The 55,390-nt window shown below is 59.3% G+C and carries 54 protein-coding genes and 1 tRNA gene (2 of these 55 cut by a window edge); 30 read left to right on the top strand and 25 right to left on the bottom strand.

What is annotated here, in order from left to right:
* Both GVK95_RS07710 and GVK95_RS07705 read right to left on the bottom strand, forming a co-directional pair.
* On the bottom strand, positions 1-153 hold the 5' portion of the coding sequence (locus tag GVK95_RS07710; RefSeq protein ID WP_159948202.1) for a hypothetical protein. 99 nt of this gene lie to the left of the window's left edge; 153 of the gene's 252 nt are visible here — the first part of the coding sequence; the start codon lies at positions 151-153; its stop codon lies beyond the left edge, outside the window.
* A 94-nt stretch (positions 154-247) separates the two neighbouring features.
* Positions 248-490, bottom strand: coding sequence for a hypothetical protein (locus GVK95_RS07705; RefSeq protein ID WP_159948200.1), 243 nt, complete (start codon positions 488-490; stop codon positions 248-250).
* A gap of 432 nt (positions 491-922) precedes the next feature.
* Between GVK95_RS07705 and GVK95_RS07700 the strand changes: the two genes are divergently transcribed.
* The 4 genes from GVK95_RS07700 to GVK95_RS07685 all read left to right on the top strand — a co-directional run bounded on the left by GVK95_RS07700 (position 923) and on the right by GVK95_RS07685 (position 6,168).
* Positions 923-1,612, top strand: a complete 690-nt coding sequence (locus GVK95_RS07700; RefSeq protein WP_159948198.1) for a TetR/AcrR family transcriptional regulator — start codon at positions 923-925, stop codon at positions 1,610-1,612.
* Positions 1,613-1,635: 23 nt separating this feature from the next.
* Positions 1,636-2,655, top strand: coding sequence for a ketol-acid reductoisomerase (gene ilvC / locus GVK95_RS07695; RefSeq protein ID WP_159948196.1), 1,020 nt, complete (start codon positions 1,636-1,638; stop codon positions 2,653-2,655).
* A gap of 364 nt (positions 2,656-3,019) precedes the next feature.
* The gene (locus GVK95_RS07690) at positions 3,020-4,696 is read left to right on the top strand and encodes a PAS domain-containing methyl-accepting chemotaxis protein (protein WP_159948194.1); all 1,677 of its coding nucleotides are present in this window, start codon (positions 3,020-3,022) and stop codon (positions 4,694-4,696) included.
* Positions 4,697-4,944: 248 nt separating this feature from the next.
* Positions 4,945-6,168: a PLP-dependent aminotransferase family protein gene (locus tag GVK95_RS07685; protein WP_159948193.1), complete on the top strand. Its 1,224-nt coding sequence runs from the start codon at positions 4,945-4,947 to the stop codon at positions 6,166-6,168.
* A 76-nt stretch (positions 6,169-6,244) separates the two neighbouring features.
* Here the strand turns inward: GVK95_RS07685 and GVK95_RS07680 are convergent, their stop codons facing one another.
* Entirely contained in the window at positions 6,245-8,146 is a 1,902-nt protein-coding gene (locus tag GVK95_RS07680) for a hypothetical protein (protein WP_159948191.1), read from the bottom strand.
* Positions 8,147-8,362: 216 nt separating this feature from the next.
* On the opposite strand from GVK95_RS07680, the gene GVK95_RS07675 reads away from it, so the two are divergent.
* From GVK95_RS07675 to GVK95_RS07645, 7 genes are all read left to right on the top strand, one after another.
* A complete protein-coding gene (locus tag GVK95_RS07675) occupies positions 8,363-9,343 on the top strand; it encodes an ABC transporter substrate-binding protein (protein ID WP_159948189.1) in 981 nt (326 codons plus the stop codon).
* Positions 9,344-9,351: 8 nt separating this feature from the next.
* Complete coding sequence (locus tag GVK95_RS07670; protein WP_159948187.1) at positions 9,352-11,046, top strand: iron ABC transporter permease; 1,695 nt, start codon at positions 9,352-9,354, stop codon at positions 11,044-11,046.
* Entirely contained in the window at positions 11,034-12,059 is a 1,026-nt protein-coding gene (locus GVK95_RS07665) for an ABC transporter ATP-binding protein (protein ID WP_159948185.1), read from the top strand. The genes GVK95_RS07670 and GVK95_RS07665 overlap by 13 nt, the downstream gene beginning before the upstream one ends.
* Before the next feature lie 183 nt (positions 12,060-12,242).
* Positions 12,243-13,352, top strand: coding sequence for an endonuclease/exonuclease/phosphatase family protein (locus GVK95_RS07660; RefSeq protein WP_159948183.1), 1,110 nt, complete (start codon positions 12,243-12,245; stop codon positions 13,350-13,352).
* Positions 13,353-13,362: 10 nt separating this feature from the next.
* Complete coding sequence (locus GVK95_RS07655) at positions 13,363-14,088, top strand: NUDIX hydrolase (RefSeq protein WP_159948181.1); 726 nt, start codon at positions 13,363-13,365, stop codon at positions 14,086-14,088.
* A 72-nt stretch (positions 14,089-14,160) separates the two neighbouring features.
* Positions 14,161-15,078: a PhzF family phenazine biosynthesis protein gene (locus GVK95_RS07650; RefSeq protein ID WP_159948179.1), complete on the top strand. Its 918-nt coding sequence runs from the start codon at positions 14,161-14,163 to the stop codon at positions 15,076-15,078.
* A 127-nt stretch (positions 15,079-15,205) separates the two neighbouring features.
* A tRNA-Lys gene (locus GVK95_RS07645) sits at positions 15,206-15,281 on the top strand.
* A 341-nt stretch (positions 15,282-15,622) separates the two neighbouring features.
* Here the strand turns inward: GVK95_RS07645 and GVK95_RS07640 are convergent.
* The 3 genes from GVK95_RS07640 to GVK95_RS07630 are packed head-to-tail and all read right to left on the bottom strand — an operon-like array spanning position 15,623 to position 18,376.
* A complete protein-coding gene (locus GVK95_RS07640) occupies positions 15,623-16,414 on the bottom strand; it encodes a heme ABC transporter ATP-binding protein (protein WP_159948177.1) in 792 nt (263 codons plus the stop codon).
* Position 16,415: 1 nt separating this feature from the next.
* Entirely contained in the window at positions 16,416-17,504 is a 1,089-nt protein-coding gene (locus GVK95_RS07635) for an iron ABC transporter permease (protein WP_159948175.1), read from the bottom strand.
* Entirely contained in the window at positions 17,501-18,376 is an 876-nt protein-coding gene (locus tag GVK95_RS07630) for an ABC transporter substrate-binding protein (protein WP_159948173.1), read from the bottom strand. Before GVK95_RS07630 ends, GVK95_RS07635 begins: the two co-directional genes overlap by 4 nt.
* Before the next feature lie 244 nt (positions 18,377-18,620).
* Between GVK95_RS07630 and GVK95_RS07625 the strand changes: the two genes are divergently transcribed.
* From GVK95_RS07625 to GVK95_RS07590, 8 genes are all read left to right on the top strand, one after another.
* Positions 18,621-18,962 carry an antibiotic biosynthesis monooxygenase gene (locus tag GVK95_RS07625; protein WP_159948171.1) on the top strand — a complete coding sequence of 114 codons (342 nt, stop codon included), beginning with the start codon at positions 18,621-18,623 and terminating at the stop codon, positions 18,960-18,962.
* Between the two features lie 7 nt (positions 18,963-18,969).
* A complete protein-coding gene (gene hutX, locus GVK95_RS07620; protein ID WP_159948169.1) occupies positions 18,970-19,491 on the top strand; it encodes a heme utilization cystosolic carrier protein HutX in 522 nt (173 codons plus the stop codon).
* A 285-nt stretch (positions 19,492-19,776) separates the two neighbouring features.
* Positions 19,777-22,242, top strand: coding sequence for a mechanosensitive ion channel family protein (locus GVK95_RS07615; protein WP_244618685.1), 2,466 nt, complete (start codon positions 19,777-19,779; stop codon positions 22,240-22,242).
* A 121-nt stretch (positions 22,243-22,363) separates the two neighbouring features.
* A complete protein-coding gene (locus tag GVK95_RS07610; RefSeq protein WP_159948610.1) occupies positions 22,364-22,639 on the top strand; it encodes a hypothetical protein in 276 nt (91 codons plus the stop codon).
* 222 nt (positions 22,640-22,861) lie between these two features.
* Positions 22,862-23,686, top strand: a complete 825-nt coding sequence (locus GVK95_RS07605) for a response regulator (RefSeq protein WP_159948165.1) — start codon at positions 22,862-22,864, stop codon at positions 23,684-23,686.
* Between the two features lie 102 nt (positions 23,687-23,788).
* Entirely contained in the window at positions 23,789-25,090 is a 1,302-nt protein-coding gene (locus tag GVK95_RS07600) for a diguanylate cyclase (protein ID WP_159948163.1), read from the top strand.
* 90 nt (positions 25,091-25,180) lie between these two features.
* Positions 25,181-26,107: an ABC transporter ATP-binding protein gene (locus GVK95_RS07595; RefSeq protein WP_159948161.1), complete on the top strand. Its 927-nt coding sequence runs from the start codon at positions 25,181-25,183 to the stop codon at positions 26,105-26,107.
* Complete coding sequence (locus GVK95_RS07590) at positions 26,104-26,865, top strand: ABC transporter permease (RefSeq protein ID WP_159948159.1); 762 nt, start codon at positions 26,104-26,106, stop codon at positions 26,863-26,865. The genes GVK95_RS07595 and GVK95_RS07590 overlap by 4 nt, the downstream gene beginning before the upstream one ends.
* 5 nt (positions 26,866-26,870) lie before the next feature.
* Here the strand turns inward: GVK95_RS07590 and GVK95_RS07585 are convergent, their stop codons facing one another.
* Genes GVK95_RS07585 through GVK95_RS07575 form a run of 3 tightly spaced genes read right to left on the bottom strand, consistent with a single transcriptional unit; the run spans position 26,871 to position 28,623 of the window.
* Positions 26,871-27,572: a TIGR02281 family clan AA aspartic protease gene (locus GVK95_RS07585; RefSeq protein WP_200844246.1), complete on the bottom strand. Its 702-nt coding sequence runs from the start codon at positions 27,570-27,572 to the stop codon at positions 26,871-26,873.
* The gene (locus tag GVK95_RS07580) at positions 27,569-27,790 is read right to left on the bottom strand and encodes a DUF1289 domain-containing protein (protein ID WP_159948155.1); all 222 of its coding nucleotides are present in this window, start codon (positions 27,788-27,790) and stop codon (positions 27,569-27,571) included. The genes GVK95_RS07585 and GVK95_RS07580 overlap by 4 nt, the downstream gene beginning before the upstream one ends.
* A gap of 35 nt (positions 27,791-27,825) precedes the next feature.
* Positions 27,826-28,623 (bottom strand): adenosylcobinamide-GDP ribazoletransferase, encoded by a 798-nt coding sequence (locus tag GVK95_RS07575; protein WP_159948153.1) that lies wholly within the window; start codon positions 28,621-28,623, stop codon positions 27,826-27,828.
* A gap of 124 nt (positions 28,624-28,747) precedes the next feature.
* Here GVK95_RS07575 and cobT point away from each other — a divergent pair, with 124 nt between their 5' ends.
* Together cobT and GVK95_RS07565 are read left to right on the top strand one after the other, a co-directional pair.
* Positions 28,748-29,770, top strand: coding sequence for a nicotinate-nucleotide--dimethylbenzimidazole phosphoribosyltransferase (gene cobT, locus GVK95_RS07570; RefSeq protein WP_159948151.1), 1,023 nt, complete (start codon positions 28,748-28,750; stop codon positions 29,768-29,770).
* The gene (locus tag GVK95_RS07565; RefSeq protein ID WP_159948149.1) at positions 29,763-30,188 is read left to right on the top strand and encodes a diacylglycerol kinase; all 426 of its coding nucleotides are present in this window, start codon (positions 29,763-29,765) and stop codon (positions 30,186-30,188) included. Before cobT ends, GVK95_RS07565 begins: the two co-directional genes overlap by 8 nt.
* On the opposite strand, the gene GVK95_RS07560 is transcribed toward GVK95_RS07565, so the two are convergent.
* Positions 30,189-31,724 carry a HAMP domain-containing sensor histidine kinase gene (locus GVK95_RS07560; protein WP_159948147.1) on the bottom strand — a complete coding sequence of 512 codons (1,536 nt, stop codon included), beginning with the start codon at positions 31,722-31,724 and terminating at the stop codon, positions 30,189-30,191.
* Positions 31,725-31,790: 66 nt separating this feature from the next.
* On the opposite strand from GVK95_RS07560, the gene GVK95_RS07555 reads away from it, so the two are divergent.
* The 3 genes from GVK95_RS07555 (at position 31,791) to GVK95_RS07545 (ending at position 33,664) form a co-directional block, all read left to right on the top strand.
* Positions 31,791-32,417 carry a thermonuclease family protein gene (locus GVK95_RS07555; RefSeq protein WP_244618684.1) on the top strand — a complete coding sequence of 209 codons (627 nt, stop codon included), beginning with the start codon at positions 31,791-31,793 and terminating at the stop codon, positions 32,415-32,417.
* A 63-nt stretch (positions 32,418-32,480) separates the two neighbouring features.
* Positions 32,481-33,125 carry a uracil-DNA glycosylase family protein gene (locus tag GVK95_RS07550; protein ID WP_159948145.1) on the top strand — a complete coding sequence of 215 codons (645 nt, stop codon included), beginning with the start codon at positions 32,481-32,483 and terminating at the stop codon, positions 33,123-33,125.
* Between the two features lie 50 nt (positions 33,126-33,175).
* Positions 33,176-33,664, top strand: a complete 489-nt coding sequence (locus GVK95_RS07545; protein ID WP_159948143.1) for an Lrp/AsnC family transcriptional regulator — start codon at positions 33,176-33,178, stop codon at positions 33,662-33,664.
* On the opposite strand, the gene GVK95_RS07540 is transcribed toward GVK95_RS07545, so the two are convergent.
* The 4 genes from GVK95_RS07540 to GVK95_RS07525 all read right to left on the bottom strand — a co-directional run bounded on the left by GVK95_RS07540 (position 33,661) and on the right by GVK95_RS07525 (position 37,793).
* Positions 33,661-34,365, bottom strand: a complete 705-nt coding sequence (locus GVK95_RS07540) for a DNA alkylation repair protein (protein WP_159948141.1) — start codon at positions 34,363-34,365, stop codon at positions 33,661-33,663. The two genes, GVK95_RS07545 and GVK95_RS07540, sit on opposite strands and share 4 nt — an antisense overlap.
* Positions 34,362-35,231, bottom strand: a complete 870-nt coding sequence (locus tag GVK95_RS07535) for an NAD(P)-dependent oxidoreductase (protein WP_159948139.1) — start codon at positions 35,229-35,231, stop codon at positions 34,362-34,364. Before GVK95_RS07535 ends, GVK95_RS07540 begins: the two co-directional genes overlap by 4 nt.
* A gap of 49 nt (positions 35,232-35,280) precedes the next feature.
* Positions 35,281-36,882 (bottom strand): hypothetical protein, encoded by a 1,602-nt coding sequence (locus tag GVK95_RS07530; RefSeq protein ID WP_159948137.1) that lies wholly within the window; start codon positions 36,880-36,882, stop codon positions 35,281-35,283.
* Positions 36,883-36,980: 98 nt separating this feature from the next.
* Positions 36,981-37,793 carry a methyltransferase domain-containing protein gene (locus tag GVK95_RS07525; RefSeq protein WP_159948135.1) on the bottom strand — a complete coding sequence of 271 codons (813 nt, stop codon included), beginning with the start codon at positions 37,791-37,793 and terminating at the stop codon, positions 36,981-36,983.
* A gap of 254 nt (positions 37,794-38,047) precedes the next feature.
* Between GVK95_RS07525 and GVK95_RS07520 the strand changes: the two genes are divergently transcribed.
* The gene (locus tag GVK95_RS07520) at positions 38,048-38,680 is read left to right on the top strand and encodes a DUF2270 domain-containing protein (RefSeq protein WP_244618706.1); all 633 of its coding nucleotides are present in this window, start codon (positions 38,048-38,050) and stop codon (positions 38,678-38,680) included.
* Between the two features lie 10 nt (positions 38,681-38,690).
* Here the strand turns inward: GVK95_RS07520 and GVK95_RS07515 are convergent, their stop codons facing one another.
* The 4 genes from GVK95_RS07515 to GVK95_RS07500 form a co-directional block, all read right to left on the bottom strand.
* Positions 38,691-38,957: an aspartate-semialdehyde dehydrogenase gene (locus GVK95_RS07515; protein ID WP_159948131.1), complete on the bottom strand. Its 267-nt coding sequence runs from the start codon at positions 38,955-38,957 to the stop codon at positions 38,691-38,693.
* Between the two features lie 211 nt (positions 38,958-39,168).
* Positions 39,169-39,999, bottom strand: a complete 831-nt coding sequence (locus tag GVK95_RS07510) for an ABC transporter permease (protein WP_159948129.1) — start codon at positions 39,997-39,999, stop codon at positions 39,169-39,171.
* A complete protein-coding gene (locus tag GVK95_RS07505) occupies positions 39,996-40,799 on the bottom strand; it encodes an ABC transporter permease (protein WP_159948127.1) in 804 nt (267 codons plus the stop codon). Before GVK95_RS07505 ends, GVK95_RS07510 begins: the two co-directional genes overlap by 4 nt.
* A gap of 112 nt (positions 40,800-40,911) precedes the next feature.
* Entirely contained in the window at positions 40,912-41,685 is a 774-nt protein-coding gene (locus GVK95_RS07500) for a transporter substrate-binding domain-containing protein (protein ID WP_159948125.1), read from the bottom strand.
* A gap of 367 nt (positions 41,686-42,052) precedes the next feature.
* On the opposite strand from GVK95_RS07500, the gene GVK95_RS07495 reads away from it, so the two are divergent.
* On the top strand, positions 42,053-44,371 hold the full coding sequence (locus GVK95_RS07495) for an OmpA family protein (RefSeq protein ID WP_159948123.1): 2,319 nt from the start codon (positions 42,053-42,055) through the stop codon (positions 44,369-44,371).
* 77 nt (positions 44,372-44,448) lie between these two features.
* Here GVK95_RS07495 and mobB read toward each other — a convergent pair whose 3' ends face one another.
* The 3 genes from mobB to GVK95_RS07480 form a co-directional block, all read right to left on the bottom strand.
* A complete protein-coding gene (gene mobB, locus GVK95_RS07490) occupies positions 44,449-44,967 on the bottom strand; it encodes a molybdopterin-guanine dinucleotide biosynthesis protein B (protein ID WP_159948121.1) in 519 nt (172 codons plus the stop codon).
* Entirely contained in the window at positions 44,964-45,590 is a 627-nt protein-coding gene (gene mobA / locus GVK95_RS07485) for a molybdenum cofactor guanylyltransferase MobA (protein WP_159948119.1), read from the bottom strand. The genes mobB and mobA overlap by 4 nt, the downstream gene beginning before the upstream one ends.
* A gap of 81 nt (positions 45,591-45,671) precedes the next feature.
* A complete protein-coding gene (locus GVK95_RS07480; protein WP_200844235.1) occupies positions 45,672-46,577 on the bottom strand; it encodes a DMT family transporter in 906 nt (301 codons plus the stop codon).
* A 255-nt stretch (positions 46,578-46,832) separates the two neighbouring features.
* On the opposite strand from GVK95_RS07480, the gene GVK95_RS07475 reads away from it, so the two are divergent.
* Positions 46,833-49,367, top strand: a complete 2,535-nt coding sequence (locus GVK95_RS07475; RefSeq protein WP_159948117.1) for a methyl-accepting chemotaxis protein — start codon at positions 46,833-46,835, stop codon at positions 49,365-49,367.
* 35 nt (positions 49,368-49,402) lie between these two features.
* Here the strand turns inward: GVK95_RS07475 and moaA are convergent, their stop codons facing one another.
* On the bottom strand, positions 49,403-50,389 hold the full coding sequence (gene moaA / locus GVK95_RS07470) for a GTP 3',8-cyclase MoaA (protein ID WP_244618705.1): 987 nt from the start codon (positions 50,387-50,389) through the stop codon (positions 49,403-49,405).
* Between the two features lie 214 nt (positions 50,390-50,603).
* On the opposite strand from moaA, the gene GVK95_RS07465 reads away from it, so the two are divergent.
* Positions 50,604-50,966, top strand: a complete 363-nt coding sequence (locus tag GVK95_RS07465; protein ID WP_159948113.1) for a DUF971 domain-containing protein — start codon at positions 50,604-50,606, stop codon at positions 50,964-50,966.
* On the opposite strand, the gene GVK95_RS07460 is transcribed toward GVK95_RS07465, so the two are convergent.
* Positions 50,947-51,450 carry a MarR family transcriptional regulator gene (locus GVK95_RS07460; protein WP_159948111.1) on the bottom strand — a complete coding sequence of 168 codons (504 nt, stop codon included), beginning with the start codon at positions 51,448-51,450 and terminating at the stop codon, positions 50,947-50,949. The two genes, GVK95_RS07465 and GVK95_RS07460, sit on opposite strands and share 20 nt — an antisense overlap.
* A gap of 48 nt (positions 51,451-51,498) precedes the next feature.
* Between GVK95_RS07460 and GVK95_RS07455 the strand changes: the two genes are divergently transcribed.
* Positions 51,499-52,425: an alpha/beta hydrolase gene (locus tag GVK95_RS07455; RefSeq protein WP_159948109.1), complete on the top strand. Its 927-nt coding sequence runs from the start codon at positions 51,499-51,501 to the stop codon at positions 52,423-52,425.
* Positions 52,426-52,525: 100 nt separating this feature from the next.
* Entirely contained in the window at positions 52,526-53,134 is a 609-nt protein-coding gene (locus tag GVK95_RS07450) for a pyridoxamine 5'-phosphate oxidase family protein (RefSeq protein WP_159948107.1), read from the top strand.
* A gap of 35 nt (positions 53,135-53,169) precedes the next feature.
* Here the strand turns inward: GVK95_RS07450 and GVK95_RS07445 are convergent, their stop codons facing one another.
* Together GVK95_RS07445 and GVK95_RS07440 are read right to left on the bottom strand one after the other, a co-directional pair.
* Positions 53,170-54,234 carry a GGDEF domain-containing protein gene (locus GVK95_RS07445; RefSeq protein WP_159948105.1) on the bottom strand — a complete coding sequence of 355 codons (1,065 nt, stop codon included), beginning with the start codon at positions 54,232-54,234 and terminating at the stop codon, positions 53,170-53,172.
* 206 nt (positions 54,235-54,440) lie between these two features.
* A protein-coding gene (locus GVK95_RS07440; protein WP_159948094.1) for a fumarate hydratase crosses the window boundary here: on the bottom strand, positions 54,441-55,390 show its 3' portion. The gene runs 658 nt beyond the window's last position; 950 of the gene's 1,608 nt are visible here — the last part of the coding sequence; its start codon lies off the right edge, out of view — the gene reads right to left on this strand; it ends in the stop codon at positions 54,441-54,443.

Raw genomic sequence — 55,390 nt, 5'->3', positions numbered from 1 at the left:
CGTGTGGAAGAAGGTGCTGCCTATCGGCGCCTTCTCCAAATGAGCAGTCTTACCATTGTAGGTGATCGAGCCTTCGATCGGCTGGATATCGGCCAACGCCGCAGTACCGGTCAAGGAAGCGAGCAGGATGGCGGTCAAAATTGTGGTCTTCATTGTTCTGTCCTTTCGCTGGTATAGGCGCCTTGAATGCAATCCTAAGTTGTGCATATTGGCGCACTAGACCCGCGGATGCAGGTGAGGCGGTGGATCAGTCGTTGATGATGCCGCGCTGAACCAATGTCACAGTGTGATCGGCGTTGACCCTGTAGGTTTCGCGAATCTTGTCGCCATTGAAATTGAAATTGTGGAACAGGGTCGATCCTGCGGGGGCCTTCACGATATTGGCCTGCTTGCCTGCATAGGTAATCGAGCCTGGGATCGGTTCAAGCGCGAGGGCGGCAGACGCGCTAGCGAGTGCGGCGATCAGTGCGGTCGCGGCGATGATTCTCATGGTCTTGCTCCTGATTTTATCGGGTAACGAACTGTCTTGTTCGACAGAGCGGATGTGGCGCCTAGATCTGAAAATTCAATAGCAGATTGCGCGCAATCGAACTCTTCGGTTCTGCGCATTCCTTCAAATTTCTCTCTGAAGTGAAAATTTAAAGTAATGAAAACAATTGCATACGCGCACCATTCATGGCAATTTACATATGAAATATAATTATTGTTTTTGCTCCATTCACCTGTTTGTGACTGGAGCTGGGAGCAGCCAGGCCTTGGCGTGACGGGGCGTTTTGGGCCCGATCTGAATGTGCAGATGCTCAAAGCTTATGCAGCGAGCGCTGAAAAAATGCTTACAAAAATAACAACGTGGCTCTTGACCCGACGCGTTTCCGGGATCATAACAGACGCGAACCGTACCGTACGGTACTCGGAGAGCGTCATGTCGAGCGAAAGCAGTCAGAACACCGAATTCACCCCGCGCCAGAACGCTGTGCTGGCCGAGGCGTTGCGTTTGCTGGTCGAAGGCGGTGACAAGGCTGTGACGACGGCCGGGCTGGCCCGTGCGGCCAATTGTTCGAAGGAAAGCCTCTATAAGTGGTTCGGCGACCGCGACGGCTTGCTGTCGGCGATGATTTCCTACCAGGCCAGCAAGGTCCGCACTTTTGAGCGGCCGGGCGAACGGCTGACTGCGGCGAGCCTTACCGATCACCTCGAGGTGTTCGCCAAGGATCTGCTCGAAGTCCTGGCGGGTGATGTGTCGCTGGCGCTCAATCGTCTCGCCATCGGTCAGTCGAGCCGGGACGGATCCAAGTTTGGCACGCTGCTGCTGGAGCGCGGCCGCCGGCAGATCGATCGCCGGGCGCGGGCGCTGCTTGAGGCAGGGCAGCGCGATGGTCTGCTGCGTTTTAACGATGGCGAGGAAGCCTATCGCACACTGTACGGCCTGATCGTCAGCGATCTGCATGTTCGCATGCTGCTCGGCGATATGCCGCAGACGACAAGTTTCGGGTCTAGGGCCTCGAAGGCGGTTCACGCCTTCCTGATGCTTTACGGCACGGAGAGGATTTTAGCGGGTCTGGACGGGACTTCCCGTGCAAGCGCGCCGGTCAACAACATTCACCACAACTGACAAGCATAGGGAAGGATACAACAATGCGCGTTTATTACGATCGTGATGCGGACTTGAACCTCATCAAGGCCAAGAAGGTAGCAATCATCGGTTACGGTTCGCAGGGTCGCGCGCATGCGCTGAACCTGAAGGATTCGGGCGCCCAGAACATGGTCGTTGCTCTGAAAGCCGGTTCGCCGACCGTGAAGAAGGCCGAAGCCGACGGCTTCAAGGTCATGACGGTTGCTGAAGCCGCGGCCTGGGCCGACCTGATGATGATGGCGACCCCGGACGAACTGCAGGCCGACATCTACCGGGACGATATCGCCGGCAACATTCGCGACGGCGCAGCCATCGCATTTGCCCACGGCCTCAACGTTCATTTCGGCCTGATCGAGCCGAAGGCATCGGTGGACATCGTGATGATCGCACCGAAGGGCCCGGGCCACACCGTTCGCGGCGAATACCAGAAGGGCGGCGGCGTTCCCTGCCTCGTTGCCATTCACCAGAACGCTTCCGGCAACGCGCTTGAACTGGCTCTGTCCTACGCCTGCGGCGTTGGCGGCGGTCGTTCGGGCATCATCGAAACCTCGTTCAAGGAAGAATGCGAAACCGATTTGTTCGGCGAGCAGGTTGTCCTGTGCGGCGGTCTCGTCGAACTGATCCGTGCCGGCTTCGAAACGCTGGTCGAAGGTGGCTACGCACCCGAAATGGCGTATTTCGAGTGCCTGCATGAAGTGAAGCTGATCGTCGACCTGATCTATGAAGGTGGCATCGCCAACATGAACTACTCGATCTCCAACACGGCGGAATGGGGCGAATATGTCACCGGCCCGCGCATCATCACGGCTGAAACAAAGGCTGAAATGAAGCGCGTCCTGACCGACATCCAGACCGGCAAGTTCACCTCGGACTGGATGCAGGAATATCGTGCCGGTGCTGCCCGCTTCAAGGGGATCCGCCGCATGAACGACAGCCACCAGATCGAAGAAGTCGGCACCAAGCTTCGCGCCATGATGCCCTGGATCGGCAAGAACAAGCTGGTCGACAAGGCCCGCAACTAATCCGAGCGTTTCGACCGACGCTGTCCGTCGATTTCGTTCACTGAATTTCCAGCCGGGGGCCGCAAGGCTCCCGGTTTTTTTGTTGCCTGATGGGAGGTGATCTTTTGCTCGAAAATTTGACTTTTGTTCAAATGGATAGGAGTGAAGCCCGGAACTGCTGGGTTTTGTGTGGTGGATCTTGCGGATATGGTGCCAGGTCGGCATTTGCCTCTGCGTGAACAACGCATGTCTAAAATATTTGATTCAATTGGACCTACCTCCAAGAACATTAGCAATTTATATACCAGTGCTTCCTACACTTTATCGTTGTGCGAACCATGGGTGTTTCGCCATTTGCATCGGTTGGATGCATGGGGGAAGTTGGATGCCTATATTGAAAATCATGAGGGACTCCCGGGCTGAATCCGAGGCCTTGAGGCGCTCGCAGGCCGTGATCGAGTTCGATCTGGATGGCATCATTCTGACGGCCAACGAGAACTTCTGCATGGCGGTGGGCTATGCGCTGTCCGAGATCCGGGGCAAGCATCACAGGATGTTTGTTGATCCCGTTGAAGCGGCCTCGTCCGAATATTCTTCCTTCTGGCAGCAGCTGCGCAATGGGAAATTCGATCGCCGGCAGTATCGTCGTATCGCAAAGGGTGGGCGCGAAATCTGGATCGAGGCGTCCTACAATCCGCTGATGAAGGGCGGAAAACCCTACAAGGTGGTGAAATATGCCACCGACATCACCGCAGCCAAGATCCGCGCGATGGAAGACGACGCCAAGCTCAAGGCCTTGTCCGCATCGCAGGCGGTGATCGAATTTCAGCCGGATGGCACCATCCTGACGGCCAACGAGAATTTCTGCAAAGGTCTCGGCTACGGGCTTGCGGAAATTGTCGGCAAACATCATCGGATGTTCTGTGATCCGGCCTATGTCAAATCGGATGAGTACCAGGCGTTCTGGGCTAGACTGGCCAGCGGCGAGATCTTCTCCGACGAGTTTCGCCGTGTCGCCAAGGATGGGCGGGATGTGTGGATCCAGGCCAGCTACAATCCGGTGTTTGATTCGTCCGGCAAGGTCTACAAGGTCATCAAGTTCGCCACCGATGTCTCGTCACGGATGGACGCGATTGCGCAGTTGGCAGGTTCTCTGAGTGGTCTGGCAGACGGCGATCTGACCTGCAGTCTGGATCGACCTTTCGTACCGACCATGGAAAAGGTGCGCAATGACTTCAATGAAGCGCTGACGCGATTGAAGCAGACGATTTGCACAGTGACAACCAATGCGCGTTCGATCGCATCGAGCACTGGTGAAATCTCCGATGCAGCCAATCAGCTAGCGCGTCGAACCGAGGTGCAGGCGGCTTCGGTCGAGGAATCTGCCGCGGCTCTCGAGGAAATCACCACGACTGTGATGGAGTCGGCCAAGCGTGCGACGAATGTCGGAAAGCTTGTCGAACAGACCCGTGCCAATGCGGAAAAGTCAGGTGCTGTAGTTCGCGATGCGGTCGGCGCCATGAGCGAGATCGAGCAATCCTCGAAACAAATTTCCAGCATTCTCGGCGTGATCGATGAAATCGCTTTCCAGACCAATCTGCTGGCGCTGAATGCCGGGGTCGAGGCTGCAAGGGCAGGCGAGGCCGGCAAGGGCTTTGCTGTGGTGGCGCAGGAGGTGCGTGAACTCGCGCAGCGCTCGGGTAGTGCCGCCAAGGAGATTCGCCAGCTGATCAGCACCTCGGCGGCGCAGGTCAGTCGTGGCGTTGACCTTGTCGGGCAGACGGGTTTGTCGCTTGAGCAGATCTCCAGCCAGGTCGAGGATATCACGGTGAACATCCGGGCGATTATAGAGGCGACTGAAGAACAGTCCGGATCGCTGAAGGACATCAATAGTTCGGTGAACCAGATCGATCAATCGACCCAGCAGAATGCCGCCATGGTCGAAGAGACGTCGGCTGCCGCACACTCGCTATCGCGTGATGTCAACGGGCTGTTCCAGCTGGTTCAGCAGTTCAAGACAGCAACGTCCGTGCCGCAGCAAAGAGGACTGTATGCGGCCTGAAGCCAGCGTTGCCGGCACCCAACCGGTGTGTGAATTTCTAGAGATCCCGGGTGCCGATGCGGCTCCCGGGATCTGTCTTCTTGCGTTTTGACTATCAAAAAACATGATCAATTTCGCTTTTGCGTTTCTGGTAGTTTTACTCTTTTCAATGGCTTATTGCGGATTTTGCAAGATAGGTCAGTATTGTTGACATATCGTTGTTTTCATGTTCTCGTTGGATGTCGAAAAGAACATCCGAGGAAATACCCGTGCTCAATTGGGACCATATTTTTGCGACGCGCTCGTCGCGTATGCGTGCATCTGAAATCCGTGAACTGCTGAAGCTTCTCGATCGGCCGGAGATCATTTCGTTTGCCGGCGGGATTCCGGACCCGGCGCTGTTTCCGGCTGAGGCGTTCAGGGATGCCTATGCCGAGGTTTTTACCGGCGGACAGGCAAATGCCGCCCTACAGTATTCGGTTTCGGAAGGCTACAAGCCACTGCGCGAATGGCTGCAGGCGGACATGGCGCGGCTTGGCATCGGGTGCGGCATCGACAATATCTTCATCACCTCCGGCTCGCAGCAGGCGCTGGACTACCTCGGCAAGCTGTTCCTGTCGCCAGGCGACACGGCGCTCGTCAACTGGCCAACTTACCTGGGTGCCCTGCAGGCGTTCAACGCCTATGAACCGACTTACGACCAGCTCAGTCTTGGCAACCGCACGCCGGCGAGCTACGCGGCCGCTGCAGGCGGCCATGGTGGTGCAGTCAAATTTGCTTATCTCTCTGCCGATTTCTCCAATCCGACCGGCGAGACGGTATCGCTTGAAAACCGCAAGCGCCTGCTGGCTCTAGCCGATGAACTCGATATTGCCGTCATCGAGGATGCTGCCTATCAGCATCTGCGTTATGACGGCGAGCCGGTGACACCGGTCCTGGCGCTGGATATCGAACGCAGCGGCTCTATCGAAAACACTCGGACGATCTATTGCGGCAGCTTCTCCAAGACGCTGGCGCCGGGATTGCGCGTCGGCTATGTGGTGGCCTCGACGACGGTCATCCGCAAGCTGGTGCTGATGAAGCAGGCGGCCGATCTGCACTCGTCCTCGATCAACCAGATCGCCATCACCCATGTCGCCGAACGCCATTTCGATGCGCAGGTCGCCAAGATCAGAAACGCCTATAGCGCAAGGCGCGACGCCATGCTGGCGGCACTCGACAAATATATGCCGGCCGGCAGCAGCTGGACCCGGCCCGAAGGCGGCATGTTCGTCTGGGTGACCTTGCCGGAGGGAATGGATGGTGCCGAATTGCTGGCGCTTTCGGTGGAAACCGAAAAGGTTGCCTTCGTCCCGGGCCAGGCTTTCTTTGCCGACCGTTCGGGCGCCAATACGCTGCGGCTGTCTTTCTCCTGCGCCAACGAGCAGATGATCGACGAGGGCATCATGCGGCTGGGCCGACTTGTCGGCGGAGTGCTGGCCAAGGCCGCCTAATCATCCGGTTATGCAGTGAGAAGGCCCGGAGCCGCTGTCTCTCCATCCGGGCCTTCGCATCGTTGTTCGAATTCGGTCAGTCGGCCGCCAGGACGATGACCATGTCGTCCGGATTGAAATGCATCATCAGCGCCTTGGGCGGATTGACCACCACGCCGCCGAGGCGACGCGGGTCGGGGTCGGCATCGTTCTGCTTGCGGTAGCCGATGGCCACCTCGCCGCGGCGAAGGGCCGACAGCGTGACGGTGTAGAAGTTTACAGGCTTGTCGATCGTGACATAGTCCGAGATGGGACGCATGTAGATCTCCGAGCCGGCCTCATCGAGCAATTCGCCGAAAATGGCCGCCATATAGGCGTTCTCCGAGGCCTGGGCGAGCATCAAGCTGACCAATTTGTTGCTGACGACGAAGTCGTCGGCACGGGTCACTTCCGCCAGCTGGCGGTTGCGGATGTCGATCATCTCGCTGACGACGCTGATGTGTTTTCCGGCGCGCTCTGCGATCTGGCGCAGTTGCAGCAGGGTGATCAGCGTGTGTGTGTCCGCGGTCTGGGCGGCCATCGTGTCGCTGTAACCGAGCACAAGGACATGGTCGTAAGACGGGATATCCAGTTCGTTCAAGGTGCCGCGATGGCTGGTGTCGATCGATCTGGCGTCGACCGTCATGACATCGCGATCGATTTCCAGCACCGACACCTCATGGACGAAACCGGGCGTTTCAGCCGCGATCGTCAGGTGAGAACCGGGCGCCACATAGCGGGAGAGCTCGGTGGCGATGATCGGACCCCGGCGGTTCCAGCCAAGGATCAGTGTGCGTTCCGCCTGTTTTTCGCGGGCGAAAGGCGGCAGGATCAGGCTCTGCGCCACGGTCGTCTTGCCCGCGTCCAGTTTGATCGAGGCGTCATCCTCAGAGATGATGATCGCCTTTTCGCCGGCTTCGAATACGCGGTTCGGCGGCGGATTGAGGTGTACCGCACCACTTTTGTCGCAGATGCCGATCAGCGTGCTCGCCTGGTAGCTCATGACAGCCGTGCCGAAAGGTTTGCCGGTCAGTTCCGGCTGTTCGAGCGTATAGATTTCGCAGCCATCGAAATCGAGCAGTTCGGAATAGACCGCCGAGAGACCCGACTGGCGGCTCGTATGGACCACGATCCTGGAAATCAGGTCGTCGGCGAGGATGAGCTGCATTTCGCTGCCCCCGACGATACGGGCCACTTCGGCATTGGCCGCATCGCGGATTTCTGCTGCAATCATATAGGGTTCGGTCCGGCGCTTCGGATCGTTGACGAGGGCCAGCACAGACTTGATGACGCGGGAATCTGCATCGTCGTCTTCCGGCGACAGCACGATGATCGAACGTGATGTCTGGGCGTTGACGATGTCGAGGTCGTAGAGATCGGTCGGGTCGCCACTGCGGCAGATGATCCTGGTATTCTTCAGATCATCGACCTTGGTTGCGATCTCGTCCTCCATCTCCACCTTGTCCTTGTTGGCCATGATCACGATGCGCGGGTTGCGGCGGCTCTGGTTGGCGATCACCAGTTCGCTGATGATGTCGAAGATCGACGGCGACCAGTTGAGGATGATGGTGTGGTCGGCCTCCAGCACCCGCGAGCGGCCCTTGCGCAATTCGTCGAGTTTGTTTTCGAGGCCAGAACTGATGACGCCGATCAGGGCGGAGAAGACGAAGATGCCGGCGATGGTCACGACGAGTGAGACCATGCGGAACGACCAGCCGATATCGCCGCCCATGGTTCCGGCGTCCATGGTGCGCATCAGGGATTCCCATGCAGCTTCGATGAAGCTCACCGGTTCGCCGCCTTCCGGCGCGATGCCGGTCAAGGCGAGAAAGATACCTGCGAGCACGATGACGATCAGCGATATCAGCGCCAGCCATCCCATGAGCGCGATTGCGCCGGCTGCCATGCTCTTGTCGAACTCATACCGCAAGCGTGCGCGCCAATGGCTGCCTGTCTTCATGATACTGATTTTCCCGTGAAATTTCGTTTTCCAGATCGCAGTATTTGCCCGCGGCTGCAATCCTTGGATGGGTGACTTTGCCGCAGCCTACCCAACAAAAGTTCATTTAGTGTGGAAGCCGGGGGCGGAGATCCGGCGGGCGGGCGGCGCGGCTGTCATCCACCTGTCAAAGGCAGGCACTAAGGAGCGGTGACTTCTAGCAACGAGGATACCCGGATGAAAAAGCTCCTTTGCGCCTTTACCGCGCTTGTTTCCCTTAGCCTGATGGCTGGTTCGGTCAATGCCGCCAATCTCGTGCTTTATACCAGCCAGCCGAATGAAGACGCGCAGGCGACCGTCGACGGTTTCATGGCGGCGCATCCCGACGTAAAGGTCGATTGGGTCCGTGATGGCACGCCGAAGATTATGGCGAAGCTTATGGCCGAGATCGAAGCCGGAAATCCGGTGGCCGACGTGCTGCTGATCGCCGATACCGTGACACTCGAGCGCATGAAGCAGGCCGGCCAGTTGCTTGCCTACAAGTCGCCTGAAGCCGCCAATTACGATGCCAGCCTCTATGACGCTGACGGCGCGTATTATTCGACCAAGCTGATCACCACAGGCATCATGTATAACACGGCGGCGGGCATGAAGCCGACCTCGTGGAGCGACCTGGCGAAGCCGGAAGCCAAGGGGCTGGTGACCATGCCGAGCCCGCTCACTTCCGGGGCTGCGCTTATTCACGCCCAGACACTGGTGGGTGTCGACGGTCTGGGCTGGGACTACTACAAGGCACTGCAGGCCAATGGCGCGACCGCATCGGGCGGCAATGGTGCGGTGTTGAAGGCGGTTGCGACCGGTGAAAAGGCTTATGGCGTCGTCGTCGACTACATGCCGCTGCGTGAAAAGGCCAAGGGTGCACCGGTCGAGTTCGTCTTCCCGAAGGAAGGCGTGTCTGCCGTGACCGAGCCGGTCGCCATTCTCTCGAGCAGCAAAAATGCCGAGGCCGCCAAGCTTTTCGTCGACTACGTGCTGTCCGAACAGGGGCAGCAAGGCTTCCTCAAGCTCGGCTATATCCCGGCGCGCAACGGCATGGCGGTACCGGACGGCTTCCCGGCACGCGACACGATCAAGGTGCTGCCGATCAATGCCAGCGAAGCATTGAAGGCCAGCGAGGACGACCTGAAGACCTTCTCCGGTATTTTCGGCACCAATTGATCTCAGGTATGTCCTACTCTTCACAACAGATGAACAGCCAGCCTCGCTGGCTGTTCCCCTTTGTCGCTCTGCTCGTCTTCAGCCTGTGCGCCTTGCCATTGTTGCGTCTCGTTGTTGCCGGATTTCGTTCGATCTGGAGCGGCAAGGCTTTGGAACTGCTGCGCGAGCCGGCAGTCTGGCAGGCTGCTCTCAATACGCTCACGACGTCATTTCTCGGCATGATTGTCGCTATTATCATTGGCGCTTCGTTTGCGCTCGCCCTTGCCTTGACCGATATCCGGGCGAGGGGCGTGCTGGGCTTCCTGTTCATGCTGCCGACGATGATCCCGCCGCAGGTGACTGCGCTGTCTTGGGTCGGATTGTCCGGGCCGTCCAGTCCGCTGCTGAAGGCAATCGGCCTTGCGCCGCCGCTTGGAAGTCCGCAGCCGCTCTATTCGATCTATGGCATTGCCCTGCTGTTTGGCGTGCAGCATGCACCTCTGGTGTTTCTCTCGCTTAGAGCCGGTCTGCTGGCGCTGCCGCAGGAGGGCATCGACGCGGCCAGTCTTTCCGGAGCCTCGTCGCGCCAGGTGCTGCGCGATATCGTGCTGCCGCTTGCCATGCCCGGGCTCATTGCAGGGGCGGCCATCGCGTTTGTCTCGGGTGTCGGAAACTTCGGCATTCCGGCGATCCTCGGCATGCCCGCGGCGATCTACACGTTGCCGACGTTGATCTATGCGCGCTTCGCCAGCTTCGGTCCCAATACATTCGGCGACATTGCCATGCTTTCAGCGATGATCGCGATCCTTGCCATCGCTGGCCTTGGCCTGCAGGAACGGGTGTTGCGCAACCGGGAATATCGAACCATCGGCGGGACGGGTCTGACGGCGAGTTTCAACCTCGGTTTTTGGCGACTGCCGGTCGAATTGATATTGTGGCTGGTGTTGGTCGTTATGCTGGTGCTTCCGTTTCTGGCGCTGGTGGCCGGATCTCTGGTCTCGACCTACGGCGTTGTGTTTTCATGGCAGACTATTTCGGTGTCGGCCTATGAAGAGATCCTGCTGCGCCAGACCGTGACCCAGACGGCTTTCGTCAATTCACTGTTTCTCGCCGCATTGACGGCTTTCGGGCTTCTGATTTTCGGCGTCCTGACCGCCTATGCCCTGACGCACACAAAAAGCCGCTGGGCGGGACTGGTCGCGGCAATGATCGAGATCCCCTATGCGCTGCCGGGCGTCGTCATTGCCGTCGCCTTCATCCTGATCTTTGCCGCGCCCATCCCGCTTGTCGGCGTGACCCTGTACGGCACGCTGTGGATCATCCTGCTGGCCTATCTGTCCAGCTTTTTCGCCGTCGGCCTGAAGCCGATTATCAGCGCATTCCGTCAACTCGATCCGGCGCTGGAAGAAGCTGCACGGCTTTCGGGTGCCCGGTTCTGGCGGCGTCTCGCGGAGATACTTGTGCCGTTGATCGCACCCGCTGCCGGTGCATCGGTCATCCTGGTTTTCCTGATTGCCTGCAACGAGCTGACAGTTTCCGCGCTGCTCTGGTCCGCCGGCACGCAGACGCTGGGTGTTGCGATCTACAATCTCGATGACAGCGGCTCCTACGATCTGGCGGCAGCGCTTTCCGTGCTGGTGGTGCTGATGATCGTTCTGCTGATGTTGCTTCTCGAATGGATGGCGGCCTGGCTGCCAAGGGGTGTCGTGCCGTGGCGAAACTGATCCTGCATCAACTGACGAAGGATTTTGGCACCGGCCGGCCGGCTGTCGATGCCGTGTCGATGGAGATCCGCGACGGTGGCTTTCTGGCGCTGCTCGGGCCCTCGGGCTGCGGCAAGACGACGGTGCTGCGCATGGTCGCGGGCTTCGAGACGCCGACGGATGGCTCGATCCTGTTGGGTGAGCGGGTGATGTCGGATGCAGCAAGGGTCGTACCGCCGGAAAGGCGCAACATGGCCATGGTGTTCCAGTCCTATGCGTTGTGGCCGCACATGACGGTTGCCGAGAATGTCGGCTACCCGTTGAAGGTGCGCGGGGTGACCGGCGAAGGCTACCGAGCGAAAGTGCTGGAGGCTTTGCGATCGGTGCGGCTCGAAGCGTATGGCGACCGCCGCCCAGCAGCGCTTTCCGGGGGCCAGCGCCAGCGGGTGGCGCTGGCCCGCTGCCTTGTAACATCTCCGGATGTCGTGTTGCTGGACGAGCCGCTGGCCAATCTCGACCGCCATCTCAGGGGCGAGATGGAGGACGCTTTCCGCGAGTTTCATGCGCGCTCCGGCGCCACGATGATCTATGTGACGCATGATCAGGCGGAAGCCATGGCGCTGGCGACCGATGTCGCGGTGATGGCGGACGGCAAGCTGCTGCAGATGGCGGCGCCGGACGAGCTCTATGCGCGACCGGAAGGCCGGCGCGTTGGAGAGCTTGTCGGGCGCGGTGCCGTTCTGTCTGTCCGCGCCGCGGCAGGCGCTGCACGCGACTTCGACTGGCAGGCCGTCCAGCTGGCTTTGACGCGATTGGACAACGCGCCGTCCGTGGACCTTCTGGTTCGTCCGCAGGATGTCCATATCGGCGATGGTGGCTTGCCGGCAGTGGTGGAAAGCGTGGTCTTCGAGGGCGAGCGCTATACCGTGGGCTTGCGCCTCGGCGACGGTCAGTGCCTTCGGGTTCACTGGCGCGAGCGTCTGCAGGTTGGTGCCGTGGTGCCGGTCATCATTGCCGGCGGTTGGCGTCTCTGAAGTCTTTCTGCATCCGGCTGCTTGCGCTTTGCCGGTCGATGCATGGCCATCGTCGATCGTGCTGCGGTTCGGCAAAGTCCATCCGAAATCGGCTGCTGTGTCGCGCTGCCGGAAAATCTCTGCAATAAAGCTCGAAGGTCGTTCCCACAGATTCTCCTCCCGGCTCGAAAGGCTGCAATCGAGATGTCGCTGCGTATCGCAACCTTCAATATCGAGAACCTGATCGCCCGGTTCGATTTCACCGGCTTTCGCAACCAGTTGCGCTCAGACCGGGTGCTGAAACTCTTCGAGATCAAGACCGAGATCGGCTATCAGCAGTTGGAGGCGGCGCGGGTTGTGGCCACGACCGACGACACAAGGCAGCTTTCGGCGCTTGCGATTGCCGATACCGATGCGGATATCCTCTGCCTGCAGGAGGTGGACAACATGGAGTCGCTACAGGCGTTCGAGTATGGCTATCTCTTCCGCATGGCCGGGGCGGGCTACCGGCAGAAATACATTATCGAGGGCAATGACAGCCGTGGCATCGACGTGGCTGTGCTGATGCGCGAACAGACCCGCGGCGGCGAGCGGATCGAGCTTGTCGACATCAAGAGCCATGCTGCGCTCACCTACAGAGACCTGTCGCTCTACCATTCCGGCCTCGGGCCCAGTCTGCAGCCGGACAGCAAGATCTTCAAACGGGATTGTCTCGAGCTTGATCTGCGCATTGGTGGGCGGCCGCTGACACTCTATGTCCTGCACCTCAAGTCGATGAGCAATGGTCGCGATGGAGTCGATGGGCGGGAGAGCACCAGGCCGATCCGCGAGGCAGAAGTGAAGGCTGTGCGCCACATCATCGAAAATCGGTTTGGCAAGGATCATGTGGCCGAGACCAATTTCCTCATCTGCGGGGACATGAACGACTATCAGGAGCGCGTCGATGTGATCGGAGAACGGCGTCTCGGGTATCGGTTCGAGCCGGTCGGCGGGCTGAACAGCGCCCTCGACATCTTGTCCTCTGACGGATTTGCCGAAAACGTCATGCAGCGACGTCCTGTTCTCGATCGCTGGACGCTTTATCACGCGCGCGGGCCGGAAGAGCAGCATCTGTGCCAACTGGACTATATCTGGCTGTCGCCGGCGCTTGCGCGGGCCAATCCGACCGTCACGCCTGACATCATCCGCAACGGCCAGCCGTTCCGGACGCCATTTCCGCCGGGCCAGGAAATCGAGCGCTATCCGCGCGTCGGCTGGGACAGGCCGAAGGCTTCCGATCATTGCCCTGTCGCGATCACACTGCATGTGCCGTGAAGAGCCCGATATGATCGATGAGACCGGCCTTAAGGTCGATGGCACGGTGATGCCGATTCAATCCTATCGTCTGGCAGTGTTGCCGGGCATTCATCCTCTGGAGGAGGCGATGCGCGAAGCGGTCGCCGAGAACTGGGCCGTCGAGCATGCGGCCAATCCGAGGCTGTTCGATGGGCGAATGATCCTGCAGCACCGGATCCGGCTGAACGGGGCTGCGATCGAAGCCGAAGGTTATCTGTCATCGTTTTCCACCTTTCTGTGGTGGCGCAAGCAGCAGGACAGGTCAGGGGCCTGCCATCTGTTCGGCTATCCGGTTATCGCCTCGTCCGACGGTGCGCTGATTGCGGTGGAGATGGCGCCGCACACGGCAAATGCCGGACAGGTCTATTTCGCGGCCGGCTCGCTGGATGCCTCGGATGTCGTCGATGGCGTCTGCGATCTTGCCGGTAATATGCGTCGCGAAGTGCTGGAGGAAACGGGGCTTGATCTCAAGGAGGCGGCGACAGACGGTCTGGTCTATGCGAGTTACCGACCCCGCAGGCTGACGTTTTTCCAGATCTTTCAATTCGATGCTGTGGCGGATGATCTGATCGCGGCGATCAACATGTTTGCCAGCGAAGCCGAAGACCAGGAAATTTGCCGAGCCGTTGCCATCCGTGACGGAGACCACAAAGCGCATCGCTACAATGTCGCCATGCTTCCAATTCTCGACTGGTATTTCCGGTCGCGGCGGTGACGCCTGTTGCTTGCCTTGCGCGTTGCGCTGGGGCAGTGTGACGGGCCAAATGCGACCGACCGGAGATTGCCCGTGGCACGAAACTATTCCATCTATGACGTTTTCACCGACCGCAAACTTGCCGGCAATCCGCTGGCCGTGGTTTTCGACGGTGACGATCTCACGGATCAGGCCATGCAATCGATCGCGGCCGAGTTCAATCTTTCCGAAACTGTCTTTGTCCAGAAATCCGGCAATTCCGTACATGCCACACGCATCCGTATCTTCACGCCGGCGCGCGAACTGCCATTTGCCGGTCATCCGACAGTCGGTACCGCGATCGCGCTTGCGGAGCAGGCCTATGGCGATCAGGACGGCGGTCTCGATCTTGTCTCGGTGCTGGAAGAAAATGTAGGCCCGGTCCGCTGTGCGGTCAGGCTCAGACCCGGCGAGGCGAGCTTTGCCGAATTCGATCTGCCGCGGACCTCAAGCCGCTATGAGCTTCCACTCGACCGCCAAGGCATCGCTGACGCGCTTTCGCTGAAGGTGACGGCCATCGGCTTCGAAAACCACGTACCGGCCATCTGGGGAGCCGGTGTGCCGTTTCTGCTGGTGCCGGTCCACGACATCGCCGCTGTCGAAAGCCTGGAGTTCGATCCGCAACTGTGGGAGCGGACAGCGCCCTTGTGTGAGGGGCGCCTTACGCCTGCCTATGTGTACTGCCGCGGCGGGGTCCATCATGCGGCGAAGTTCCATGCGCGGATGTTCTCGCCCGACATGGGTATCACCGAGGATCCGGCCACGGGATCTGCCGTCGCTGCGCTGTCGGGTGCGATCTGGCAATTCGATGGATTGCCGGATGGCCATCATCCGCTGATGGTAGAGCAGGGCGTGGAGATGGGCAGGTCGTCCTACATCCATCTGCATATCGACGTTAAGGACGGCGCGATTTCGCGTGCTCGCATTGGCGGTCAGGCGGTGCGTCTCGCAGCCGGTAGCCTCGATCTTTGAAAAATAAAGGAAATTTCGGATTTCTGAAATTTTTTTGACCAAACAGCCAAGAATTTTCGTCTCGGCGCTAGACAAGGTTCGATATCCTGTTTATACGCCCGGTCACGCCTCCAGAACGGGGCGCGGCGGGTGATTAGCTCAGTTGGTAGAGCAGCTGACTCTTAATCAGCGGGTCGTAGGTTCGAGCCCTACATCACCCACCATTTTTCAATCTTTCCAATGGTTTGGATATGTGGTGACCCAAAGGTCGCCGGCGATTGAGACGTTCATGATCCTTTGTGTTGTGCATTGACAGCGATCGGCGTGAGCCGGTTCGAGTGGACCGCAAGGCGAGGAAATCAACGACCGATATCAGCGAAACGGCATTGGCAGCCGGCTAACGTTTTTCCATGATTTCCCCTGCGGTGCTGCTGCCGGTGCGCATCCGAGATGTTCCTTGCATGTTCCTGCATTTTGTCGGCCGTGTTCGCCTTCCGTTGCCATTTTCAGTCGTGTTTATGTTTGCTTGCCCTGTGGATAGCTGTGGATAACCTGCATAGCCGGCTCAGCGTTGAGCCGACTGCCTCGACTGCGGCAACACATAGGGAATGTGATTGGCAGGTAGGCGCCCGACTGTGCCGCTGATGCCGTAAACATCACGGATGATGCTGTCGTTGATGGTATCGCCAGGAAGGCCTTCGCAGACAAGTCGGCCTTTGTGCAGGATGGCAAGATGGTCGGCAAACTCTGCGGCAAGGTTCAAGTCATGCAGGATAGCGAGCACGATGCCGCCGGAACGGGCGAAGTCGCGGGCCAGTTCCAGGACGGAAATCTGGTGGCCGATATCCAGACTGGCCGTTGGCTCATCGAGATAGATCGCGCATGGCTTGCCGTTCGAGACAGGCGAGGGCATCTGCGCCAGCACGCGAGCCAGTTGCACACGCTGCTGCTCGCCGCCTGAGAGCGCGTTGTAACTTCTTGCCTCAAAGCCGCCAAGGCCGACACGGACGAGCGCCTGGCGGGCCGCAAGGCCGGGCTCGAGGCTGCCATGGGCGACCGCGCCCATGCGAACCACTTCCAGGGCGGTGAAGGGAAATGACAGGGCTGTCGATTGTGGCAGGACAGCCCGTTCCGCCGCCAGCTCGATCGGCGACAGGGCGGTCAGGCGGCGGCTATGATATATGACCTCGCCATGGTCGGGGTGCAACTCGCCGGAGATGGCCTTGAGCAGAGTGGACTTGCCGGCACCGTTCGGGCCGATCACCACGGTGAAGCGTCCCGGCGTGAGATCGAGACTGACTCGGTCGATGAGTGCGCGTCCGCTGCGAATGATGCTGATTTCTCTTGCCTGGATCATCTCACAGGTCCTCCATGCTCGAACGGCTTTTGCGGCCGAGCAAAAGCATGAGGAAAACCGGTGCTCCGAGGATCGCGGTGATGATGCCGATCGGCAGTTCGGCCGGAGCAACAACCGTGCGCGCGATGCTGTCGGCAAAGAGCAACAGCGAAGCGCCGCCAAGCGCCGAGGTTGGCAGCAGGAAGCGATGCGACGGACCAATGGCCAATCGGAGCAGGTGCGGGACGATGATGCCGACAAAGCCGATCGAGCCGGCGACGGCAACCGTTGCCCCACAGGCGGCCGCCACTGCGAGGATCGTCAACCGCTTCAGGCGCTGGACCGGTATGCCCATATGGAATGCCGCGGCGTCGCCGAGGACAAGCGCATCGAGACCCTTTGCGACGAAGGGGATGATCAGCATGACGAAGCCGACAAAGGGCAAAATCGCGAGGATCTTGGCGGTGCTTGCGCCACTCAGCGAACCCAGCGACCAGAAAGTGATGTCGCGCAGGGCGCGGTCGTCGGCCATGAAGATCAGCAGGCCGGTCGCAGCACCCGTCATGGCGGCGATTGCGATACCGGACAGGATCAGGGCTGTCGTCGACGTCTGGCCGTGACGTGTGGCGATGGCATACAGCAGGAACGTGTTGGCAAGGCCACCGAGGAAGGCCATTAGCGGCAGAAACTGCTCACCGAGCAGGGATTGCAGCGGGAAAAGCAGCGTCGGGCCGAGCACAATCGCGGTGACTGCCGCAAGTGCGGCGCCGGAGGTTACGCCGACAATGCCCGGATCTGCCAGCGGATTGCGGAACAGGCCCTGCATCATGGCGCCCGAGACGCCAAGCGCTGCCCCGATCAGCAGGCCGATGGCTGTGCGGGGCAGGCGTACGGCTTCGAGGATCAACAGGTTCTGGCTGTCGAGAGCGGCCGCATTGCCGCTCAGGTAGTCGAGCAGATGGGGCAGGCCGACGCCTGTCGGGCCAACGACGATTGACGTGAAGATGGCAAGCACCAGCAAGAGCGTCAGCGCGACCAGCATCAGCAGGCCGAGGGCGGAGCGGTCGCCGCTAACGGCGCCGCGACCGGCAAGAAGCGCCAAGGTGTTCACGGCTTTGTCGCCTCCGGGTAAAGCTTGCCGTGCAGTTCTGCGGCGGCGTCTGCTGCGCGGGGGCCGAGGCCAAGCAGATAGAGGCCGTCCATGGTAACGAATGCCTTGTTCCTGGCCGCAGGGCTCGACGCCAGGGCGGGCAGGGCGAATGCCTGTTCAGCCGTCAGATGCATGGCGCCACCGCTCATGACCAGCACGACGTCGGGTGCTGCCGCAATAACCGCTTCATCGGTCAGGGGCTTGTAACCCGAGACGGAACTGACGGCGTTCTCGCCACCGGCAAGCCGGATGATGGCATCAGCCGAGCTTTGCGACCCTCCGGCCATGACGCGGCCATTGGCAAGCGACAGGGCAAAGAGTACTTTTTTCTTGGTGGTTGTGGACGCGGTCTTTTCTGCCGTCGCCTTCAGCGTCGCCTCGACCTTGAGCGCGAGTTCGTCCGCCTTGTCCTTGCGACCGATCGCTTCGCCCACGGCGCGGATCTTGGCGGGAATGGCAGATGTATCCGGCGGGCTTGGAATGCTGATCAGTGTCAGGCCACTTGCCTTGAGAATGTTCATTGCATCGGCAGGGCCTGCACCTGCCTCGGCGATGATCAGGTCCGGCTTCTGCGACAGAACGCCCTCGGCCGAGACCTGGCGGACATAACCGATATTGGGCTTCTGGGTGGCTTCTGCCGGATAGCTGCTGGTCGTATCGACGGCCACGATCCGGTCGCCTTCACCCAGCGCATAGATGATTTCCGTCACCGTGCCGCCGATGGCGACGATGCGCTTGGCATCGGGCGATTGGGCAAGGGCTGCCTGCGGTGCAATTACCAAAACGCAGGCAAGAGAAAGGATGAGACGGCGGGGCAAAGGAACAGAACGCATGTTATCGCTAAACCTATGGTGCAAGGGGATCAGCAGCTTTCCGACTGACGTCGCCTCGCGCTGTTTCGGGGTGTGATGGCGCCGGGAATGCAGCGACAATTAACTTGACTTAGTTACACAAGTTTATCTAGGAAGGCAACAGATTGCAGGCTAGATGCTGCGTTGGTGAGATCTGGAAATGAGCTCCCGATGGCGATTTTCCTGTATCGCGCCGCGTTCATTTTCGATCGAGAGGATCAGTCACATGTATATTGCCATGAACCGTTTTCGCGTTGTGCCGGGCTTCGAAGAGGCCTTTGAAAACCAGTGGCTTTCGCGCCAGGCGCGGCTGGCTGAAGTGCCCGGCTATGTTGAGTTTCACATGTTGAAGGGCGGCAAGGCCGAGGATCACACGCTCTATGCCTCGCACACTGTGTGGGAAAGCCATGCGCATTTCGTCGGCTGGACGCAGTCGGAGCAGTTCCGGGCAGCTCATGCCCGCACTGGCGAGAGCAAGGTCCAGTATCTCTCGGGTCCGCATTTCGAAGGATTCGACGTGATCATCCACGAAGATCATACCGGCAAACGCGCCGAAGTTGCTGCGTGAGCGCATGATGGATACGTCTCTTCAATCGACCAATGATCGCGCCGAGCGCGCGCTTGCCGCTCTTGCGGAAAAGCCGGAAGGCGTCATCGAGCAGATCGCCGCTCAGGCCGATGTGTCTCCGGCGGATGTGCTCTCCGTGCTGCCGGCGGGCGCTGCCGTGCTGGTGCCGGCCGCGCGCTGGGATGCCGTCTGGAAAGACATGACCGGCTGGGGCGAAATCCTGCTGATCGTGCATACCGATGACATCGTGCTGGAAGTGAACGGCGCACTTGTCGACGGCAGCGAAGGCCATGGCTGGTTCAACATCCATGGCGACAGCCCGATCGGTGGGCATATCCGCAAGGATCGTTGCGTGAACATCGCATTCGTCGATCGTGGCTTCCATGGCCGCCGGTCGTGCTCCGTCTGGTTCATGAATGGTGACGGCAAGGCCATGTTCAAGGTCTTTGTTCGCCGCGACAAGGATCGTGCACTGATCGAAGATCAGGTGCTGCGCTTCGAGGCTCTTCGGGTCGCCGCAGCATTCTAACGGTTGATAGTTTTACGATGGCCGGTGGAGTGATTTCTCCGCCGGCCTTTGTCATTTAAGCTGTTCTTTCTTTTGCCTATAACTGGTTCTATGGTCCCGCCGATTTCTCATTCAGGCTAGGGATTTGCATTGATCCGACTTCGATACGGCTTCTTTTCCATTGTTCTTACGCTCGCAGCGGCTGTTTTGCCGCCGCCCGATTGCCATTCAATGGCGGCGCACGCCCAGACACAAGAGCAGACGCAACCGGGTGTGCAGGCTCCTGCAGCCGATGCGGCGGCCCCGGTGGCCACGCCCGCAGAGGCTGCGCCGATACCGGCAGCAGCGACCGCACCTGCCGTCGCAACAACGCCTGCTGTTGTGCAGCCAGTTCGGGATGAAAAACTGGCGAAAGCCGATTCGCAAATCGAGCAAGCGCGCAAGCGGCTGGAAAGCCTGAACAATCAGGTTGAACAGAACAAGCAGGACGATCGCGTTCTGGCCGATCTGAAAGTCCAGGCCGATGGCATGGTCCGCGACCTTCTAGCCATCTCCGTCGATCTCAGGCCGCGGCTGAACGATATCCAGACCCGCTTGACCGAACTGGGAGAGCCGCCTGCTGAAGGACAACCGGCGGAAGCTGCGGACGTGACGGAAGAGCGCAACCGACAGAACGCCGCTCGCTCGCAGATCAATGCGCTGACCGGGCAGGCCGAGGATCTGTCGATCGAGGGCAAGTCGCTTGCAGATCGAATCACGGGTATCCGGCGCGCAATCTTCACCGATCAGCTTTTCGAACATACCGAAATCAACGCCCAGGTCGCGGCAGAGGCAGTAGAATCCTTCTCCGCGGATGTCGAACGCGTTCACCGAAGTATCGTCAGCTGGATCGTGTTCGTGTTGAAGTTCAAGACGGTGCCGTTCGCGATCACGGTCTTTCTTTCGGTGGTGCTGGCGTCTGCGATGCTGTTCATCGAATATCGCCTGTTCGGTTCGCTGATCCGCAGAGACCCGATGGTCGACAACCCGAACTACATGAGCCGCTTGTCGGTGGCCTTCTGGTCAACGATCCTGCCGTCGCTTGCGTTCGGCTTTTTCCTGGTAAACACCTATTTCCTTCTCGATACGTTCAATATCCTGAGACCGGACATAGCACCGATCGTCAGTTCGATTTTCGGCTTCATTGGATTGGTCTTTTTCGTGTCGATGATCTCGCGGGCAGCACTTGCGCCGCGAGCGCCGAATTGGCGTCTCGTCAAACTGTCCAATGTCGGCGCACGTGACCTGACGATTGCGATCTTCCTGATGGCCCTGGTGAACGGCCTGGATTATGTCCTGGCGGTGATCAGCGAGGCGTTCAGCTCTCCGGTTGTGTTGACGGTGATGAAGAGCCTGATCTCGTCGCTCACAGTCGGCCTGTTGTTGTTCATCGTTTCGTTCCTGCGCCCGGTGCTTGCCGAAAGCGGCAACCCGTTTGACAAGGGGAGAGCGTGGCCACGCAGCGTTTCCGTCACGTTCCGGCTGGTCGGGCTGCTGCTGATCTTCGCGAGCAGCATCGGTTATGTCGGCTTTGCCCGCTTCCTCGCCACCCAGATCGTCGTTGCCGGCGCGGTGTTGGCGACCATGTATATCGGTATCCTCTCCGGCAAGGCGATCTCCGCCCCGAACCAGTTCGGCGACACCCGGATCGGGCAATATGTGGCGAACCGCTTCCGGCTTGGCCCGGTGGGGCTCGATCAAAGCGGTATCGTTGCCGGCCTGTTGATTTACGCCTTTGCGCTGATCCTGGGTATTCCGCTGATCCTGATGTCATGGGGTTTCCAGCCCCGCGACATTCAGTTGTGGCTCTACAATCTCTTCACCGAGGTGAATGTCGGCACGATCCGCATTTCGATCTTCGGCATTCTCGGCGGTGTCCTGCTGTTTGCGCTGGGTCTGGTCGTTACACGATGGCTGCAGAAGTGGCTTGACGGCAATGTCATGGCGCGGTCGCATGTCGATCCGGGTGTGCGCAATTCGGTGAAGACCGGTATTGGTTATCTCGGCACGGCACTGGCCGGGATCGTCGGGATATCGGCTGCCGGTATCGACCTGTCGAGCCTGGCGCTGGTCGCAGGCGCGCTGTCTCTCGGCATCGGTTTCGGCTTGCAGAACATCGTGTCGAACTTCGTCTCCGGCCTCATCCTGCTGGTGGAACGGCCATTCAAGGTCGGCGACCATGTCTTGACCGGGACGACGGAAGGCATCGTCAAGCGCATCTCTGTTCGGGCAACCGAGATCGAGACCTTCCGCAAGCAGTCGATCATCGTGCCTAACTCGGAGCTGATCAATGCGCCCGTCGGCAACTGGACGCACCGCAACCGCATGCAGCGGTCGGAAATCCCGGTGAGCGTCGGCTATGAGGCTGATCCGCAAGAGGTGATCGATTTGTTGCTCGACATCATCAACACGGTGCCGCAGGTTCTGCGCAATCCCGAACCGCATGTCGAATTTCTTCGCTTCGGCGCCTCGTCGCTCGACTTCGAACTGCGCTTCCATCTTGCCGACATGAACGACGGCCTTGCGATCCGGAACAGTGTGCGGATGGAAGTCCTGCGGCGGTTCCGTGCCGAAGGGATTTCGATGCCTTATCCGCATCAGGATGTGATGCTGCATCTGAGCGGCAGCGACCGCAGTGCCTTGCTGCGACGCAATCGCGGCAAGGAAGCGGGACGACAGCTTGACGAGAGCGAATTGCATGGCGGGGCGGATGATGACAAACTCCTGCCATGAATGCCTCATTCAGGCGCCATTCAGGGGGAATGCGTCAGAAGAGGGGTAAGGCCGCGGGGAAGAACCTTCCTGCTAGCGGTCATGCGCAACAGAGGGCGGGGTCTTGAACCCCACGACCGAAATGATCAGACTTCTGGCAGTGGGTGGCGTGCTTTTCTCTTTGACCCCGGCTCTGGCCGGTGTTGCCGCAGCGGCTTCGATCAGCAATTCCGGCACGTCTTCGATTGTGCTGATCGTGGTGGAGAACGGCAATCGTGCCGAAGTTTCGCTCGACGCCGGAGGCTCGGATTCGATCTGCCCGACAGGTTGCTTCGTGACGTTGCCAAATGGCGACAGGCTTGGCCTTGCCGGCGGTGAAACCGTCGATATCAAGGACGGTATCGCGACGATCAAGTGAAGTCGCCGGGACGGGCGTCTGCGTGGTGTGTACTGGCAGACGAAAACCGTTCTGCGTGTTCGTCAGCGATCTTGCGCAAGTACGATTGGTTGTCGAAAGGTCAGACTTCCGCATTGCTTAACTATCGTCTCGCGTTGCTGCCTTAAAATGGCCAAATTAACGGTTCCGCAAATGATCACTGCTAAATGGCTAAGTGTTGAATAAAACACAAAAAGGCGAGTCATGGCAGTTCTAGGTATTTCCGGGATGCAATATTCCGGGGAAACATTCCCCGATGTCCGCATCATTCTCGGGGAAGATTCCAACGTCTTCACACAGATGATCAGCCAGCGCCTGAAGGAGTTGATGGGCGTCGATATCGAGATCTGCAGAACTTTTGAAGACATGCAGATGGCCAATGAGCTCAATGACGAGCCAGTCGTACTTGCAATCTCGAACATCAATCTGCCCGGCGCCGAGAATGGCGAAGCGCTCGAATACATGATCGATTGCAATATCCCGACGATCGTCTTCACCGGGACATTTCACGACGAAATCCGGGAAAAGCTGCTGGCCAAGGACATTGTCGACTATATCCTCAAGGACAACGTCTTTGCCGTCGATATGTTGGCTGAATCGGTCTACCGGTTTCTGACCAATCACCGGCACCATGTGCTGATCGTTGATGACAGCGCCACCGCACGTGCTCTGCTCTCCAGCCGTCTCAAGCGCTACAACTTCCGTGTCAGTCTTGCAGATAGCGGTGCCAAGGCGATCGAGATTCTGAAGTCCAATCCTGATATCGGCCTCGTTGTCACCGACTACAACATGCCCGACATTGATGGTTTCGAACTGACGCGGCGCATCCGTTCCGTTCGGGGTAGTCACGAATTGCGGATCATCGGCGTCTCGTCGTCCAACAACCGCCTGCTCTCGGCACGTTTCCTCAAGGTTGGCGGAAACGATTTCATGCTCCGGCCATTCATTGACGAAGAATTCTACTGCCGGGTTAACCAGAACCTTGATACGCTGGTACAAATCAGAGCGGCGCAAGCGCGCAACAAGTAGGCGCTGGGCCAAATTCGCGTTGAACAATCGGCAGGCGGGAACCCGGTTCCACGCCTGTCGCTGGTATTGCAGGTCGTTATGTTTAATTCATTTGCTAGTCGCATGCCTGACCATGCCGTTCGGCCTGCGTCGCGAAACAAGGCCCATGTTCTCGTCATCGAGGACTCACGCTCTCTTTCCTCAATCTTATGTCATCGGTTCGAGCACGAGCTTGGATATCAGGTAACCCATTGCGCGACCGTCAAATCGTTCGAGGCTGCTATTGCAACGGATGTATTCGATATCGCTGTTGTCGATCTGAACCTGCCGGATTCGTATGACGGGCAAGTGCTGGATCAGGTCGTTGCGCTCAATGTCCCGGCTGTCGTGTTTACCGCGGATTTCAATCGAGACATGCGCGAGCGCCTGCTCGAGCGCGGCGTTGCCGATTATCTGATCAAGGACAATGAACGTGCGATCGACATGGTCGTCGAGTCGATCGATCGCATCCTGTCAAATCGAAATGTCGGCGTTCTGGTTGTCGATGACGTGGCATCGGCCCGGGCGATGCTTGTCGATCTGCTGCGCGTGCAGAAATTCCAGGTCTATGATGCAGCGACCGGGGCTGAGGCACTGACGGTGCTGGCCGACAATCCTCACATCGAACTGGTGATCACCGACTACCATATGCCCGATATGAACGGCTACGAGCTGACGCGTCGCATACGGCGGCAGCATCACAGCGATCGCTTGCGCATCATCGGAATTTCCTCGTCCTCTGATCGACTGCTGTCGGCAAGCTTCCTCAAGGCTGGCGCGAATGACTTCGTTTACCGCCCCTATGTGGTGGAAGAACTGCAATGCCGGATACAGCACAATATCGAGACACTGTCGCAGTTGCGGCAGTTGCGCTATGCAGCCTTCAGCGACTATCTGACCGGATTGCGCAACCGGCGTTATTTCTTCGATGAAGGACCGGCACAGGTGGCGAGCGTTCGTGCCCGCGCTGAGCCGTGCAGTATCGCCATGCTCGACATAGATCACTTCAAGAAGCTCAATGACAGCTACGGCCACGAGGTCGGTGATCGGGTGCTGAAGGCGGTGGCCGGGCGGCTGAGCGTCATGCTCGACGGAACCGGGCACATGCTGGCTCGCCTGGGCGGGGAGGAGTTCAGCGTTCTTCTGCTGGGCCTCGATGCCAGCGCTGCGGCGGCATTTTGCGAGAGTTTGCGTGAGGACATCGCGCAGATGCGCGTTGCGCTCGACGATTCGGAGCTTGGTGTCACCGTCTCCATCGGCGTCGCGGAGATTGCCGAACACGAGAGCTTCAGCAACTATCTGAATGCTGCGGACCAGTTGCTGTATATGGCCAAGGGCCTCGGTCGGAACCGGGTTTATTCGGAGAATATGCTGGTCAGCGGATAAGTTGGTGTCGGTAAGCCGTGGCTGTCACTGGTAACTGGGTATTCGACACCTATATTCAGCCAGCCGATAGCAAAAGCGAGTTCTCCGCCAATGGCGCCAATCATTTCCATTCGTTCCCTGTCCAAGACCTATTCCAATGGCTTCAAAGCACTCGACAATGTCAGTCTCGATATCGAGGAGGGCGAAATCATCGCACTGCTCGGGCCGAACGGTGCGGGCAAGACAACGCTGATTTCAATCGTCTGCGGCATTACCAATCCGTCGAGCGGGCAGGTGCTGGTTGATGGCCACGATGTGGTCAAGGATTTCCGCAAGACGCGCGGTGAGATCGGTCTGGTGCCCCAGGAGTTGACAACCGACATGTTCGAGACTGTCGTCAACACGGTCAGCTTCTCGCGGGGACTGAACGGCAAGAAACCGAACCCTGCACTGGTCGAGTCACTCTTGCGGGAATTGACGCTGTTCGAGAAACGCAACAATGCGTTGCGCGAGCTTTCCGGCGGCATGAAGCGGCGCGTCTTGATTGCCAAGGCATTGTCGCACGAGCCGCGCATCCTGTTTCTCGACGAGCCGACGGCCGGTGTCGATGTCGCGCTGCGCAAGGATATGTGGCAGCTCGTGTCGCGCTTGAGGCAGACCGGTGTGACGATCATCCTGACCACGCACTATATCGAAGAGGCGCAGGAAATCGCCGACCGTATCGGCGTGATCAACCGAGGAAAACTGTTGCTGGTCGAGGACAAGGATGCGCTGATGCGCAAGCTCGGCAAAAAACATCTGGCTATCCAGCTTCATTCGCGGCTTGAAGAAATTCCTGCAAGCCTTTCTTCCTGGAATCTAAATCTCAGTGAAGCGGGCGACCAGCTGATCTACGACTACGAGCTTGGCAGCAATCACGGAGCGATTGCCCGCCTGCTGCAGGATGTTGACGCCGCGGGCATCGGTTTCGACGACCTTTCGACGCGCCAGACCTCGCTTGAGGATATTTTCGTCTCGCTGATCGGAGAAGCTGAATGAATATCGAGGCGATCAAATCCATCTACTATTACGAGATGGCGCGCACCCGGCGGACCCTGCTGCAGAGCGTGATTTCGCCGGTTCTGTCCACGGCACTCTATTTTATCGTCTTCGGCGCGGCGGTCGGCTCGCGCATGCAGGAAGTCGACGGCGTGCCCTATGGCGGCTTCATCACGCCTGGACTGATCATGCTGACGCTGATTACCCAGTGCATCTCAAACGGATCGAGCGGGATCTATTTCCCGAAGTTTACCGGCACCATTTACGAGATCCTGTCGGCGCCGGTGGCGATGAGCGAAATCCTGATCGGTTATGTCGGGGCAGCGGCCACCAAAGGCATGATGATCGCGCTGATCATTCTGGCGACAGCGGCCTTCTTCGTCGATCTGTCGATCGCACACCCGCTGCTGATGCTGTTCTTCATGCTGCTAACCGCGGTAACGTTCAGCCTGGCCGGTTTCATCATCGGTATCTGGGCGAAGAATTTCGAGCAGCTGAGCCTTGTTCCGATGCTGGTGGTGCCGCCGCTGACCTTCCTTGGCGGTACATTCTATTCGGTCAACATGCTGCCGCCGTTCTGGCAGACGATCAGCCATTTCAATCCGGTGCTTTATCTTGTCAGTGGCTTCCGCTGGAGCTTTTTCGAGGTCTCGGACGTGCATCCGCTTTTGAGCCTTGGCATGGTCAGCCTGTTCCTGCTGCTCTGCCTCGGATTTCTCGCCTGGATCTTCAAAACGGGCTACAAGCTGCGGCCCTGACGTCCTCAGTCGCGGAGCCGCAATTCATCGGTCTGCATCTGCAGCGATCCAAGCGTCGAGAGAAAGCTCATACCGAGCAGGCTCTGGTCGAGCCTGCCTTCCTCCAGAACCACGCCTTCGACATTGGTGCGGGTGATCGGTCCAAGTCGGATTTCAGGGATGCGGACTGGGGCGGCAGATGCGCGGCCATTGGCCGTCATCACCGTGCGGGTGAAATTGATGGTTGCCGGATCAATGCCGATGCGCACGGCATCTTCAAAGCGCAGGGCAACCGAGCTGGCGCCCGTGTCGATCAGAACCGGTACGGAGACAGGGCCGACGCCGATGGTGGTTTCAAAGTGACCGCCCAACGATTTGTGCAGGACGACTTCGGTCGAACCATCTGCTGTCGCCACGGTGACGGCCCTGCCGGGCATCAGGCCGGCCAGTACCCGCTCGCCAACGGCACTGAAATCATTGCGATAGAGATAGCCCGTTACCAGCACCATGGTGATCAGTACCCATATCGCCAGTTGCCTGGCGCTCTGACCAAGCGAGCGGCGGCTGGCGACGATACCAGCGGACAACATCAGCATGATCGGGAGGGTCGCGACGAGGCTGCCGAAATCATCGTTGCTGATGCCGAAACTCTGGCCAGCGTCATGATTGAAAACCAACACGGCGAGGCCAAATCCGAGAATGGCCAGAACAATGATCAGCCGCATCAGCCGGTCTCGCGCTCACGTGTCATGCGGGTGCGGCGGGTTTCGCGGCGGGGCTTTCTTTCGACCGTCTCCAGTCGTGCCGGAAGCGATGCCATGATGTTGCGGCGCTCCGCGTCGGAATAGCCAATCCAGGCGCCGATTTCGTCGCGCGTGCGGCCGCAGCCGAAACAATAGCCGGTCTTGTCGTCGATCGAACAGATCAGAATGCAGGGTGATTCCATCGCGGCCTTCCAGTCGGTCCCTTTATATCGGTTGCCTAAAGGGCGATGGCAAGAGTGACGAGGAAGCCGATCTCGGCAAATTGCTGGCACGCGCCGATGGTATCGCCGGTTTGGCCCCCGAGTCTCTGGCGGATATGAGCGGTGAAGCCATAGCTGAGAATGCCGGAGGCAATCAGGGCGGTCAGCAGCGCGGCAAGGGGCAAAGCGAGCCAGCCGAGCGCGATGGCCAGTGCGCCGCCCAGTGCAAGCGCAAGATTGGCCACGGGAATGCCGGGCGCACCCGCACGCGATGCTACGCCATCGGTCCGGGCTGTCGGGAGCATGGACCAGTGCCACACCATCAGTCCGCGGCTGAGACTTGCTGCGGCCAGCCACGCGGCGATGGCCGGGGCGACGGCAGGGGCGATGGAGCCGGGGATGCACAGCGTCGCAAGCGCCGTCGTCCTCAGTGCGATCGACAGGATCAGGGCCAGGGCACCATAGGTGCCGATGCGGCTATCCTTCATGATCGTCAGGGCCTTGTCGCGATCATGTCCGCCACCAAGGCCATCGGCGGTATCCGATAGGCCATCCTCATGCAGCGCACCAGTGATGACGACATGCACCGCGATGGTGAGCAAGGCCGCCAGGGTGGGAGCGGCGCCGAGCGTGAGGGACAGTGCCAGAATGCAGGCGGAGGGCAGCGCGATCAGCAGGCCGGCAAGCGGGAATGCGGCTGCCGTTTTTGACAAGGAACCGTCATGGCCGGCGAAGAAACGATCGGGAACAGGCAGGCGGCTCAGAAAGGAAATTGCCCTTGCCGTCTCATCGATGTAGGCGCGCCAATCCAGCATTTATCGTCGTCCAGTGCATTGGCGACCGCATCTGCCGCTTTTTAAGTTGAGACGGGTGCCTGTGGCCAGTATGAGAGAGGCCACAAAGCCTGATTTGCTGGAAGATTACAAGGAAGCTCGCCCCATGACCGTTACCGGCCTGCCATTCGACGATTTCCGCGCCCTGTTGCGCGATCTGCCGGGACCCAACACCGCCGCACTGGTTGCCGCGCGTGACCGTGACCGTCAGTTGACCAAGCCGCCCGGAGCGCTGGGACGGCTTGAGGAAATCGCGATGTGGCTTGCCGCATGGTCTGGCCGGTCACCGGCTGTCACCCGTCCGCTGGTCGCAATCTTCGCCGGCAATCATGGTGTCACCAAACACGGCATCACGCCATTTCCGCCTTCGGTCACCCAGCAGATGGTCGAGAACTTTGCAGCCGGCGGTGCGGCGATCAACCAGATTTGCGTGACCTATGACCTGGGGCTGAAGATCTTCGATCTGGCACTCGACTATCCGACAGGTGACATCACCAGCGAGCCGGCCTTGTCCGAGCGCGATTGCGCCGCCACCATGGCCTTCGGCATGGAAGCGATTGCCGGCGGCACGGATCTGCTGTGCATCGGCGAAATGGGCATCGGCAACACGACGATCGCCGCTGCCATCAACCTCGCGCTCTACGGCGGTGAGGCCGAAGACTGGGTTGGGCCGGGCACGGGTTCGGAAGGCGATGTGCTGCAGCGCAAGATCGCAGCCGTCAAGCAGGCCGTCGCATTCCACAAAGAGCATCTGAACGATCCTCTCGAAATCATGCGCCGTCTCGGTGGTCGTGAAATTGCGGCCATGGCGGGTGCAATCCTTGCCGCGCGCATGGAGAAAATTCCGGTTCTGATCGACGGCTATGTCGCGACGGCCGCGGCCTCTCTCCTGAAGGCTGCCAATCCGACGGCGCTCGATCATTGCCTGATCGGTCACGTCTCGGGCGAGCCTGGCCACCTGAAGGCCATCGAAAAGCTTGGCAAAACGCCGCTTCTGGCGCTTGGCATGCGGCTGGGCGAGGGGACCGGGGCTGCACTCGCTGCCGGCATCGTCAAGGCTGCGGCCGCCTGCCATTCCGGCATGGCGACCTTCGATCAGGCCGGCGTGAGCAACAAGACCCATGGCTAAGCAGAAGAAGGTACAGGCGGCACCGGAGATCCTTGCCGCAGAGATCATCGAGAAGAAAACCGGCATCGCGCATCTCTTTGCGGCCGGTCAGTATTCCTCGCAAGGGTTTCGCCGACTGATCGGCGAAGCCGCCTTCCGACATGAGCTTCTGGCTCTGGTTGTTGGCATGGGCATGTTCGCACTCGTTGGCGCGACCGCGCTCGAGTATCTCGGTTTCCTGATCCTGATGTTGCTGATGTTTTGCGTGGAAGCGTTGAACACGGCGATCGAGGAGCTCGTCGATCGGATCTCGCCGGAAATCTCGACCGTCGGGCGCAATGCCAAGGATCTGGGATCGTTTGCGGTCTTCTGCCTGATCGTCGCCAATGCGCTGCTGGTCGGTTACGTCATCGGCTCTCGCCTGATCGGCTATCTCTGATCAGGCGAATTGACGGCGACGGGGTTCGACAGCCTTGGCATCGCTAACGGCCGGAATGCTTTCCAGCACGCGGCTCGATGGCAGGATGGCGATGACTTCGGTGCCTTCGCGCAGTTTCGATTTGAGCTTGAATTCGCCGCCATGCTTGGCGAGGATCGCCTGAACGATCGGTAGTCCGAGACCGGTGCCCTGTTCGGCGCTCTTGATTGCGATCGAGCCCTGACCGAATGCCGAGAGCACGACGGGAATTTCGTTTTCCGGAATGCCGGGACCGTTGTCGCGGATGGAGACATACTGGCCGCCGCCAGCCGTCCAACCGGCCTTGACGATGATCTCGCCGCCCTGGGGGGTGAATTTCACCGCATTCGACAGCAGGTTCAGGACGACCTGACGCATGGCCTTTTCGTCGGCCCAGACGGAGGGCAGCTGCTGTTCGAACTGTTCCTCGATGCGGATATTCTTCGATTTCGCCCTGAGCTGGATCATGCCGATGCCGTCTTCGGCGAGTTCGAGAAGCGAGACAACCTCTTCGCTCAGTTCATACTTGCCAGCTTCGATGCGCGACAGGTCGAGGATCTCGTTGATCAGTTCCAGCAGGTGCTTGCCGGAGCGGTGAATGTCACCGGCGTATTCCTTGTAGAGCGGGTTGTTCAGCGGCCCGAGGATTTCGGTTGCCATTACCTCCGAGAACCCCAGAATCGCATTCAGCGGCGTACGCAGTTCATGCGACATGGAGGCGAGGAAGCGCGACTTGGCCATATTCGCCTCTTCGGCGCGGCGACGTGCCTCATCGGACAGCGACTTTGCGACTTCCAGTTCGGCGATCAGATCGTCTTTTTCGGTCTGGAAGGAAAGCAACTTCAAATTCGCCTGATGCAGGCGATTGGTGATGTAGATGAAGAAAATCAGTGCTGTGGTGAAGACAGCCGTCAGGCCGAGGTCGAGCATCTGGCGACTGGTCAGGGAAAGATAAACGAGAGCTGCAACCGTCGGAAGGAAGCCGAACAGGACAGCCTGACGCAGCAGCATATTGGCCATTGCCGTGATCGACAGGGCGAGCAGCAGGACGGCACCCTTGAAAAACACAAAGCCGCTGCCACCGCAGGTGGCGCATTGCTGGGTGGCAAAGATTGCCCATGAACAGCCCATGGCGACCTGACCTGCCAGTAGGAATTGACGCCAGCGTTTTTGATTTTCCGGCGTGATGACCGCCTTGGAAGCGCGTTTGACGAGCAGGATGCAGAGCGCATGAATGCTGAGCGCGAAGATCGCCCAGAGGAAGAGACGCGGTTCTGCTGTTAGGTATGTGCCAAACCCCGTGACGAGCAACAGGATGGCCGGCATCACGGCGGCGCCTTGTAGGGTCGCAGACAGGTGCATTCCCAGGATTTCGACATCGAATGCGGGAGACACGCCCTGATCCGACTGCAGGCGCTCACGGGTAGTGCGCACGGCTTTCGCCGCTGCCCGGCTGTGGTGGGAGCGCGTCAGGTCGACAATGTTCTTGTCGGTGGATGTGGATACGCCGTTACTCATCACTGGGAAGATTTTCTACCGCTGACTGAGTCGAGCTTATCGGCCATTTCTTAAGAAGATCCTGTCATGGAAGGATTTGTTTGCCATATGTGCAAAGGATTCGTTTTCGAAATGGGAGAGAATGTGGCGGTGTCCAGACGGTGGTTGCGTGATGCCGTTGTCGGTCTGTGCATGCTGGCATTGGCGTTGCTCATCATTGCGAAACTCGAGCCGAGCGCTGTCACTGACCTCGCCGGTCCGTTTCAGGCCGTCGATGGCGATACGCTCTCATCAAATGGCGACCGCCTCAGGCTTCTGGGCGTTGATGCGCCCGAACTTGGCCAGCAATGCTCAGGTCGCCGGGGCAGCTATGATTGTGGAAACACGGCGCGCGACGGTTTGGTCGCCATGCTGGACCGTGCCGACTGGCTGTGTGAAGGCGGCGGGCAGGACAAATATCGGCGGTTGCTGGTTCGCTGTATGAGCGGCCAGACAGATCTGGCGGAAGAACTGGTGCGCCAGGGACTGGTTGTGGCCGAGGGGAGCTATCTGGCAGCGGAGGCTGAAGCTCGGACAGGCCAGCTGGGAATTTGGGAGGGGACTTTTGAAAGGCCGTCGGATTGGCGCCGGGCACGGCAATTGCTGGAGATGGAACCAGAAGAGGGGTTCATGACCTTCGCAATCGAACGAATTGCTGCATGGTGGAGGCGTTGAGCCGCGTGACAAGCAGGATGCGACAGCCGGTAGCAGAGAGCTCTTTTTCGGTTGGAGCCACCGATGGCTGATCAGATCGATGACCTCTGCCAGGCGATCGCACAATGCCGCATCTGTCGTGACTGTCCGGCCGGCGGCGATACCAATCGACTGCCACATGAGCCTCGGCCGATCGCCCATCTGTCGCAGACCGCGCGGATCCTGATTGCCGGTCAGGCACCCGGTCTGCGGGTGCAGCAGACGGGGCTACCGTTCAACGATGCGTCCGGAGATCGCTTGCGGCAGTGGCTCGACGTCGATCGGGAGAGTTTCTACGACAAGTCGCTGTTTGCCATCGTGCCGATGGGCTTCTGTTTTCCGGGATATAATGCGCAGGGTCATGATCTGCCGCCCAGGCGTGAATGTGCACCGCAGTGGCGCCACACAGTGATGGATGCGATGCCGCAGATCGAGCTCGTCCTGGCGATCGGGCAATATGCCCAGACCTGGCATCTCGGCGGCCGGCGTCGCAAGACCATGACGGAGACGGTCGAGCACTGGCGCGATTTCCTCTACGGCAATGTACCGGGGCCAAGGGTTCTGCCCCTGCCTCATCCAAGCTGGCGCAATACCGGCTGGCTGAAGAGACATCCTTGGTTCGAGGCGGAGGTACTGCCCGCGCTGCGGCGCGAGGTTTCGTTGTTGATAGATCGAAATAATTTTCCTTAAATTGATCGAATCCCGGTATATCTGAGAAAATCAGTTTTTCAGGGCCTGTCATGGATCGTCTCGACCGCAAAATTCTTCGTATTCTCCAGGAAGATTCCACCCTGGCTGTCGCCGACCTCGCCAAGAAGGTCGGTCTGTCGACGACGCCGTGCTGGCGGCGCATCCAGAAGATGGAGGAAGACGGCGTGATCCGCCGTCGCGTGGCGCTGCTGGATCCGGCCAAGGTCAATACCAAGGTGACGGTTTTCGTCTCGATCCGCACGTCGAGCCATTCGATCGAATGGCTGAAGCGGTTTTCGGAAGTCGTGTCGGAGTTTCCGGAAGTGGTGGAGTTCTACCGCATGAGCGGTGATGTCGATTATCTCTTGCGCGTGGTCGTGCCCGATATCGCGGCTTATGACGCGTTCTACAAGCGCATGATTGCCAGGATCGAGATCCGCGACGTGTCTTCGGCCTTTGCCATGGAGCAGATCAAGTACACCACAGAGCTGCCGCTCGACTACATGATGCTCGACAACAACAAGTCGAACGAGGATTAGACCGGCGCGTTCTTCCGAAGACGGGCAAGGACACGCTCGCTGGTCAATTCCTTGAGAGCGTCCCTGCCGATCCAGCGCGCGGTCTTGTCGTCGTTTTCAGCCAGTCGTTCAGCACAAGTGAGTGCAGGGCCGTGGCAGGCCGGATTGCGCTTGCCGATATTGCGCAAGGCCCAGTTCACCGATTTCCGGACGAAGTTGCGCGGATCACCGGCATGTCGCTCCATCAGCGGCAGAAAGCCCAGGAAGGTGGCATCCGGCTCGGATTTGTTGTGGACGCAGGCGCCGGCGATCATTGCAAAGGCAGCCCGCCGGACAAACTCGCGATCATCCTGTGCAAATTGTGCGACAAGTTCTTGCCAGCCGGAAAGCTCGGTGAGCAGATCGGCGGCCGCATCGACGATTTCCCAGGAATTGAAGTCCGCTGCCCAGGCTTGGACATCGAGCCTGGTCATCTGGCTCGGGTCAGCCGTGTAGATCGCCAGCATGCGCGCATCACGCATACCGCTGCGCCAGAGTTCCAGTGCGCGTGTGTGATTTTTCCCGATCTGACGGGCGATCTTCTGCAAAGTCGGGTTTGATATGCCGAGTGCGGTTTCGGTGGCAATGGCGAAGCGGGCCATAGCCTCGACGTTGTCATCGTTGCGCAGGGTTTTCAGGTGCGCAAGCAGATTTGCGGCCGTAGACTGCGGCCCGGGTGTCATTTTTCCAGCCGGGCCAGCAGGGACGACGTATCCCAGCGCTTGCCGCCGAGTTTTTGCACTTCGCCATAGAACTGATCGACCAGCGCGGTAACGGGCAGGGTGGCGCCGTTGCTTTTGGCTTCCGTCAGCACGATGTCGAGGTCCTTGCGCATCCAGTCGACGGCAAAGCCAAAGTCGTATTTGCCGACGGCCATGGTCTTGTGGCGGTTCTCCATCTGCCAGGAACCCGCAGCGCCCTTGGAGATCACTTCGACAACCTTTTCAATGTCCAAGCCGGCTTTCTTGCCAAAATGAATCGCCTCTGCGAGCCCTTGGACAAGGCCAGCAATGCAGATCTGGTTGACCATCTTGGTCAACTGGCCGGCGCCGGCCGGACCCATCAGGCCGACCATTCGGGCAAAGGCGTCGATGACCGGCTTTGCCTGCTCGAAGGTTTTTTCGTCACCGCCGCACATTACGGTCAGAACGCCGTTTTCGGCGCCTGCCTGGCCACCGGAGACGGGCGCGTCAATGAAGCCGCAGCCCTTTGCCTCGGCAGCTGCGGCAAGTTCGCGCGCGACTTCGGCGGAAGCCGTGGTGTTGTCGATCAGGATTGCGCCGGGCTTCATGCCGGACAGAACGCCGTTTTCGCCGATGGTGACGGAACGCAGATCGTCGTCATTGCCGACGCAGGTAAACACGAAATCCGCATCATTGGCGGCCTCTGCCGGCGTGAGCGCATGGCTCCCGCCGTGCTGCTTGACCCAGGCTTCCGCCTTTGCGGTGGTGCGATTGTAAACGGTCACATCGTGGCCGCCCTTGGCTTTCAGATGCCCCGCCATCGGATATCCCATGACGCCCAAACCGATGAATGCGACCTTTGCCATGCCCATGCTCCATGCCTGCGAAAATGTCGGCACAAGGCATAACGCATGGTTATGGAGAGGGGAAGATGGGCACTGCGTTTGAAGACGATGAGGGCGCTGCAGGTGGGTTTTTCAGTTCTGAATCGGTCAAAAGTGTTATTGAGCTCGAGCCGAGCTGCACGGAAATCTCGTTCCAAAGGCGACGTAATCTCCGTACATGCAAATCGTCTCCAATCCAGTCCATCAAATGTTCGATGGCGCGAGAGGCCGATACGTCGTCAGTGCTGATTGCGTTCAATGCCCATGAGGCAAATGTCTCTGCGTCCACTTGCTCCACGCCATTCTTGCCCGGGATGAGAAGTTTTGCCGCACTCGTCTTCTGGACGCCGACAAGCATGGTATTGGGAGAAAATAGAACGGCGGCGTATATGCGATCGAATTTGTCAATTGCCGGTTTGTCTTCTGGAGCGGTATCGCGCCCCTGCTTCAAAGCCCGTTCGAGATCGAAGATTGTTCGAATATTGAATTGACGAAGCAATAGAAAACGATCGAGACCGACGACGCAGCAAAGTTGGGCCTGAGCGATCCAGTCTATGGCCTGGTATATGCCGTACGGTGTCTCGATATGCAACATGATGGGGTTGTAAGTGGCTAGCGACTGAACTTCAGAAATTCCGCATTCTTCCAGTCGAAAGCGGGTGAAGTAGTCGATCCCGTCGATGGCATCGAGTGGCACCACGCGGGTCCAGTTGATAAAGCGGTCATCGGTCTGCTTGATCCAGTTGATCAGGCCGGACACCTTAACCAATGCAAAGCGCAGGACACTTCCCGGCAGGAGGCCAAATGCCAATGCAAGAAGGGTCCAGGTAAGGGAGACGCTTTGATACCCGGTTGCTTGGGACTGGCCCAGACCGAGCACTGCCTCAGGATTGGGGAAGGCACGATATAGAACAATAGTCACCAAAGTGGACATGACGATCATGGCCGCCTGGCGAATCATCGTGTATCCCGACAGATCGAAAATCGCCAAAGCCTGTACCAGATAACGGAGTGATGCCACGTAGGCTCCGACAAAGGTAAAAGTGGCAACTGTCGCCGTATTTTCCGCCATCCACCGCAATTGTTCAATGACTGCCTGGCTACTCGTGCCGGTTTCTGCGGCACCCCCGATTACCAGCAGGCTAAAGGGTAAGTGTATGAGGCCCGTATCGATTGGGAACGCCGACACTGCGCTGGTAAACGTCAGTCTAAAACCAAAATATACGACCAGAACATAGGGGATGGACGCCGCAGCAAGTCGCTGATCTCCGGGATTGCCAAAAAACCGTGTTCTAGCAATAGTATCATTAATTTGGGAAATGACATTTTGAGGCCTTGACCCCTTAGGGGTACCTTCGCCTCTCTCTCCCATTTCATCCTCGGTTCGGATGTCCGCCGAATACTTGGTTCGGACGAATTCGAATGAGGGGTTTATCCCATGATGGTCTGCAACGTGCGTTGTCGTCGGGAAAGTCTTGACATAATCACGGATCATCCGCAGCCGTCGCAGCCGGACTTCATAGCGGCCGAAAATCAATGCAAAAAAGGTTGACAACGTTATCAGCAGCGCGACCATTTGCGGCGAATAAATGGTCGCAACCAGAGTGTTGGAAAATTCAGTCAGCGTTTGCATCTGCTATCCCCCATTTGCGGGAAAGCCTAGCAAGAACAAAAAAGGGCGCCACCAATCGGTGACGCCCTGTGGTTGCATATGGCAATCGTTGATTGCGTTTATTTCTTTTTCGCGATCACCAGGTGGCCGGGAGATGGTTCGCCGTCCTGCATACGCACGTTGATGTCGGTGATTTCGACGATCTCGAAGCCGGTGGCAGCCAGGCGTTCGCGGACATAGGTCTCGGCATGGACGAAGCGCTGATGCGGACCGACCATGTAGGGACGCTCAGCCAAGACGTCGGCCGGGCGTGTCTCGGACGAGAAGATGAACAGGCCACCATCGACCATGTTTTCGGCCGCACCGAAGAACAGCGGCTCGAGCGCGCCCAGATAGGGCAGGACGTCGGTTGCCGTGATCAGGTCGAAGGCCTCGTCGTCATTGTCTTCGAGAAAATCCTCGATTTCAGCGACATACAGGGTCTCGTAGAGATCCTTTTCATGGGCGAGCTCGACCATGTTTTCCGAGATGTCGATGCCGGTGATGTCATCGACCATGTCGCGCAAGGTGCCGCCGGTGAGACCTGTCCCACACCCCAGATCCAGCATGCGCTTGAAGGGGCCAAGGCCGAGCGTCTGCAGGCGCTGGCGCACCAATGCCGGCACGGCATAGCCGAGCTGTTCGACAAGGATATCCTCGAAGGCTTCGGCATGCTGGTCGAACAGGGTTTCGACATAGGCGTCAGGCGCCTTGGGCGGGGCATCGCCACGGTCGAGCGCGGCGATGCGGACCGACGCACCACCATGATCCTCGGGATCAATGTCCAGCACCTCGGCATAGGCCTTCACGGCAGCGTCGATGTCGCCCGACTTTTCGAGCGCCAGAGCCCGGTTATAGGCCTCGGCCAATGCTTCTTCGTCGATCTTGGCCATTGCGGCTCCTTGTGGTCCTAGCCGCTTTCCGGCCTTTGGCTGTGGCTCTAGCGGCTCAGCGCCGGAATGGCAATGTTGAGGCGGAATAGTTGTCTCTGCCGCATCTTCGCCGGAGTAGCGCGCTACGGCAATGCAGGCACTGTCGGGGGGACGTCATGGCTGTCGAACTGGAAGCAAAGCAAATCGGCATCGAGCCGCCAGTGGCTTCGGGAAGCGAGCCGGCCCTGCCGGCGACTTCTGCGGAAAAGGCCAATATGATCATCCACTATTATCGTGGAGAAATCGGTCGCATGACCAGTTGGCGTGATCGCATTGACCGGACGTCCAACTGGTCGATGACGGTGGTCGCAGGCCTGCTGTCCGTGTCGTTGTCGACACCGACATCACATCACGGCGTCATCCTGTTTGCGATGCTGCTGATTTCGGTGTTCCTGATGATCGAAGCGCGTCGATATCGATTTTTCGATGTCTACCGCGCGCGGGTCCGGCAACTCGAGCGGCATTATTTTGCACAGGCGCTGTGTCCGCGGCCGGAGCTGAATACCAATTGGGCCGAAGTCATCGCCGACAGTCTGCGCAAGCCAGTGTTTCTGATCGAATATCACGAGGCCCTGTTTCGCCGCATCCGGCGCAATTATGGCTGGATGTACGTGATATTGCTGCTGGCCTGGACGCTGAAAATCTCAAGTCCGAAATTGCAGCCGAACGAACTGCCCGTCGAGTTCGTCACAAGCTTCGGGCAAGTGGTTGCGAATGCGCATCTGGGGCCGATTCACGGCATGGTCATACTTGCGGCTGTCGGATTATTTTACCTCGCGCTTCTTATTGCGGTTTTGTACCGCGATCCGGAGGATGGCGAACTGGCACATGGTGATGTGCATGTCTGATCACGCACCGTCAATGCAGGATGAATTCGCCTTTCAGCGCGCGCCATTCGCTGGCGCCGATCATCTTCTGGTGCACATACTGGACCGAATGGAGCGGCCCCTCGATCTTGTCCTGCCAGAAGCGCAGGAAGCCCTTCATTTCGGGAAAGTCCGGTGCCAGATCGTAGTGCTGCCAGACATAGGTCTGTAGCAGCAATGGGTGGTCGGGCAGGCGATAGAGAATCTGGGCCGTGGTGAGACCATAACCCTTCAGCATCAGTTCCATCTCGTTGTTCATGCTCGTTCGCTCCGTATCCCTGTCTGGGGATCGGTGCGGACGGTGAAGCGCTGCCGCAACCGACCGGGGCCGCGACCAACGCGGGCCCTGTCGACAATGGAAACACCAGATGGTTAATCGCGCATTAACTTGAAGCGAGGTGGGTCGAAAAAGTCCATAAAGTCAGTGCCTTGGCAGCCTCCGAACAGGAGTGCTGCCAAGCGCCGTCATTCTAGCGCTTGAGGTGGCGCGTCAGGCGGGCTTCCAGCCAGGCCCAGGTATGGCGCAAGGCTTCGACGATCGTCAGGTAGAAAATCGCTGCCCAGAGATAGGTCTGGTAATCGAATGTGCGCGAGAAGGCGTAGCGGGTCTGCCCCATCAGGTCGAGCACGGTGACGACAGCCACGACCGCCGAACCTTTGATCATGAAGATGATCTCGTTGCCGTAAGGGCGCAGCGCCACGATCAGCGCCTGCGGCAGGATGATCTTCCAGAAGGTGATGGGTGTGGGCAGACCGAGTGAATTGGCGCCTTCGGTCTGGCCGCGCGGCACGCTCTGGATTGCCCCGCGCAGGATTTCCGCCTGATAGGCGGCGGTGTTGAGCGTCATCGCGAAGGCCGCGCAATACCAGGCTTCTCGGAAGAACCACCAGAGCCCAATTGCCTCAATCTGCGGCCTAAACGATCCGAGGCCGTAATAGACGAGGAAGATCTGCAGCAGCATGGGTGTGCTGCGGAACAGATAAACATAGGCGTAGGAAACAGTATTGAGCACCCGGTTTTTCGACATGCGCGCGAAGGCAACTGGCAGAGAGAGGATAGCGCCGAGGGTAATTGACGTGACCGTCAAGGCAATTGTCGTTGATAGTCCGTTGATATAGCGCGGGCCGTATCGGGATACCTTGTCGATGTCCCAATTGGATATCACCGACCAGAGCAATGCGGCTCCCAGAATTGCCCATAGGCATAGCAGCGCGTAGCCCAGAATTCGAGCGCCGTTAAGGCGTGATGCCCTGTTAGGCGGTGCTGGGCGGGCGGGAATCATTTCGAGCACATGGGTCATCGGCTGATCCCCGAGCGGTTGGCCCAACGGGCGATAGCGCTAAGGCCAATAGACGAGAGGCTGGCGAGGCAGAGATAGATGAGGCAAGCAAGGCCGTAGAATAGGAAAGCCTCCTTGGTGACCCGTGCCGCAACCCCCGTTTGCCGCAGGATATCGGTGAGGCCGATGACGGAGACGAGTGCGGTGTCCTTAAGAAGTACGAGCCAGAGATTGCTGAGACCGGGAAGTGCTATGCGTATGAGTTGTGGCACGATGACCAGCCACATTGTCTTGCGCCTCGACAGGCCAAGCGCGCTGCCGGCCTCGTACTGGCCGTTTGGTATGGCTCTGAAGGCGGAGAGCAGTACTTCCGAGGCATAGGAAGAGAAAACCACGGAAAGGGCGAGCATGCCGGCGACGAATGCGTTGATCTCGACCTTGCTCTCGCTGCCCATCCAAGTCAGGACGCCTTGCAGAAAAATCTGGAAACCGTAGTAAACGATGAACAGGGTCAAGAGTTCGGGCAGGCCTCGAAAGATCGTGGTGTAGACGCCTGTTGCCGTCCTCAGGCTCTTTTCCTGCGATTGCATGGCGAGGGCAATCATGAAGCCAAGCGCGAGGCCGACCGGTAGAGTGGCAAGTGCGAGTGAAATGGTGACCTTGACGCCAAAGGCGATCTCGTCACCCCAACCGGTTGCGCCACATGAGATCAGTGTATCGCCGGCGAGCAGCGTGAATACGCCGGCCGGACCGCAGAAAGGATCGAACACATGTCCGATCCAGGCCCAAACGGAGCCCAGCGCGGAAAACAATCCGCTCATGCCATATCCCCCTTAGCGGTTTGCCCGCATTTGTTTCTTGCAGTCTTGCCAAATGCAAAATGGCGGAAGCATCTCACTCCCGCCATTCGCAATCGTGTCGGCGATCCGGCGGTTACTGGCCGTAAACGTCGAAGTCGAAGTACTTGTCGTTGATTTCCTTGTACTTGCCGCTTGCACGGATCCCGGCGATTGCGGCCGTGAACTTGTCGGCAAGCGCGGTTTCGCCCTTGCGAACAGCAATGCCTGCGCCTTCGCCGTTGATGTCGACGTCAACCGGCAGCGGGGTCAGGATCTTGCAGCATGTGCCGGCGTCCGACTTGACCCATTCCGACAGCACGACGATGTCGTCGACGACGGCGTCCACACGACCGCCTTCGAGGTCGAGTTTGTATTCGTCAGCGGTCGGATAAAGCTTGAGCTCGGAATCAGCCATATGCTTTTCGGCATAGTTGGCGTGGGTCGTCGAGGACTGGGCGCCAAGCGTCTTGCCCTTCAGGCCGGCGACGTCGGTGATCGGCGAGTCCTTCGGTACGGCAACGGCCGGCGGCGTATTGTAGTACTTCTTGGAGAAGTCGACCTTCTCGAGGCGTTCCGGCGTGATCGACATGGATGCGATGATCGCGTCGAACTTCTTGGCCTGGAGAGCCGGGATGATACCGTCCCAATCCTGGGTGACGAATTCGCAAGTGACCTTCATCTCGTCGCAGAGTGCCTTGGCGATGTCGATGTCAAAGCCGACCAGTGTGCCGTCGGCTTCCAGGTTGTTAAACGGCGGATATGCGCCTTCGGTCCCGATGATGATCTTTTCCTGCGCCAATGCTGCGCCAGCAAACAGCGACAGCGCGGCGATCGAAGCTGCAGCCAAGAAACGTGTGGGAATACGCATGTGATCCTCTCTGTTGGTGGATGCCGTTTGTTTTTATTGGCGGCTATCCGTGGTCTGTGTGGCAATCGGTCGGCCACACTTGGGCCCAATATTCGTCTGGTTTTCCAGCTGAAATCAACTGGAAACCGTAGGCGGCCGAAAATTAGGTTGTTTTTCTTGTGTTGAAACCAGCGGTCGCGCGCTATTTCACGTTCAGACCGCATGGAGCAAAACGGCGTCCCGCTCGTTCAGGTGGGGTTAATTTGATCGAACCTAGGTTCCTGGCGAGGCTCGGTTCCGGAGAATCGGCGAAACAGAATAAAAGTTCCTGTCTGGATGGTTTGACATTCGTCGACCCCTGCCGGAACCAAGGAAGGAAATGCAAGGCATGTTCAAAAACAGATTGTTGAACACGGTGGCCATACCGATGCTGTCCATGGCGGTGCTGGCAAAGCCCGTCATGGCATCGACCATTGGCTATTCGCAGGCGAAATCGCAGTCGCGCCAGGCGGAAGACGGCCTGATCCAGCTCGCGCAGGCCGTTGTCTGCAGCGACGGAGCGGAGGCGGCCGATCAGGACGCCTGCAACGCGCGCGATGCCCAGCGTGCCGCCGAGCAAGAAGCTGCCCGTCAGGCTGCGGAAGCACAGGCTGCCGCAGAAGAGGCACAACGTGCGGCTGACGAAGAAGCCGCCCGCCAGGCCGCCGAACAGCAGGCACAGCAGGAAGCCCAGAAGGCTGCCGAAGAACAGGCAGCACAGCAGGCCGCAGCGGAAGAGGCACAACGCGCCGCTGAAGCTGAGGCTCAGGCTGCCGAGCAGGCTGCGGCTGAAGAAGCTGCCCAAGAGGCCGCTCGGCAGGCTGCTGAACAGCAGGCTCAACAGGAAGCTCAGAAGGCTGCCGAGGATCAGGCCGCTCAGCAGGCCGCTGCCGAAGAGGCTCAGCGCGCCGAGGCTGAGGCAAAGGTGCAGGCCGAGGCCCAGGCTGCCCAGCAGCAGGCAGCGGAAGAGGAAGCCGCACGCAAGGCTGCCGAAGAGCAGGCAGCGCAGCAACAGGCCGAGCAGCCCGCCGCCGAAGCGCCTGCGGCAATGGTGACGTGTGCGGATGGCTCACAGGCTGCTACTGCGGAGGCTTGCCCTGTGCCCGAAGCTGCGCCTCCAGTAGAGCAGGCCCCGGCCGAGCAGCCACAGGCCGAAGAGGCACCCGCTGCAGAAACACCTGAAGAGCAGCCGTCGGAACAGCCTGCCGGCGAGCCGGCACAGCCGCCAGTGCCGACAACTGAGACCCCGGCAGAAACCCCTGCCGAAGTGCCCACCGAAGCTCCGGTTGAAAATGGCCAGACCACTGGTGAAGCTGTGCCAGCTGAACAACCGGCCGCCGAACAGGTCGTCGTGCCTGCCGTTGAACCTCCGGTCGACCAGCCTGTGCCGGAACTCGTCGAGACGCAGACCGAGGAGCAGAAGCAGGAAATTGCTGCTGATCCGTCCCAGACGTCCGAAACAGTCGTCTTGCCGGTCGAGGGTGGAGCGGCCGTTCTCGACAGCGACAAGGACGCCGACAATGCCGGTGGACAGGAATCGCGCGAGCAGAGGACGCAGTTGCGGGCAGCGGAAGAGGTCGCGCCGGCGCCGGAGAATGACGCTGCGGCTCAGGCCGAAGGCGTACAGGTCGAGAGCCAGGCCATCCAGGCGACTGTCGCCGAAACCGGTACCAAGCTCGACGCCGCGCCAGCATTTGCCGTTCCGACGTCGGTGACCAACAATGCGACCAACATCACCAACAACGTGACGAATAACAATATCACCAACAACACGATCATCCAGAACAATGTCGTCAACCAGGTGACCGAAGTGAAGGTAATCGAGCAGATCGATGACCGTACGATCATCAATGTCGGCAACCAGATCGTGGTCCGCGGCGATGACCGGCAGCGCCTGCGCCACGATTCGGAAGAAACGTTCTACGAAGAACTTTCGCGTGGCCGTACCCGCGAGACGATCATGCGGCCGAATGGCTCGCGTCTGGTGACGATCTACAATCGCTACGGCGACATCGTCCTGCGGTCGCGCATCACGCGTGACGGGGAAGAATACGTGATGATGTATTCGCCGGAAGCCGACGAAGAACGTCCGCAGGTCTTTGTCGATGTGGGTTATTCCCTGCCGCCTATGCGCCTGACGATCCCGGTCCAGGACTATATCGTCAGCACATCACGTGAGCCGGATCGTGATTACTACGACTTCCTCGGCCGTCCGCCGGTCGAGCGTGTCGAGCGGGTCTATTCGATCGATGAAGTGAAGTCGTCGGCCCGCCTGCGCGACAAGGTGCGCCGTATCGATCTCGATACGATCACCTTCCCGTCAGGGTCTGCCGAAGTTCCGCTGGCGCAGGCGAAGACGCTGCGCCAGGTGGCGGCCGCCATGGAGCAGTTGCTCGAAAAGGATCCGGGCGAAGTCTTCCTGATCGAAGGTCATACCGATGCCGTCGGTTCCGATCGCACCAATCTTGTGCTGTCTGACCAGCGTGCCGAAACGGTGGCGAACCTCCTGACTGAAGTCTACGGCATTCCGCCGGAAAACATGTCGGTCCAGGGTTATGGCGAGCGATACCTGAAGATCCGCACGGAAGCCGGCGAACAGCAGAACCGCCGTGTCGCAATCCGCCGTGTGACATCGCTGGTGCGTCCTGCTGCTGCTGCCAACCGGTAAGCACAGGGTTATCGTACAAAATCAGGAAGGCCGCCGGGCAGATCCGGCGGTCTTTTTTTTGTCCACGTCCTGGTATGTTATCGGGAAGGCAGGCCGGTCACTTCGGCGACGAAGTCGGCGATTGCCGCCGTGTCGTCGAGATTGAAGACCGGAAGGGTGGTGTCTTCGACCGGATGGTCGGCAGCGATTGCCACGATGTGCGGATCGGTTGGGGCAAGCGGTTCGCGGTTCTTCGCGTCCAGGCGCCTTGCCTCGATCTTCGGCACAGCTTCGCGTTTATAGCCCTCGATCAGAACAAGATCGCAAGGACCGATGCGGGCCAGTATCTCCTCGAAGGAAGGCTCCGCTGCGCCGCGCAATTCATGCATGATGGCGAACCGGGTGCCGGAGACGATGACGACCTCGGTGGCTCCTGCCTGTCTGTGGCGGTAACTGTCGGCGCCGACCTTGTCGATATCGAAGTCGTGGTGGGCATGCTTGATGGTCGATATGCGATAGCCGCGGCGGGTGAATTCTTCCACCAGCCTCACCGCAAGCCCGGTCTTGCCGGAATTCTTCCAGCCGGAAATGCCAAAGATGCGGGGCAGCTCGCTCATTTTATGCCTTTCTGCAGCAGAGCCTCGGCCTGCGCGAGGTCCTCCGGCGTGTTGATGTTGAAAAACGGATCGAGTGGACCAAGGTCAGTGTCGATCATCGGAAAATCGACGATCACGCGCGGATGCCTGTCGATGAAATCGAAGACACGGCGGTGGTCAGGATCGTCCAGCCAGGCTTCCAGGTCGGAGGCCAGGTTTTTCGGCCACAGGCCAATCACGGGATGGGTTCTGCCACCCGAGGCAGCCAGTATGATCGAGCCCGTGGTCGCGGCAGCGCAAAGGCGCTCGACAAGATCATGGGGCAGGAAAGGCGTGTCACCGGGAACAGTCAGGATATGGCTGCCTTGCGCGTCATGCCGCTCCAGAGCCATCAAACCTGCAAGCACACCGGCGAGGGGACCCGGCCGGTCCGGCAGCAGGTCGGGATAGTTGGGAATGCCGAGATCAAGCGGATAGTCTGACGGCGCATTCGTCCAGACAGGATCGGCCTGGGTTCTCAAGCGGTCCAGGATGTGGGCGATCAATGGTTTGCCGCCCAGAAGCATCTGCGTCTTGTCGCGCCCCATGCGTCGCGACAGGCCGCTGGCAAGAATAATGGCGGGAAGGCGGTCTGGTTCGCTCATCTGCAACCTATGGAGCCTGCCGGATGGCCGGACGATCGAATGGCAGCGACATCATTTCAGCCTCATGTCCCGGTGCAGATTTCAGGGCGGCGTTACTGTGCCTGAGCTGGCCGCCGCCTGGGCCTTGCGTTTGTTTTCCCGGTAGAAGGTGTAAAGGCCCGAAACGATGACGATGGTCGCGCCGACCACTGTCGCCAGTGTCGGCAGTTCGCCGAAGAACACGAAGCCGAGCAGCACAGCCCAGATCAGGCTTATATAACGGAAGGGTGCGATGAAGGAAATTTCGCCGGTCCTCATCGCCATGATGATCGATTGATAGCCGACAAAGAGAAAGCCGGATGCGACTATCAGCGTGCCGAAGGCGCCATAGGAGACCGGCTGCCAACCGCCATAGACCGGGATCAGCAGCAGTCCGGCAAAGGAAATGCTGGCCGCGGTAAACAGCGTGACCGTGAATGAGGAGACATTCGGGTCGATTTTCTTGGTGACAAGGTCACGACCTGCTGCGGTGATCACGCTGATCACCACATAGAGGGCCGCCAGCGTAAAGCCTTCGGGACCTGGCTGAATGATGATCATGACGCCGATGAAGCCGACGCCAATTGCCGTCCAGCGGCGCCAACCGACCGGTTCGCGGAAAAAGAGTGCCGCACCCAGCGTCACGGCAAGCGGCAGCGACTGCAGGATGGCCGATGCGTTGGCAAGCGGGATCTGGCCCAGTGCCGTCAGGAATGTGATCGCGGCGATCGTCTCCAGCGCGATGCGACAGAGGATCAGCGGCTGAAACAGGTTGCGGATGTGATCCAGTGCGCCTAGCCGACGGGCCACGATATAGACCATCAGCGTGGTCAACGCGCCGCGCACGAACATGATCTGGCCGACGGTCATTTCGTCGGTCACGGACTTGGTCAGAGCGTCGTTGAAGGTGAAGCCGGCCATCGAAAGCGCCATCAAGGCTGCGCCTCGCGTATTGTCGGATAATGCCATTTGAAAGGATCCTGAAACTTGCAAGGATCCTTCTAAACGAAGCCCGGAGGCGGTGGTACCGCTTTTCGAACCCAAAACTACAAAAGTTCAGGTATCTGAACTGCCTAAAAGCGCAAAAAACTGAGCACCGATTAACGTTTGCTCAAACTTGCAGGGGGAAGCTCAATGTACCTGTTCCACATGAGGTGGAAACCGCCCGTTTGACGCCGCGCAGATGTTTTCAAGCGTGGGCGCTGACCTCGTTCCGAGGGTTTCATGAGTTTCATCGATCGCCTCCTGCAGAGCCGCAGGATTGTTACGAAAGTGCTCCTTTTTGTCGTGCCGCTCGTTCTGCTGATGGCGGGTGTTGGGCTTCTGGGTTACCGGACAGCCAGCATGCTGAACGGTCATATGACCGTCACCCGCGCCACAATCGGCAATATCAGCGATCTCGAACAGGTTCAGGGCGGTTTGCAGGAGTTCAGTCTCGATCCGACCGACAAGAGCCGCGAAGGTGTCCTGACGGCGGTGGACAAGCAGGAGAATGGCCTCGCCGTGCTGGATGGCGTACTCGCCGGACAGGCGCAGAAGGCCGATCTCAGCGATCTGCGCGCGCTGCCGCAGCGCATGCGCGATCAGACCAAGGCGATGTGGGACAATAAAGAAGAACGCAGCACGCTCGACGCTGGACTGATCGAAGCCGTCGCAGCTCTGCAGGGCGATGGCAAGCAGATCGTCAAGCAGGTGGATTTCGTCCGCAAGGAACTGGCCGACAAGGAACGTTTCGCCAAGGAACTGCTGTTTGATGCATCGGCTTTCCAGTCGCTGATCGATCGTCTCGGCAAGCTGCGGGTCGCGGTACAGATGGGCTTTACGCCGGCCGAACAGTTGGATGAAGCCAAGCTTTATGCCGGTGCGATGCAGAAGGACCTGACCAAGGCCCAGGCAATTGCATCCGACAAGGGCAAGGTGCTGATCGATGAGGTGGCCGGTGCCATGGGCCGGATCGATGCGATCCTGAAATCGAACGATGCCGATGACGTCAAGGCGCAGGGTCTCAACAAGGTTTTGGCGGAGCTTGTGCTGATCGAACAGAAGATCACGCTGCAGGCTTCCAAGAATAGCGATGTCGCCGCCGACCGTTTTGTCGGTCTCGACAAGCTGGTGGCTGACCAGAAGGAACTCATGGGCCTTGTCGACGGCGCTGCCATGGAAATCGCAACCCTGGAACTGCGCATGCAGAAAATGCTTGGCAGTCTGGATGAGGCTTCGCGCGGGATCGTTCTGTCGAACGTCTCGGCGCTTGGCGAGATGGCGGCGCGGATTTCCGAGCTCGGAGCCAAGAACAGCACGCTTCGCGATTTTCCGAAAACCATTGCGCCACGCCTGACGACGATCGAGGACAATTCGCAGGCCTTGCTCAAAGCCGGGGAAAACTGGCAGTCGCTGCGTCTGGCATCGACTGACTATGTCTCAACAGCGATGGCCTCGCTGCGTGACTTCGTCAGCAATGCCCAGGAAGTCGGCAAGGAGGATAGCGAGCGGTCAGCGACCATATCGATCATCACCATGGTGGCCGGTACGCTTCTGGCCATCGTCGGCGGCTTGATGCTGATCGAGACACTGCGGGCGCCATTGAAGCGCATCACCGGGGTGATGTCGCGGCTGGCGAACGGCGATCTGTCCGTGCCGATCGAAGGGCGCAATCGCGGCGACGAAATCGGCGACATGGTCCGTTCGGTGACGGTGTTCCGGGATGCGGCGCTCGAGAACAAGCGGCTTGAAGAAGAGGCAGCGCAATCGCGCGAATTGTCGGCGCGCGAGACGGAACTGCGTGCCGAGGAGCGTGCCCGGGTCGAGGCCGACCAGCGGGCAGCCCTTGAGGCGCTTTCATCGGTGCTGCAGGCGCTTGCCAACGGCCATCTGAATGTCGGCATGCGGGAGGATCTACCGGCAGATTTCGTGGCCATGGCAACAACCTACAACCACGCGGTCGAAGCGCTGCGCGCAACGCTCGAAGACGTGCGCGGCGCCAGCGCCGACATCAATGCCGGTACGGAAAATCTTGCGGTGTCTGCCGACGACCTGGCGCGGCGCACCGAACAACAGGCCGCGGCACTCGAAGAGAGCGTGCGGGCCCTGTCGCATCTGAGCGACGTCGTACGCTCCACGGCTGATGGTGCGGGTCGCACGGCACGCTCCGTCGCGTCGGCGCGCGACCATGCGCGGCAGTCCGGGGTCGTCGTGAAGAAGGCGGTCGAGGCTATGGCCGAGATCAGCCGTTCCTCCGACAAGATCTCGACCATTATCGGGGTCATCGACGAGATTGCCTTCCAGACAAATCTGCTGGCCCTGAACGCGGGCGTCGAGGCAGCGCGGGCCGGCGAAGCGGGGCGCGGCTTTGCCGTCGTCGCCCAGGAAGTCCGTGATCTCGCCCAGCGCTGCGCGAACGCAGCCAAGGAGATCAAGCAGCTGATTTCGGTCAGCGGCGGTCAGGTGAAGTCCGGTGTCGAACTGGTCGAGAATACCGGTGAGGTTCTGCAGACGATCATCAACCAGGTCGAGGAAGTGCAGGGGCTGGTCGAGACGATTTCGGCTGCTACCCGCGAGCAGTCCACCGGCATCAGCGAGGTGACCAGTGCCGTGCGCGACGTCGAGCTGATTACCCAGCAGAACGCCGCGATGGTCGAAGAAAACAATGCGGAAATCCATGGTCTTCGCCAGCGGGTGGAAAACCTGATGGGCAAGATCGAACACTTCCGCACCGAGGCACCTGCTGCACAGCGCCAGCCGATGCGACGGATTGCCTGAGGTCTTCTGACGTAGAAGAAAGCCGGCGGCGGCGTTTAGCCGCCGGTGACGCTCATGTGCCGGCCGACGGCTGGTTTGCGGTGATCGCGGTCGATGATGAAATCGTGCCCCTTGGGCTTGCGGGTGATCGCTTCGTCGATTGCTGCCGACAGATAGGCATTGTCATCCGAGGCGCGCAGCGCGGTGCGCAGGTCTGCGGCATCGTCCTGGCCGAGGCACATATACAGGGTGCCGGTGCAGGTCAGCCGGACGCGATTGCAGCTCTCACAGAAATTATGGGTCAGCGGCGTGATGAAACCGAGCCGACCACCCGTTTCCGCAACTTCGACATAACGCGCCGGTCCGCCCGTCTTGTAGGGGATCTCGTTCAGCGTGAACCGCTCTTCGAGCCTGCTGCGCACGAGTGACAGGGGCAGATACTGATCCGTCCGGTCCTCGCCGGTCTCCCCCATGGGCATGGTTTCGATCAATGTCAGATCCATGCCTTCGGCATGGGCAAATGTCATCAGGTCCGGAATTTCCGCCTCGTTGAAATCCTTCAGCGCAACGGCATTCAGCTTGACATGGATGCCTGCCGCCTGCGCTGCCTTGATGCCTTCGATGACCTTGTCGAATTCCCCCCATCGGGTAATCGACTTGAACTTGGCCGGGTCGAGCGTGTCGAGTGACACATTGATCCGGCGGACCCCGCAATCGGCCAGCTCGGCGGCGTGTTTCGCAAGCTGCGAGCCGTTGGTGGTCAGTGTGAGTTCATCGAGGCCGCCGCCCAGATGCCGCGACAGGCCGCGGATGAGAAACATGATGTTCTTGCGGACCAGGGGCTCCCCACCTGTAAGCCGCAGCTTGCGAACGCCCTTGGCGATGAAGGCGGAACAGAGCCGGTCGAGCTCTTCCAGAGTCAGCAGATCCTTCTTCGGCAGGAAAGTCATGTTTTCCGCCATGCAATAGGTGCAGCGGAAATCGCAGCGATCGGTGACGGAGACACGCAGATAGGTGACGCTGCGACCAAATGGATCGACCATCGGTGCGGTTTGCTCCGCAAGCGGCGCCGCAGTTTGCCATGTGCCAGGGCTGTGATCCAAGTGAGGTCTCCTGATGTTTGCAACAATGTGGGCTTGCACCACTAAAGCGTCAAGCGAAGTGCTTGGATTTGTCGATCAAAATCTCTTGCGCCGGATCTGTCGAGGTCCTACCTGTGCGGCACCATTCAGCGAATTCGATCAAGTGAGAACCGGCATGAGCGACACCTGGCCAAGCGAACTGAAGGTTTCCAAGGACCGCCGTATTCTGACCGTCAGTTTCAGTGACGGCGTGGTCGTGACATTGCCGGCCGAAATGCTGCGCGTCCTGTCGCCCTCGGCCGAGGTGCAGGGGCATGGTCCGGGTCAGAAAGTGACCGTGCCTGGCAAACGCAACGTGGCGATCAAGGCTATGACGCCGACCGGCAATTACGCCGTGCGAATCGGGTTCGACGACGGCCACGATACGGGGATCTTCACCTGGATCTACCTGCGGGAGCTCGGCGAAACCGGCGCTGCGAAGTTTGCCGAATACGAAGGCGAGCTAGCCGCCAAGGGGCTCAGCCGCGATCCGCGCTGACGGCGTCCGGCCCTTCCTCCTCACCAACAATTTCGGCGGCCTGCATCCGCTGGATCAAGCCTTCCATGCTGTCAGCCATTCTCAGGCAGTCCTCCAGCGGCGTCGCGGAAAGCGTGCGCTCGATGAGGTCTGTCTGGATCAACATGGCCTTTTCGGTCAGTACCCTACCTTCAACGGTCAGAAACAATCTCAGGATGCGTTTGTCACGCGGGTCGGGGCGTCGCTCCAGCAGGCCGCGCTTTTCCATCTGCGGCAGCAGCATGCTCATATTGGAACGTCCGACCAGCAGCTTGCGGGCCAGTTCCTGCTGCGAGATCGCCTCGAAGCGGTAGAGATTGATCAGGATATCGAGATGCGGCGGCTTGATGTCGAGGGGGGCCAGCGCGCGTGTCAGGGTCTGTTGCATCAGCTGGCAGGCACGGCCGACGGAGATCCAGCTGCGAAAACGGGGGTGATCCCAAGGGAAGGCTTGATTTTTGTTCATTCTTGTACTTTATTGTTCAATATTGAACATTAACGTGGATCTCCGATTATGACATCCTTCGCTTTCAAGGTCATCCGTTTCGGTTTCTCCCGGCTGGAGGCGCTTTCGCCAAGACTGTCCGGCAGCCTCGCGTTCAAGCTCTTCTGTCGCACACCCGGTCGCCAGCCGAAAGGGGAGAAAGCAAAGCGGGTGTTTGTCGCTGGCCAGCAGAAGCTCGCCAATGCTGCGGTTGTGCGTCTGCCAACCTCTGCCGGCAGCGTCGGCACCTATCATCTGGGAAGCGGCACGGTCCAGCGCGTGGTGCCACGGTTGCTGGTGGTTCATGGATGGGGATCGCGGGCGGAATACCTGACCGATCTAGCTTTCGGGTTGAATACGGCGGGTGCCGATGTGGTCATGCTGGATCTGCCGGGACATGGTGCGTCCAGCGGTCGCCGCCTGGACCTCAGGCTCGCGGCCGAGGCGATCGGTGCTTGTGAGCGACATTATGGTCCGTTTGACGGTGTGGTCGGCCATTCCTTTGGCGGCGCGGCTGTGATGACCGCTGCCGGCGGTGTGTTCGGCGATCGGTCGAGCCTTGGGGCAGGGCGCATCGTGCTGATCGGCGCGCCATCCAGCATGGGCGAGGTATTTGCCGGCTTTGCCTCTGCGATCGGCCTCGGTCGACCGAGTATGGTGGCCATGCGGCAGAGGGCGGAGGACTATGTGGGTGTTGCAGTGGAGCAGCTTGATACGGTCACCGCTGCACGCCGGATCGACCGTCCGCTGTTGGTGATCCATGCCGAGGACGACAAGGAAGTGAATGTCGGGCATGCGCAGCGTTATATCGGCCTTTCGCCCAAGGTACGGCATCTCTGGGCCAATGGTCACGGGCATCGCCGGATCGTCAGCGCACCCGACGTGATCGACGCAGTTGCGGATTTTCTGGTCAGAGACCAGGCGATCAAGGCCAAGCTCAATCGCGCTGTGTCATAGGCGTGTCATCGGTCTTTCCTAGGACGTTGCAACATGGAATGCTGTGTATGGCCACTCATTGGGGGGGGGCGGCAACGCAAAACCGCCATGGAGGGACAGCATGCAGGTGATCCGGACAGTCGAAGACCTGAAGCAGATTTATGGGGATGTGTCCGAGGCTTCAGTTGCCAAGGTGACGCAGGTTCTGACGGCAGAATACCGCCAGATGATCGAGCTTTCACCCTTCGTCGCGCTGGCGACCGTCGGGCCTGAGGGGCTCGACTGCTCGCCTCGCGGAGATCGTGGTTCTGTTGTTCGTGTCGAGGATGAAAAGACGTTGGCGATGCCGGACTGGCGCGGCAACAACCGGGTCGATTCGCTCATCAACATCGTTCGGGATCCACGTGTCGCGTTGATGTTTCTCATTCCAGGCTCTAACACGACGATGCGGGTCAATGGCAAGGCCGTCGTTTCCGTGGAGCCGGACCTTTTGCGCAGCTTCGAGATGGACCAGAAACACCCACGCAGCGTGATCCTGATTTCGATCGACGAAATCTATTTCCAGTGCGCGCGAGCCGTCATGCGCGCGGATTTGTGGAACCCGGGCGTGCAGGTTGATGCAACCAGCTTGCCGACACCGGGCGATCTGCTGAAAGCGGCCAAAGCGGATTTCGACAAGGTGACTTATGATCGCGAATGGCCGGCGCGTGCTGTCAAGACGATGTGGTAGCGTGATGGCGCGGCGGGTGTGCAGCGCTCATCGCATCAGCGCTTGTAAATCAGCCAACTCTTGGTGAAGTCCTTCTTCATCCCGTCTTCATAGAGCCGTGTGCGGTTTCGACCGGTATTCTTGGCGCAATAGAGCGCAATGTCGGATCTGGCGTACAACTCGCCGGCGTCTTCGGCGTCGTTTGCCATGCAATAGCCGAGCGAAATGGTCACAGGACCGTAGTTGACGCCGGTCTTGGAATTCTTGAACGGCGTCGTCTCCAGAGCAATGCGGACGCGCTCGCAGATCTGCTGGACTTCTTCGGCAGTGTTTCCATCAATGATGATGGCAAATTCCTCGCCTCCGGTGCGCGCGACGAAGCAATCCTTGCGGACATTGGCCCGGATCACATTGGCGACGGTCGCCAAAATCTTGTCGCCGACGGGATGGCCGTAGGCGTCGTTGACCTTTTTGAAGTTGTCGATGTCTGCCAGGACGAGGGCGGAGAATGTATGGCTGTCATTGGCGTAGACGGCTGACAGCTTCTCATCGAATGCGCGCCGATTGGCGATGCGGGTCAGCGAGTCCGTGTTGGCGATACGCTTGTACTCGTCCAGTTCCTTGCGGACCTGGTCCATTTCCTGCGATTTCTGCGAAACCTGCGAGACGGTGCTTTCACCATGCGCCATGGTGTTGCCGGTGGCTTCGGTCAGGATGGTGATTGCGCTGCGCAGGATGTCAGCGCTTGAACTGCTTTTCGAGTTGATGCGGCTGTAGGTCTCGCCGAGCAGCTTGTTATAGCTTTCGAGAGAGCTTTGTTCCTGCTGCAGGACCCTGAGCAGGCCTTCCAGTTCGCCGATCAGCTTGGTGTGGGCATTTTCAATCGCGCGGCCCTGATGGCTGCCGAAATACTGCTCGCCGATCGCGTCCAGTTCGTCCTGCGTCGCCTTGCTGCCAAGGGCTGCAAGCTCGCGGGTAAGGGCCGGATTGGAGCCGATATAGGCTTCGTAAAAAAGCTCGTAATTGCGCGGAATGGGAGCGACGCCCATTGTGCGCATTGCGAACGAGATCTGTGCCGCGACGTCAGTTGCCTGCGCTTTGGGCGGTGTCGCCGTAGTCATCGGCCAACTCCAGTAGATTGGTCGGACCTTCTAGTCCCAATAGATTGTTTATCGATAAAAACTTTGAGAATGTTTAATTACATTGGAGTGATAAATCTTTGATGCAAATTCGCACTGCCGTCGGAATTTTGGTTCAAGTCATTGTTTATATAAGTTTCTCGAGGCGTGACGTGCCTGTCGCTCGTCACGCCTGATCGCGATTTAGCCTATCCGAGGTTGAATTCCTGGAAGAAATCATTGCCCTTGTCGTCGGTGACGATGAAGGCGGGGAAATCTTCGACCTCGATCTTCCAGACGGCTTCCATGCCCAGTTCCGGATATTCCAGAACCTCGACCTTGCGGATGCAGTCCTGAGCGAGCCGTGCGGCCGGGCCGCCGATCGAGCCGAGATAGAAACCGCCATGGGTCTTGCAGGCCTCGCGCACGGCGCGCGATCGATTGCCCTTGGCAAGCATGATCATGGAGCCGCCGAAGGACTGGAACTGGTCGACATAACTGTCCATGCGACCGGCCGTGGTCGGGCCGAAGGAGCCGGAGGCAAAGCCGGTCGGGGTCTTGGCAGGACCCGCATAGTAGACCGGATGGTTCTTCATGTAGTCCGGCATGCCTTCGCCCTTTTCCAGCCGCTCGCGGATCTTCGAATGGGCAAGGTCGCGGGCGACGATGATCGTGCCGGTCAGCGACAAGCGCGTCTTCACCGGATGTCTGGAGAGCTCTGCGAGGATCGCGCTCATCGGCTGGTTGAGATCGATCTTGACCATCGAGGAGGACAGGGCGGTCTCGTCGATCTCCGGCATGTATTTCGAAGGATCGGTTTCGAGCTGCTCGATATAGATGCCATCACGGGTGATCTTGCCCATGGCCTGGCGGTCGGCGGAACAGGAGACGCCAAGCCCGATCGGCAGCGATGCGCCGTGGCGGGGCAAGCGGATGACGCGCACGTCATGGCAGAAATACTTGCCACCGAACTGGGCGCCGACACCCATCTGCTGGGTCAGCTTGTGGATTTCCTTCTCCATCTCGATATCCCGGAAGGCATGCCCGCTTTCGGAGCCCTCCGTGGGAAGACAGTCGAGATAGCGCGCCGAGGCGAGCTTGACCGTTTTCAGCGTCATCTCGGCGGACAGGCCGCCGATGACGATCGCCAGATGGTAGG

Source organism: Rhizobium sp. 18065 (assembly GCF_902706095.1).
GTDB lineage: Bacteria > Pseudomonadota > Alphaproteobacteria > Rhizobiales > Rhizobiaceae > Allorhizobium.
Note: the sequence above shows the minus strand (reverse complement) of the source record. Positions and strands in the feature narration are given on the sequence as shown.

What these genes read in the sequence shown, in the direction of transcription:
- GVK95_RS07515 (WP_159948131.1), bottom strand. Translation starts at nt 38,957, where the DNA reads ATGAACAACGAGATGGAACTGATGCTGAAGGGTTATGGTCTCACCACG.
- GVK95_RS07520 (WP_244618706.1), top strand. Translation starts at nt 38,048, where the DNA reads ATGATCATCCACTATTATCGTGGAGAAATCGGTCGCATGACCAGTTGG.
- GVK95_RS07565 (WP_159948149.1), top strand. Translation starts at nt 29,763, where the DNA reads ATGGCTAAGCAGAAGAAGGTACAGGCGGCACCGGAGATCCTTGCCGCA.
- GVK95_RS07705 (WP_159948200.1), bottom strand. Translation starts at nt 490, where the DNA reads ATGAGAATCATCGCCGCGACCGCACTGATCGCCGCACTCGCTAGCGCG.
- GVK95_RS07680 (WP_159948191.1), bottom strand. Translation starts at nt 8,146, where the DNA reads ATGAAGACAGGCAGCCATTGGCGCGCACGCTTGCGGTATGAGTTCGAC.
- GVK95_RS07590 (WP_159948159.1), top strand. Translation starts at nt 26,104, where the DNA reads ATGAATATCGAGGCGATCAAATCCATCTACTATTACGAGATGGCGCGC.
- GVK95_RS07700 (WP_159948198.1), top strand. Translation starts at nt 923, where the DNA reads ATGTCGAGCGAAAGCAGTCAGAACACCGAATTCACCCCGCGCCAGAAC.
- GVK95_RS07450 (WP_159948107.1), top strand. Translation starts at nt 52,526, where the DNA reads ATGCAGGTGATCCGGACAGTCGAAGACCTGAAGCAGATTTATGGGGAT.
- GVK95_RS07610 (WP_159948610.1), top strand. Translation starts at nt 22,364, where the DNA reads ATGATCAGACTTCTGGCAGTGGGTGGCGTGCTTTTCTCTTTGACCCCG.
- GVK95_RS07690 (WP_159948194.1), top strand. Translation starts at nt 3,020, where the DNA reads ATGCCTATATTGAAAATCATGAGGGACTCCCGGGCTGAATCCGAGGCC.
- GVK95_RS07460 (WP_159948111.1), bottom strand. Translation starts at nt 51,450, where the DNA reads ATGAACAAAAATCAAGCCTTCCCTTGGGATCACCCCCGTTTTCGCAGC.
- GVK95_RS07600 (WP_159948163.1), top strand. Translation starts at nt 23,789, where the DNA reads ATGCCTGACCATGCCGTTCGGCCTGCGTCGCGAAACAAGGCCCATGTT.
- GVK95_RS07475 (WP_159948117.1), top strand. Translation starts at nt 46,833, where the DNA reads ATGAGTTTCATCGATCGCCTCCTGCAGAGCCGCAGGATTGTTACGAAA.
- GVK95_RS07625 (WP_159948171.1), top strand. Translation starts at nt 18,621, where the DNA reads ATGTATATTGCCATGAACCGTTTTCGCGTTGTGCCGGGCTTCGAAGAG.
- moaA (WP_244618705.1), bottom strand. Translation starts at nt 50,389, where the DNA reads ATGGTCGATCCATTTGGTCGCAGCGTCACCTATCTGCGTGTCTCCGTC.
- GVK95_RS07560 (WP_159948147.1), bottom strand. Translation starts at nt 31,724, where the DNA reads ATGAGTAACGGCGTATCCACATCCACCGACAAGAACATTGTCGACCTG.
- GVK95_RS07480 (WP_200844235.1), bottom strand. Translation starts at nt 46,577, where the DNA reads ATGGCATTATCCGACAATACGCGAGGCGCAGCCTTGATGGCGCTTTCG.
- mobA (WP_159948119.1), bottom strand. Translation starts at nt 45,590, where the DNA reads ATGAGCGAACCAGACCGCCTTCCCGCCATTATTCTTGCCAGCGGCCTG.
- GVK95_RS07505 (WP_159948127.1), bottom strand. Translation starts at nt 40,799, where the DNA reads ATGAGCGGATTGTTTTCCGCGCTGGGCTCCGTTTGGGCCTGGATCGGA.
- GVK95_RS07605 (WP_159948165.1), top strand. Translation starts at nt 22,862, where the DNA reads ATGGCAGTTCTAGGTATTTCCGGGATGCAATATTCCGGGGAAACATTC.
- GVK95_RS07670 (WP_159948187.1), top strand. Translation starts at nt 9,352, where the DNA reads ATGTCCTACTCTTCACAACAGATGAACAGCCAGCCTCGCTGGCTGTTC.
- GVK95_RS07525 (WP_159948135.1), bottom strand. Translation starts at nt 37,793, where the DNA reads ATGGCCAAGATCGACGAAGAAGCATTGGCCGAGGCCTATAACCGGGCT.
- GVK95_RS07675 (WP_159948189.1), top strand. Translation starts at nt 8,363, where the DNA reads ATGAAAAAGCTCCTTTGCGCCTTTACCGCGCTTGTTTCCCTTAGCCTG.
- GVK95_RS07530 (WP_159948137.1), bottom strand. Translation starts at nt 36,882, where the DNA reads ATGCAAACGCTGACTGAATTTTCCAACACTCTGGTTGCGACCATTTAT.
- GVK95_RS07540 (WP_159948141.1), bottom strand. Translation starts at nt 34,365, where the DNA reads ATGACACCCGGGCCGCAGTCTACGGCCGCAAATCTGCTTGCGCACCTG.
- GVK95_RS07445 (WP_159948105.1), bottom strand. Translation starts at nt 54,234, where the DNA reads ATGACTACGGCGACACCGCCCAAAGCGCAGGCAACTGACGTCGCGGCA.
- GVK95_RS07580 (WP_159948155.1), bottom strand. Translation starts at nt 27,790, where the DNA reads ATGGAATCACCCTGCATTCTGATCTGTTCGATCGACGACAAGACCGGC.
- cobT (WP_159948151.1), top strand. Translation starts at nt 28,748, where the DNA reads ATGACCGTTACCGGCCTGCCATTCGACGATTTCCGCGCCCTGTTGCGC.
- GVK95_RS07595 (WP_159948161.1), top strand. Translation starts at nt 25,181, where the DNA reads ATGGCGCCAATCATTTCCATTCGTTCCCTGTCCAAGACCTATTCCAAT.
- GVK95_RS07500 (WP_159948125.1), bottom strand. Translation starts at nt 41,685, where the DNA reads ATGCGTATTCCCACACGTTTCTTGGCTGCAGCTTCGATCGCCGCGCTG.
- mobB (WP_159948121.1), bottom strand. Translation starts at nt 44,967, where the DNA reads ATGAGCGAGCTGCCCCGCATCTTTGGCATTTCCGGCTGGAAGAATTCC.
- ilvC (WP_159948196.1), top strand. Translation starts at nt 1,636, where the DNA reads ATGCGCGTTTATTACGATCGTGATGCGGACTTGAACCTCATCAAGGCC.
- hutX (WP_159948169.1), top strand. Translation starts at nt 18,970, where the DNA reads ATGGATACGTCTCTTCAATCGACCAATGATCGCGCCGAGCGCGCGCTT.
- GVK95_RS07535 (WP_159948139.1), bottom strand. Translation starts at nt 35,231, where the DNA reads ATGGCAAAGGTCGCATTCATCGGTTTGGGCGTCATGGGATATCCGATG.
- GVK95_RS07550 (WP_159948145.1), top strand. Translation starts at nt 32,481, where the DNA reads ATGGCTGATCAGATCGATGACCTCTGCCAGGCGATCGCACAATGCCGC.
- GVK95_RS07575 (WP_159948153.1), bottom strand. Translation starts at nt 28,623, where the DNA reads ATGCTGGATTGGCGCGCCTACATCGATGAGACGGCAAGGGCAATTTCC.
- GVK95_RS07655 (WP_159948181.1), top strand. Translation starts at nt 13,363, where the DNA reads ATGATCGATGAGACCGGCCTTAAGGTCGATGGCACGGTGATGCCGATT.
- GVK95_RS07555 (WP_244618684.1), top strand. Translation starts at nt 31,791, where the DNA reads ATGGAAGGATTTGTTTGCCATATGTGCAAAGGATTCGTTTTCGAAATG.
- GVK95_RS07510 (WP_159948129.1), bottom strand. Translation starts at nt 39,999, where the DNA reads ATGACCCATGTGCTCGAAATGATTCCCGCCCGCCCAGCACCGCCTAAC.
- GVK95_RS07630 (WP_159948173.1), bottom strand. Translation starts at nt 18,376, where the DNA reads ATGCGTTCTGTTCCTTTGCCCCGCCGTCTCATCCTTTCTCTTGCCTGC.
- GVK95_RS07455 (WP_159948109.1), top strand. Translation starts at nt 51,499, where the DNA reads ATGACATCCTTCGCTTTCAAGGTCATCCGTTTCGGTTTCTCCCGGCTG.
- GVK95_RS07465 (WP_159948113.1), top strand. Translation starts at nt 50,604, where the DNA reads ATGAGCGACACCTGGCCAAGCGAACTGAAGGTTTCCAAGGACCGCCGT.
- GVK95_RS07495 (WP_159948123.1), top strand. Translation starts at nt 42,053, where the DNA reads ATGTTCAAAAACAGATTGTTGAACACGGTGGCCATACCGATGCTGTCC.
- GVK95_RS07545 (WP_159948143.1), top strand. Translation starts at nt 33,176, where the DNA reads ATGGATCGTCTCGACCGCAAAATTCTTCGTATTCTCCAGGAAGATTCC.
- GVK95_RS07660 (WP_159948183.1), top strand. Translation starts at nt 12,243, where the DNA reads ATGTCGCTGCGTATCGCAACCTTCAATATCGAGAACCTGATCGCCCGG.
- GVK95_RS07640 (WP_159948177.1), bottom strand. Translation starts at nt 16,414, where the DNA reads ATGATCCAGGCAAGAGAAATCAGCATCATTCGCAGCGGACGCGCACTC.